Here is a 57,671-nt window from a genome sequence, read left to right on the forward strand (position 1 = left end):
TTATAATTATTAAACCTCTACAATTACCATATAATATAGATGCGATTGTTACTGGACAATATAAAGGCAAAAGAAAGTCATGGACTTCTGTTTTTAAAGAAAAAGCCTATCTAACAAGAGCATTTTTATCGGATAGTAGCTTTTATTTAGATGAAAAAAATATTTTTAATTTTTTGTTTTCAGAAAATATTAAAGAGTATAAACGTACATTACCAAACATTGGATTTAAAATTTATGAAGACAATAAAAAAAAGATGTTTTCGATTTACTTTAATTCAAATTTTAATAGGTTGTTATATATATTTCAAGATATAAAGAAAAGTGGACTTGATAAAGGAAATTTTTACTTAGAAATACAGAAAAAACACGAGAAAAAACGGGAATATAAAAGAATAGATTCAAAAGAAGTTTTTATAAAAGATAATAAAGGCGTTTTTGTTCAGAATTTGAATATTAAAGAAGTATATAAAGAGTTAATTATTGGTCAAAAAATAGATTCGGTAAAAAAGATATTAAAGAAAGTATACATTCCTGAGTCTATCTATAAATCAAGTAGACAATTTACTTGGATTAAAAATATAAAAACAGAGGAAGATAGGAATATAGCGCTTTTAGAAAATTTAATATTTAACAATATACCTTTAGTTTATTATAATCAAGAAAGGGATCTTTCGTTGTTTTTTAATAATAGAACAGGATATTTAGTTACTCATAATCTAGATAAATTGGATAGTTATAATTTGAAATTAAGATTTTTTTCTTCCATAAAAGAAAACTCTGTTTTAAAAGAAATAAAGTTAAAAAATACATTTAGTATAAAAACAAGAGAGAATCAATTAGCTATATTTGAAATTGATTTACCAGAAAAGATTGATAAAATTAAACTTTATACAGTTAAAAATGAAGAAAGTAAATTTGTTTTTGAAAGATCATTTAAATAAAGAATGGGTTTGACTTTAGGAGAAAAAATAAAAGAATTTTTAAAAGAAATAGATCTTTTAAGTTTAGCATTAGCTTTATCAATATCAATTCTTCCTTGGAGTATTTGGTTAAACTCAATATCTATTATTATTATTAGTGTAGGCTTAATAATATATACTTTAATGAAGAAAAAAAGGTTAATTATAAGGTTAAAACCTTTTTTAATTACGTCTGTTTTTTTTTGGGTTTCAATTACTTGGTTAACTATAACTTCAGACATGCGAGAAGGTGGAAAATATGTAGAGCATGGATTAAGCTCGTTAATTTTCCCTATTCTTTTTTCTGTTGTTAATAACCATTATCGAATAAATATTAATTATATTTTTTTACTTTTTTTGGGATCATGTGTTCTAAAATATTTATTATTTGTGATTGGAATAATAGAAATAGAGCTGATATTTATTTTGGAGTATTGGAAAGAAATATTTATTCAAGTTAATCAACTTTTTAAATTAAGAGCAATGCACCCTTCATACTTTTCAATGTATTTAGGTTTTTGCTCCTTAATCAGTTATCATTATTATTGTATAGTAAATAAAAAGAGAAATAAATATTTTTTCTTATTTCTGCTGATTTTGACATTTGCTTTTAACTTATCACTAATGGCTAAAATGCCGTTAATAGCATCAATTATTTCTCTATTTGTAGCATTTATTATTTCTCTATTTAAGAGCTTTAAAGAAAAAACAAGAACCGTTATTGTAGTTTCCTTTTTATGTATTTCATTTTTATGTGCCTTATACATAAAAAACGTGCCTAATTCATTTATTCAGGAAATTAATAACTATTACAAGTTAATTAATGGAGATAATATAGAAGACACTTATGATTACAACCAGTATGGTATAGATTCTTCGATTAATTCTTGGAAGAAAACGAATAGAGTTTATATTTGGCGATCATCTATTGATGTAATAAAAGAAGAAAAAAAGTTATTGTTAGGTGTCGGAACTGGAGATATTAAAAAGAACTTAAAAGCTAAGTATCTAAAAAATGATTTTAAATATCTAGCGACTAATAACACTAATACTCATAATCAATACCTTGATTACATAATTAGATATGGAATTGTTGGCTTAATATTAATAATTGCAGCTTTTTGTTTGTACTTAAAAAAAGCAAATGAAAAACAAAATTATTTGTACATGATGTTTTTGCTATTAATTTGTTTAAGTATGCTAACAGAGAATATTTTAAATAGGCAATATGGTATAGTCTTTTTTTTCTTTTTTAATAGTTTTTTCTTTTTAATAAGTAAAAGAAAAACTGATATGAGAATGCAATAACATATTTTGATTAGATTTGTTTACTTAAAGATTTTTATAAATAATTTATTAATGAATAAAGTTTTTACCCTTAATGTTTTAGAAAGAAAATTGTTTTTGTTTTTAGTAGACATAATAATTGTTTTTCTCTATTTATATTTGATGACAAATAGAGTTTTAAGAGGAACTTTTGATTATGAGAAACATGGGTTAACTATATATATAGTTGGAATCATACTTTTTTCTATGATTGCATATGTTTTAGATATATATAATTTAGAAAGAGCTTCAAAGCCTATCACAATTTTTAGATTATCTCTTGTGGTTGGTGTTTTGTATTCTTTTTCTGTTTTTTTCTTAACTGTTTTGTTGATTAACACAACAGTTAGTAGACCTTATTTGATGGTTTTTCTAGCTCTTATGCCTTTCTCTTTAACAGCATGGAGGTTACTATGTTCAAATTTTTTTATTTCTCAACCATTTTTAAAAAATACTATTTTTATATATGAAGAAGCTTTCAAAAAAGAAATAAAGGAGCATATAAAAAGCATTGAAGGCATTAAAAACTCTAATGGTTATAATGTAAAATTAAACATTTCTACAGATAATGAAGTTTTTAAAAAAAATCCTAAACGTTTAGATAAGATTAATGAAAGAATTGAAACTGTTATTATTAGAATTAAAAACTATCAAAATATACCAGAAGAAGTGGAAAGGTTTTTAACTAAAGCAATGTATTTTGGAAAAGAGGTTTTTACTTTTACATCTTTTTACGAGTCAACATATGAAGCACTTCCTTTGAATCTACTAGGAAATAACTTTTATGAAGTATTACATTTAAAAAACACTAAATCCCATTATATTCAGAAAATATTTACATTAATAATTGATTTTTTATTATGCTTTATTGTGGGAAGTGTATTTGTTGTGGCTGTTCCTATTGTTTGTTTTTTTAACTTATTTTTAAATAAAGGTCCTCTTTTTTATACTCAAAAAAGAGTTGGTAAGAAAGGAAAAGAGTTTACGATATATAAGTTTCGCTCTATGGTAGTTGATGCTGAGAAAGCAGGTGCAAAAATGGCTACAAGTAATGATGCTAGGATAACTACATTTGGAAAAACTCTTAGAAAATTTAGAATTGATGAATTACCTCAAATTATCTCGGTAATAAGAGGTGATATGAGTTTTATTGGACCTAGACCAGAACGTAAAGTATTTGTAGATCAATTAGACCAAATGAATCCATTTTATTCAGTAAGACACGTCATTAAGCCTGGTATTACTGGTTGGGCTCAGGTGAAATATAAGTATGGAGAAAATTTAGATGATTCAATAAAAAAACTTGAATACGATTTGTATTATATTAAGAACAGATCCGTTACTTTAGATATAAGAATTTTGTTTAAAACAATAACGACAGTATTATTTTCAAGAGGAGTTTAATAAAAACAATTACATGAATTAATGAAAATATCAGTAATAGGAACTGGGTATGTTGGTTTGGTAACAGGGACGTGTTTGGCAGAAACAGGGAATGAAGTTGTATGTGTAGATGTTGATGCCCAAAAAGTAGAAAAAATGAGAAAAGGAGAAGTACCTATCTATGAGCCTCATTTGGATGTTCTTTTCGAACGAAATATAAAATCAGAAAGGCTTACGTTTACTACATCTCTTAAGGAGGGGCTAATGCATGGCGAAATTATTTTTTTAGCATTGCCAACTCCTGCTGATGAAGATGGATCTGCTGATTTATCATATGTGCTTGGAGTAGCAGATCAAATAGGAGGTTTGATAAGCCAATATAAAGTGATTGTAGATAAGAGTACTGTGCCAGTAGGAACTGCAGATAAAGTGAAAGAAACAATTGCGATGAAAGCAGCATGTGATTTTGACGTTGTATCAAACCCAGAATTCTTAAGAGAAGGGTTTGCTGTTAATGATTTTTTAAAACCAGAAAGAATTATTGTTGGAAGTAGCTCTAAACGAGCAATAGGATTAATGAAGAGGTTATATAATCCTTTTGTAAGGTCAGGAAACCCGATATTGATAATGGATGAGAAATCTGCTGAATTAACAAAATATGCTGCGAATTCATTTTTAGCAACTAAGATTACTTTTATGAATGAAATAGCAAATTACTGCGAGAAAGTAGGAGCAGATGTTGATAAGGTTCGTATTGGAATGGGAACTGATTCCAGAATAGGAAAACGCTTCCTGTTTCCAGGGATTGGATATGGAGGGTCTTGTTTTCCTAAAGATGTAAAAGCATTACTGAATTCAGGAAAGAAGGAAGAATATAATTTTAAAATTTTAGATGCAGTAATAAGAGTTAATGAACATCAGAAAAAAATATTGATCCCGAAGATTAAAACTTTTTTTAACAATGATATTAAAGGAAAGACACTGGCTGTTTGGGGATTGTCTTTTAAACCTGAAACGGATGATATTAGGGAAGCACCTTCTTTAGATGTGATAGAAGAATTGTTATCATTAGGAGCCAGAATTAAAGCATATGATCCGGAAGCAATGGATAATGTGTCCAAAAAGTATGGGGATAAAATAGAGCTTGTAAATTCAATGTATGATGCTATAGAAAATTCAGATGCGTTAATCATTTGTACAGAATGGAGTCTTTTTAGAACACCAGATTTTAACAAAATTAAATCCGAAGTAAGAGAAAAGGTTATTTTTGATGGAAGAAACTTATATAATATTAAGGATATAGAAAAAGAAGAAATATCTTATTTTTCTATAGGACGTAATGATGTTATTGCTAATTAAAGTAGGGTTACATTTTTAAATTAGGTATATTGAAAAGGATTTTAATCACTGGAGCAGCAGGTTTTTTAGGATCTCATTTATGTGATCGGTTTATCGCTGATGGTTATTATGTTATAGGAATGGATAACTTAATTACTGGGGATTTAAAAAATATAGAGCACCTGTTTAAACACGCTAATTTCGAGTTTTATCACCATGATGTTACAAAATTTGTTTACGTTCCTGGGAATTTAGATTACATTTTACATTTTGCATCACCAGCAAGTCCTATTGATTATTTAAAAATTCCAATCCAGACTTTAAAAGTCGGGTCATTAGGAACTCATAATTTATTAGGATTAGCAAGAGAGAAAAACGCAAGAATTTTAATAGCTTCTACCAGTGAGGTGTATGGAGATCCTTTAGTCCATCCACAGACAGAAGATTATTATGGAAATGTAAATACGATTGGTCCAAGAGGGGTATATGATGAAGCTAAACGGTTTCAAGAATCAATTACGATGGCTTATCATAGGTATCATGGAGTAGAAACAAGAATTGTCCGTATTTTTAATACTTATGGTCCGAGAATGAGATTAAATGATGGTAGAGTAATTCCTGCGTTTATCGGACAAGCGTTAAGAGGAGAAGACCTCACAGTATTTGGAGATGGTTTACAGACAAGATCCTTCTGTTATGTAGATGACCAGGTAGAGGGGATTTATCGATTATTACATAGTGATTACGTGCATCCGGTTAATATTGGAAATCCACATGAAATAACAATTAGAGATTTTGCGGAAGAAATTATTAAACTAACAGGAACTACCCAAAAAGTCATTTATAAACCATTACCTGTAAACGATCCGTTACAGCGGCAGCCTGATATAACAAGAGCAAAAGAAATTTTAGGCTGGGAACCAAAAATAGATAGAGCACAGGGAATGCAGCTAACGCTAGATTATTTTAAAAGCTTATCTAAGGAGGAATTATATAAAAGCGAACACAAGGACTTTTCTTCATTCAATAGAAAATAAATGAGAATGTGTTTATGAAAGAGCTAATTTCCAACATCAGTAATTTTTTTTATCGAGATGAAGATAAAAACTGGATTCTTACTATATTTTGGAATAGCTTATACATAGCATTTTTTCTACTTCCTTTAGGTATTAAATTACCAACACCGTTTTTTGTGTTAGCGATTGTGTTGGGAGTGCTTCATATCTTTAAATCTAAAAAGGAATTTATTACAGATAATAAGGCTTTATTACTGTTTCCTTTATATTTTGTTGTTCTTACATTAGGATTATTATATACGGATAATGTATATGATGGAATCAAGTTATTGCAAAGATCATTGTCTCTGTTACTATTTCCAATTATTTTTTTGTTTGTAAAAGAAGATGCTTCAGCTGTTAGGAAACTTTTTGAATTTTTACTTGTCGGTTTATTGTTTTCATTCTTTATTAATTTAGCACTAGGGATTCAAAGTACATTAGAAGCAATAAAAAGAGGAATCATTATAGAAACTATTGATTCTATAGAATTGCTTGAAACTGTAATTACCGGTTGGGATTTCTTTATTAGAGAAGAGTTTTCGAGATTAGTCAATTCCAATTATGTATCAATTTATATTTTGCTGGTGCTCAGTTTTTATCTAAAAAGAAAGTTAGCTTCCAGGTTACAGTTGTTAATCATACTTATACTATTTACATACTTATTTTTATTAGCCTCTAAATGGGCGTATCTGGCATTGACAATTATATCCTTGATTTTGATTTTCAATATTGGGGATAGAAATAGAAGATATACCATGTTTGTAATTTTCTTCTTAGCCGTACTTGTTTTTGTAGATAATCCCAGGATGTCAGTTTTTTATAATAGAGTACGTAATTTCACGAATATCGAATCATATGAAGCGATGTCCTCAGAAAAGTCGAGACTTTTGATTTGGGATGCTTGTATCAAGCTGATAGGAGAATCTCCTTTTCTAGGATATGGAACAGGAGATGCAAATGATATATTGTTAAGGGAATATGCAACCTTGGGGTATGAGCACAATTTAAAAAGAAAGTATAATGCGCATAATCAATTTTTTCAGACTTGGTTACAAACAGGTGTGTTAGGTTTCATTGTCTTAGCAGCTATTTTTGTGATTTTAGGTAGGCGAATGAGAAGAAGCCCTAACGAGTTAGCTGTATTTTTGATTTTGTTGATTTCATTATTATTCGAATCCATGCTTGTTCGTTTCAATGGAATCGTCTTTTTTTCTATTATTATCCCCTTATTACTTAAAAAAAGAAGTATTTTGAGTAGTCGAATTATAAGGAATGAACCTATTTTAGGGAATAACTCAAAATAAATTAGCTGTAGAACAGCTAAAAAATTATTTTTGCCTGTAAGAAAAATAGCTGACATGAACATTTTAGTACTTGGTTCTGGAGGAAGAGAACATACTTTTGCTTATAAAATAGCGAATAGCCCACAATGTGATACATTATATGTGGCACCAGGAAATGCGGGAACTTCAAAAATAGCAACAAATGTTGCAATCGCTGTAACAGACTTTCCTGCAATTAAGAATTTGGTAATAGAAAAAAATATTACCATGGTTGTCGTCGGTCCCGAAGACCCTTTGGTAAGAGGGATTAAAGATTTTTTTGATGCAGATGAAGCATTAAAAGATGTAGCAGTTATCGGTCCGTCAAAGGAAGGTGCTCAATTGGAAGGGAGTAAAGAATATGCAAAAGAATTTTTGTTCAGACATAATATTCCAACGGCAGCTTATCAGAGTTTTACAAAAGAAACCGTAGCAGAAGGAAAACGTTTTTTAGAAACACTACAAGCTCCTTATGTGTTAAAAGCAGATGGATTAGCAGCAGGAAAAGGAGTTTTGATCTTAGAAGATCTAAAAAGAGCGCAAGAAGAGCTGGAAGACATGCTTACAAACGAAAAATTTGGGGAAGCAAGTAGAAAGGTCGTTGTAGAAGAGTTTTTGGATGGGATTGAACTAAGTGTTTTTGTTTTGACAGATGGAAAGAATTATGTGACACTTCCTACAGCAAAAGACTATAAGAGAATTGGAGAAGGAGATACTGGTCTAAATACAGGAGGAATGGGAGCTATTTCACCAGTTCCTTTTGCAGACAGCGTATTTATGTCTAAAATTGATGAACAGGTAGTAAGACCTACTGTAGAAGGGTTAGCTAAAGAAGAGATAGATTACAAAGGATTTATTTTTATTGGACTGATAAAGGTAGGAGGAGAACCTAAAGTAATTGAGTATAATGTAAGAATGGGAGATCCGGAAACCGAGGTTGTATTACCGAGGTTACAAACAGATTTAGTAAGCTTATTTCAGCATGTAGCTCAAGGAACACTAAATGAAGTAAGTTTAGAAGTAGATAGCAGATATGCTACTACTGTAATGACAGTATCAGGAGGATATCCCGAGGCTTACGAAAAAGGAAAAGAGATTAAAGGAATTGATTCAATTTCTGATTCTTTAGTGTTTCATGCCGGAACAAAAATAGAAGAAGGAAAAGTGATTACAAACGGAGGAAGAGTACTGGCGGTTACCTCTTTTGATCAGGATTTTAAAGAAGCATTAAAAAAATCATATACAAATATCGAAAAATTGAACTTCGAAAAAATGTATTATAGAAAGGATTTGGGCTTCGATCTATAAATCCCTATACCAACAACAAAAAAGCCTGAATTTATAAATTCAGGCTTTTTTGTTTTACTTAAATTACCTCGGTATCAATACAGGAGAAAATAATGTTTGATTCAGAAATGAATCTCTGATCATTTTACATCTCGACTAGCCGAGTAAATTCTTAATTATCCCAAGAAAGAATGAGATGTCTGATCTCTATCTTCTTCATTATTGTCATTGAATTTCTGCAATTGTTTCATCCAGTAAATAAAAGCGACAAAACCAATTAGCATAAAAAGCCAATTCATAATGTTGGCCATGGTCCAATTTTCTAATTCCAAAGATCTGAAATAATGCATCGGTAGAAATAGTACATTTTCAAATAAAGATTGGATACCTTCAAAAAACTCTTTCATGCTTATATATATTTTCCTTATGTAAAAAAGGGTTATTTTTAATCTCTTTAATAATTAAAAATTACAAAGTATGTAATTTGAGTGGCAAAAATATAAAAAACCATCGATGTTATCAAGCATTTTTACCAAAACGAAACCTATTAATTTTATAATAATTAAAGTATACCTGTTGACTCTTTTTCTTCTTAGGTACTATAAATTAGAAGAGAAAACCACATCTGTAGCGATGACTTTTTGTGCCGGATATATTATCAGTGTGATCTCTATTTTGATACTTCATTTTCTAGTTAGAAAATATAATCTGTCTAGTCGAAACCTTTACTCAGTGTTTTTCTATGTGTTTTTAATTGGGATGGCACCGGAGGTTATGAATGCAATACCACTGTTAATTTCTAGTTTTTTTGTGGTGGTAGGAACAGAAAGAGTATGTAATCTAAGAAATGAAAAAGCGATAAAATCATCTATTTTAGAAGCATCTATATGTTATGGGATGGCTTCAGTATTGTATTTTTGGAGTATTAGTTTTATGATAGTACTTTTTATAGGAATGTTATTTTTTGCAGCAAAAAGCTATAAAAACTGGATCATTTCCTTAACAGGACTGGGGGTCGTCTATATATTTGTTTCTTGCTACATGCTTTTTAGATATGATCATTTTTTGGATTTAGACTCCTATATCGATCCGATTTCTATTAATTTTGAAGCTTATAAAAATGTTTCTTTTCTATTTACCTTGACATCTTTTGGGATATGTTTACTTTTCTTTATGGGAATTTTTCTAGTCAATATCCAAAAAATTCCTGTAAACCACAGACCCGTAGCAAAATTAATTATCTTTTATGTGTTAATAGCTGTTTTTGTAGTTTTTATAGCACCTATAAAGAATACCACTGAATTAGTATTCTTAATCGGACCAATGTCAGTAATGGGGACTACTTATATGAAGTTAGAATATAGTCCCTTGGTTAGAGAAATTAATCTTGGGGTCTTTTTACTTCTTCCTTTTGTTTTTCTCTTTTTTTAACTTTTGGAAATATTTCTTGATCGATATATACATCCTTGTTGTAAGTTCAGTAAACCACAATGGAGTAAGAATAAAAAGAATGGATGTTGATTTGGGATATTCCGTGGAGTATTTAAATCTTGATTAACGAGCAAAAAAACATGTTTTCTCCTGAAAGAGGTTTTGGCTTCGTTGAAAATATAATACATTTGTGTGTTTATACGTGGATTAATAAATATTCCTTAATAATTAGTAAAGAAAACTACTTGGTAGTGTTTTAAATAAGAGTACATGTTTACAGAAAAAGCAAATCAGATTTTCAGAGAAGTAATAGACAAATATCATATCATTAATACGGTTGACCAGGAGTTCTCCAATCCATATGATAGCAAAAGTGAGGTATTAGAACATTTACTATACAGAAAATGCTGGATTGATACAGTACAATGGCATTATGAGGATATTATTAGGGATCCACAAATAGATCCGGTTGCAGCACTAAAATTAAAAAGACAAATTGATGCTTCTAACCAGGATCGAACGGATATGGTAGAATATATCGACAGTTATTTTTTAGAAAAATACAAAGCGGTAGCAGTAAAACCCTCTGCCACTATTAATACAGAAAGCCCAGCTTGGGGAGTTGATCGATTATCAATACTTGCGCTAAAAGTGTATCATATGGAAGAAGAAGCAAATAGAGCTGATGCGACAGATGCGCATAGAGAAGCATGTCAGAAAAAACTAAATGTTCTTTTGGAGCAACGTGTTGATCTTTCTACAGCAATCGATACACTATTGCAAGATATAGAGAATGGAGATAAGTATATGAAAGTATACAAACAAATGAAGATGTATAATGATGATGAATTAAACCCTGTTCTTAGAGGGCAAAAGTAATTTCTCTTTTTTACCGTCGATTGTTATATGCAGAAACACCCTATAAAACATATTTTGGTTATACGTCTCTCTGCAATGGGAGACGTAGCCATGACAGTACCGGTGTTAGAACGATTCATTGAAACATATCCAGAAATTAGAATTACAGTACTTACACGGGCTTTTTTTACACCAATTTTTTCTGAGTTAAGAAATGTCTCAGTAGTAGCAGCTGATGTCAAAGGAAAACACAAAGGAGTAGTAGGTTTGTATCGTTTATTCTTGGAATTAAAGAAACTGAATATCGATGCAGTAGCAGATCTTCATAATGTATTGCGATCTAATATATTAAAGCGGTTTTTTGCTTTTTCAGGAATTAAAGTCTTTCAGATTGATAAGGGAAGAGCAGAGAAAAAAGCCTTGACAAGAATAAAAAATAAAGATTTTAAACCCTTAAAAACTACCCATCAGCGATATGCAGATGTGTTTAAATATTTAGGGTTTCCAATTGATCTTTCTATAACAGTAAAGAGAGAAAGAATAAAACTCACTCCTCAGATATCTGAGATTCTTCCAGAAACTGGGCAAAAGTGGATTGGAATTGCTCCTTTTGCGCAGCATCAAGGCAAAATATACCCTTTAGAAAGAATAGAGGAAGTAATTGCAGCGTTGGATAAGGAGAGTCGGTTTCAGCTATTGCTTTTTGGAGGTGGTAAGAAGGAAAAGGATATTTTGAACAACCTTGGGCAGAAATATAAAAATGCCGTGTCAATTGCAGGAAAACTTCGTTTCTCAGAAGAATTAAAATTGATCGCTAACCTTGATATGATGGTTTCTATGGATAGCGGGAATGCACACCTGGCAGCTATGTTCGGGGTGCCTACTATTACTATTTGGGGAGTAACACATCCATATGCAGGATTTATGCCTTTTGGTCAACCCTTGTCAAATGCTGTGCTCCCAGACTTAGTTACATATGATCAGATTCCGACATCCATCTATGGGAATAAAGTTCCGGAAGGGTATGAAAAAGTAATGTATTCAATTACTGCCGAACAGGTTCTTCAAAAGATATACACCATAGAAAAAAACACATAAATAAGAAATTAAGGATACGGGGGTCTTTAGATTTCTTACTTATGTACTTATAAACGTTGCTAAATAGTGAGAGAGATCGTTTTTATACATCATCAAAATCGACAAAGACAGTATCCGTAGTTGCATGAGAAACGCAGGCAAGGACAAGTCCTTCTTCTATTTCACTATCAGTAAGAATACCGTTTTTACTCATAACAGCAGTTCCTTCTGTTATTTTGCAGATACAAGAGCTGCAAACACCTCCCTGACAAGAGTAAGGAACATCGATATCTTCTTCAATAGCAGCTTCTAATATTGTTTTTTTGCGATCCATGACAAAGGTAACCTCTTCATCATCAACTAAAATGGTAATATTTGTTTTTCCTTCTTGGTTTGCCCCCTCAGATGAAGTAGAACTACTAGATGTGAATAATTCAAAATGTATTTGATCTTCAGCAACAGCATTTTCTAGTAATACCTCTTTCGCAGTGGAAATCATTACTTCCGGACCACAAAGAAAAAAGTTATCAAAAGAATAGTCTTTGTATTTGTTTTTGACAATAAAGTTGATGGTTGAACGCTCAATTCTTCCAAAATGAGTTCCTACCTCGTTACTTCTGCTATATATAAATTCAATAAAGAACCGGTCAGGATACTTAGCCTGAAGGGTTGTAAGAGCAGTATGAAAAATAGTTTCTTCAGGAGTTTTATTTCCATAAACTAATACGAAACGACTATTGGGTTCATTTTGAAGAACAGCATATATCATACTCATGATAGGGGTAATACCACTTCCGGCAGCAAAAGCACAATATGTTTTGTTGGCTGTTGGACTAGTTGCAAGGGTAAAGGTTCCTTCAGGAGGATGTACTTCTATCACATCATCAGAGGTAAGTTGTTGATTAGCATAGGTAGAAAAAAGACCGTTTTCAATCTCTTTAATAGCTACAGATATGAAATGATCATCAGGAGCACTACAGATAGAATAGGCTCTTCGAACTTCATTGCCGTTGATCGTCGTTTTTAGTGTCAGATATTGTCCAGGGATGAATTGATATTGTTCTTTAAGAGAAGTCGGAATATCAAAGGTAATAGCAACTGCTTTTGAGGTTTCTCGTGTAATGTCTTTAATCGACAGTGAATGAAATGTTGACATGTTTTATAATAAAATCTAATCTTTTCCTGATCTAAAAATCAGAAGCGCCATATGTTAATCGAGACAAAAATAAGAAATGGATAAGAGAGCAGCTGGTATTTCGCCGAAAATTATACAAAGCTCCATTTTTGATAGTATAATAAGGAGGATTTCAAGATAAAAATAATGTCTTGTTTTAGTGGTAGTTGTAAGCTTTTTGTAACATTTTATGAAAATGGACACTAATGGTTGTGTAAAAACACTTCTCATTATGATAAAACATTTTGTGACATTACAGCGAAAATCGTTCTGGAGAGCCGCTTCGTTATCCTCGAGTTTATGGATGAAAGTATTTATGGGATTTTGGGCGTTTTATTTAATGTTTATGATGGTAGCAGGAAGTATTGGAGGCTTTTTCTATATAAAAGAAGAGATGGGGTTGGATCCTTTTGAGCTTGTAAATCAGTTTTTGATCTATTGGGTCGTTATTGATTTGGTTTTTAGATATGCACTTCAGAAAATGCCAGTAGTAAACATTAAACCTTTATTGCTATTGCCTTTTTCTAAAAAGAAAATTGCTTCTTTTGCCTTAGGAAAAACCGGTTTTTCTTTTTTTAACTACATTCATGCCTTCTTTTTTATTCCGTTTTCCGTATTGTTGATATCACATGGGTATAATCCATTAGGAGTTCTTTTGTGGAATATCGGATTAATAGCGGTGATCTATCATAATAATTTTCTCAATATTCTTCTCAATAACAAAGACTGGCTGGTTGTTCTTGTTGGAGGAGTTATGGCAACTCTCGGAGGGTTGCAATATTATGGGTATTTTGATATTACGCAGTATTCATCCCCGTTTTTTAAAGGAATGTATACTCATATTCTTTGGGTGTTAATCCCTGTAATTTTAATGCTGATTAGTATATATTTCTCATTTATAATGTACAGAAAAAACCTGTATCTCGATGCAGGACTATCCGAAAAATCAGAGCAGGCAAAAACAGAAAATCTGGATTGGTTAGATAGGTTTGGTAAAACCGCCGTTTTTTTGAAAAATGATATAAAACTGATTAAGAGAAATAAGCGGGCACGTTCTACGGTTATTGTCAGTATATTATTTCTGTTTTATGGATTGCTGTTTTTTACAGACTCGGTTGATGCTTATGAAGGTCCTGTATGGAAGATATTTGCAGGAATCTTTGTCTCGGGTGGATTTCTGTTAAGCTTTGGTCAATTTGTCCCTAGTTGGGATAGTTCATATTATCCACTAATGATGAGTCAAAATATAAGATATAAAGAATACTTATCATCTAAATGGTGGCTAATGGTTTGTGCTACACTTATTGCTACAGTATTATCTGTTCCGTATATCTATTTTGGGTGGGAGGCATATGTAGCTATTTTAGTTGGAGCAATCTACAATATGGGGGTGAATTCTCATGTTGTTTTGTGGGCAGGAGCCTATGTAAAAACCCCGATAGATCTGACGAGCAATAAAAATCCGTTTGGAGATAAACAAGCATTTAATATGAAGACAATGTTATTAGCATTACCTAAAATGGCATTGCCAATGATTTTTTATGCTATAGGACATTATGCACATAGCCCATCTGCAGGGTATGGATTGGTGGCTGTTACAGGAATAATAGGGTTTGCTTTTAGAAATAAAGTGTTTGATATTATAGAGAAAATATACCGAACAGAAAAGTACAAAACTTTATGGGCGTATAAACAAAAAAAATAAAGGAATGATAACAATACAAAATCTTACAAAAAAGTATGTAGACTCTGTAGTTCTCTCTATTGAAGAACTTACTATAGAAAAAGGGAGTAGTTTTGGGTTAGTTGGTAATAATGGAGCTGGAAAAACAACCCTGTTTAGTACCTTATTAGATTTGATAAAACCGACTAGTGGGTTTATTACTAATAATGAAGTTCGGGTAGATGAAAGCGAAGAATGGAAGTCGTTTACAGCAGCATTTATAGACGAAAGCTTTTTGATAGGATACCTGACCGCCGAAGAGTATTTCTATTTTATAGGAGAATTAAGGGGAAGATATAAAGCTGATGTGGATACTTTATTGGCTACATATGAAGATTTCTTTCATGGAGAGATTTTGGGTAAAAAGAAATACTTGAGAGATCTGTCTAAAGGAAATCAAAAGAAAGTAGGAATTGTAGCTACATTGATAGGAAACCCAGAGGTGATTATACTAGATGAACCATTTGCTAATTTAGATCCAACTACTCAGATTCGTTTAAAAAAAATAATCAAGGAATTGGCAGATAATCCCGAGGTAACCGTATTGGTTTCCAGTCATGACCTGATGCATGTAACTGAAGTTTGTGAGCGAATTGTGGTGTTAGATAAAGGGACAGTTGTAAGAGATATTAAAACCTCTGAGGAGACATTGCAGGAATTAGAAGCACACTTTAATAAATAGTATGAGATCTTTGCCTATTTCCAAGTGTATTTAATAAGTAAGGCTCGAGGAAAAAAATCTGAGACCAACTTGCTGTTAGTGAAGATCTTTTTTTTGAGGCAAACATAGCTATAGGGATGTCATTTTGGGATTTTTTCACAAGAGTAAGAAACTACTTTCCATGTACAAAATAAGTAGTGATAAGTTAAATCGTAAATCACTTTGGAATGAATGATCAATATAAGAAAATGCTTTATGAGACGGGTAGCTAATTTTTTCTGTTGTACTTATTAATAGAAGTGTGATTTCTATCTCGTTGTATTATAAATGAATAGAGATGTGAATTGCGTAAAAAAGAAAGATAAACAGAGAAAAACTACTTGATATTCTGTTTTTTATAGAAAGTAATGTATTTTTACCAAATTCGGATTGTTTTTATGAACTCTTGATACACTAAAAACTAAGATTTTAAGTTATCAAGCGTATAAAAGATTTAGGTTTGAGTAGAAATTCACTGCAAATTATCATCGTTATATGTGTCACTCTTCTTATGAGTGTGAGTTGTTCGCGTAAAAAAGACAAATTTGTCAATAGAACATGGCATAATATCACCACAAAAAACAATACCCTATACAATGGAAGGCTTGCTTTTGACAAAGGAAGAGGGGATATTGTCGAAGGCTATAAAGATGATTTTTGGGAGCTTTTGCCAATAGAACGTATGATTGTAAGTGAAGACGTTCGACTTCCCGGAGAAGTGTTAAATCAAAATTTTGACAAGGCAGAAGAAAAAGCGATAAAGGCGATTCAGAAACACAGTATGCTGATCGGAGGGAAGGAACGAAATCCCAAAATAGACGAATCTTTTCTTTTGTTAGGGAAATCAAGATATTTCGAACAACGATTCATTCCGGCATTGGAAGCGTTTAATTATATTTTGTATAAATATCCTACCAGTAATACAATTAACCATGCCAAGGTCTGGAGAGCAAAGACCAATATGCGTTTGGATAATAATGAAAAAGCAATAGCAGATCTTACCAAAATGATTGCCGAAGAATACATGAAGCCTCAGGACTATGCTGATGCCTCAGCTATGTTGGCACAGGCATTTGTCAACCTGAAAATGAAAGATTCTGCTATCACTTATATCAATAAGGCGGCTATTCATACCCAGGATAATGAAGAAAAAGGACGGTATCTGTATATAAAAGGACAATTATTAGACGAATTAGGTTATAAAGACAGCGCTAATTATGCGTATGATCAGGTAATTGACTTGAATCGTCGAACTCCTAGACGATATATGATCAATGCTTATATGGCCAAGGCGAGAAATTTTGATTATGAAAAGGGAGACAAACTAGCTTTCCTCGAACTGCTTACAGATATGGAAGAAAACAGGGAGAATCGCCCGTTTTTAGATCGTATTTATAATCAAAAAGCAGTGTATTTTAGAACATTGGACTCGATTGACCTGGCTATAGCGTATTACAATAAATCTTTGAGAACAAAACAGGAAGATCGAAAACTGCAATCATTTAATTACAAAGCATTAGGAGATATAAGTTTTGATCATAAAGAATACGCGCATGCAGGAGCGTACTATGATAGTACTTTAGAGCGAATGGTTGAGAACTCGAAAAAATACAGAGTTCTGAAAAAAAAGAGAGAAAATCTGGATGATGTCATCCTTTACGAAGGAATCGCCAAAAAAAATGATAGTATTCTATCAGTGGTAAAAATGTCACCGGAAGAAAGACTTGCATTTTACTCAGAATACACAGAAAAAATAAAGGCAGCAGCAAAAGCAGCAGAAGAAGCTGCTGAGATTGAGAGAATAAAAGCAGAGTTGCCGGCAGAGAGACGTTTTGTGCAGCCAGGAGCTCCTGGTGGTACAGCTCCTTCAGGACCTAATACAGGAGGAGTGTTTTATTTTTATAACCCGACAGTGGTAGCTTATGGAAAAACAGCCTTTAAAAAAGCATTTGGTAATCGAGAGTTAAAAGACAATTGGAGAGTGTCTAGTATATCAGAACCATCAAAGCTGTCTTCAGGAGAAGAAGAGGAAGAAGAGGAACCATATTCAATTGATACAGACCCGGTGTTTGACCCTCAGACATACATTGCTACTGTTCCGGAAGATCCTGCAATTATTGATAGTTTGCATACAGAACGTAATTTTGCCTATTATCAACTAGGGGTGATTTATAAAGAAAAGTTCAGAGAATATGAGTTGGCAGTAGATAAATTTAGAGGTGTATTGGATAATAATCCAGAAGAACGATTGATTGTGCCCTCTAAGTATAACCTTTATAAAATATATACTGCAAAAGAAGAGACATTGCGGGCGAATGAAGTAAAGCAAGACATTATTAATAATCATGGAGCTTCCCGGTATGCAAAAATTCTGCAAAACCCGGAAGAGGCATTGGAAGGAGATAAGAATAGTCCTGAGGCAATATACAATCGTTTGTATAAATTGTTTAAAGATCAAAAGTATGCTGAGGTAATTAAAGAAAGTGATGAAATGATTACTAAATTTGGCGGAGAAGATTTTGTTGCTAAGTTTGAGTTGTTAAAAGCACAGGCTGTTGGACGTTATCATGGATTTGAACCGTACAAAGAAGCATTAAATTACGTATCTTTAAACTATCCGCAGAGTCCGGAAGGAAAAAAAGCACAATTGCTATATCAGACATCGATTCCTCAAATTGCTAGTAAAGAGTTTGTAGAAGGAGTAGAAGAAGATAAAAATCATAAGCTTATCTTTCCGTTTTCTATTTATGGAATGCACCAGGCAGAAGAGCTAAAACAAGTATTAGACGATATTATAAAAGAGCTGAGATATGATAAAATGAAGGTGACTATTGATGTATATACAAAAGATAAGCAATTTGTAGTAGTGCATACAAAGAGAAATGAAATGGGCGCCTTGGGATTAGCAGAACTATTAGGTATAGGAAAAGTAGAAGATACCAGGGGGGTAGATCAAACAAATTCGAAGAGAAAAAAGAAATATCATAAAAAAGTAGAAGCTCCGTTTTTTGTAGTTGCTTCCCCTAATTATAGAGTGATTCAAATACATAAAAATGTAGATGCTTATCTGCAATTAAAAGAAAATAATAATTAAACAACCCCCTAATAGTATGTTTTCAGACAATAAAAAAGGAAAAGACAGCGGAGCATCAGATTTTTCAAGAAATCAGAATAAAATTTCTGAAGGAACTAAAATCGTTGGAGATATCATCTCTGAAGGAGGCTTCAGAGTAGAAGGAACTATAGAAGGAACTTTTAAAACAACCGGAAAGGTCGTAGTAGGTAAATCAGGGTTTATTCAGGGGACATTAGAGTGCTCTGATGCAGATTTTGAAGGGAAATTTTCAGGAAACCTGTTAGTTTCCGGGACATTGTCTCTAAAACCTACTGCTGTTATAGATGGAGAAGTAACTACCGGGAAACTAGCGGTAGAGCCAGGGGCTACATTTAATGCTTCTTGTTCTATGAAAGGAGGAGTAAAATCCCTAAGTAAATCAGATGGACAAAAACAACAAGGGAAATCAGCTTAAAAGCTTTGCCAGATATACCACTATTGGTATCCAAATGTTAGCAATTATTATAGGAGGGTACTACCTCGGAGGGTATCTGGATGAGAGAGCTGCTAATCAGGAACCTGTTTATCAGAAATGGGTAGGGTTAGCTGCAGTATTTTTAGCGATTGGATCTGTGTTGTGGCAAGTGATTAAAGAATCAAACAGAAAATAATTTTTAATTTCAAGGCAGGTCTTGGGTATTATACCCTTTGGCAGTGCCAATAAAGAGAACCTTGATTATACATAACCAGTATAATCAAGGTTTTGTTTTTATAGAAATTAAGATCCCCTCCTTCAAGGAAGTACAATCGTATAAAAAAGGAATATTTCTTTCGATAAGTTTTTGCGGTACAAAGAATATTAATAAGTAAGTTTGCGATTTGAAAAAACATTGAAAATAGTATGTTGCAATAAAATGTATAGTAAAATCATTTGGGCTGATTTAAGAATGATTAAAAAAGGTTTTATCAACATGAAAACAAGTTTGAGAAATAAGCATATGGATCTAAAAAAAGATATAAAACAATTATTGATATATATGATATATATAATAGTTAGTAGCCTTACTTTTTACGCAGTTCATGTTTTTTTGCTAACAAGTTTCCTTGATTTGGGAACAAATTCGCTCATACGAGAACAACATGTGTTTTTGTCGCTTTTGGTATTGTTTGTTTATGGTATGGTAGCTGTGGTTTACAAAGTATCTCCAATACATGCAGCCTATGTTTTGATGGGACTTTTACTGGCTAAAATGATTTTAGCAGGTATGTTTGTGTATAAGTTAGGCTGGTTAGATGATTCAGAGACAATGCATAAGAGAGCAGTGTTTTTGGTTTTTTATCTGATGTATTCATTTGTATTAGTTTTGATGTCATCAAAAATTATTAAGAATATCGGATCGAAAGAATAAATACAATGACGAAAATCAAAAAAAGATAAAAAAAGCGAAATTCTATATGTTTATTGAAAATTAATAATGTACTTTTGCACCCAAATTCAGAGCGTACAAAAAAGACTAGAATTTAGGAAATGAAAGTATTTCAAAAGACCATCAAGTATTCAGTAGTGCTTCTGCTTGCTTTTTCAAGTATCACTACTTTTGCAAAATCTGGTGACACGGATCACAAAACAGAAGGAAATCAAATAGATACCAAAGAAGAGATCGATGCGTATATCAAGCATCACCTTCAGGATTCCCACGATTTTATTTTTTATACCGACGGGCAAACAGGGACGCATTACGGGTTTCCACTGCCAGTAATTTTATGGGATGGTGGATTGAAAGTATTTATGTCTTCTAAGTTTCATCATGGAGAAACAGTAGCAGAGGTAGATGGGAATTATTATAAGTTATACCACGGAAAAATTTATAAAACAGATGCAGCCGGAACTATCAACTATGATGAAGCACATCACCCAACAAATGCAAAACCTTTAGACTTTTCAATAACTAAGAGTGTTGTGGGGATGTTATTAGCTGGACTATTAATGTTCTTAGGGTTTTCTGCTTTGGCTAGAGGGTATAAAAAAGGACCAATCCCAACAGGGTTTGCCAGAGTATTAGAACCATTAGTAATCTATGTAAGAGATGAAATTGCAAAACCTAATATTGGTGAGAAAAAATATAGAAAATTCATGGGATTCTTATTAACTGTGTTTTTCTTTATTTGGATCTTGAACCTTTTAGGCTTGACACCACTAGGATTTAATGTAACAGGAAATATTGCCGTTACAGTCTGTTTAGCATTATTTACATTTTTTATTGTGCAGTTTAGTGGAAATAAAGATTACTGGAAACACATTTTCTGGATGCCGGGAGTACCAGTACCTATGAAAATAATCCTAATGCCAATAGAGATATTAGGAATGTTGACGAAACCATTCTCATTATTAATTCGTCTTTTCGCTAATATTACAGCAGGACATTTTGTAGTGATGAGTTTGATTGCATTGATGATTACTATGAAAACTGTATTTGGTCCTGTAGCCTCTACAGGAATGTCACTAGTATTGGCATTATTTATTTCTGTAATAGAAATATTAGTAGCCTTTTTGCAGGCATTTATCTTTACAATGTTGTCATCATTGTTTATCGGGATGGCGGTTGAAGAGCACGATCATCATTAAAAAAATAAAAGTAGAATAAGAATTTGTTTAATTATATAAATCAATTAGTATGTACAATTTAATTGGAGCAGGATTAATCGTAATCGGAGGAGGAATCGGATTAGGTCAGATCGGTGGAAAAGCAATGGAAGGTATTGCTCGTCAGCCAGAAGCTGCAGGTAAAATCCAAACTGCGATGATTATCATCGGAGCACTTCTAGAAGGATTAGCATTCGGTGCATTAATCTTAGGAAAAGCTTAATTAGAACAAAAGATATTTCCTGCAACGGTTGGTTGCAGGAAATGTTTTAAACAGGTAGAACGAGACAAAAAATTAAACAAAAAAATATAAAACAACATGGATCAGTTATTAAATGATTTTTCTCCCGGGTTATTCTTTATGCAGGCGATTATCTTATTAATCTTAATTGTTTTAATGAGAAAATTTGCTTGGAAACCGATCTTAGATTCATTAAACAGCAGAGAAGAGGGAATTAAGGATGCATTGGATTCTGCTGAGAATGCTAGAAAAGAACTACAAAATTTACAAGCAGATAACGAAAGAATTCTTAATGAAGCTCGTGCTGAAAGAGATACAATGTTGAAAGAAGCTAGAGAGCTTAAAGAGTCTATGATAGCAGATGCAAAAGCAGAAGCACAAGAAGAAGCTGATAAAATTGTAGCTCAGGCACAAGCTACTATTGCTAGTGAAAAGAAAGTTGCAATCGCAGACCTTAAAAGTCAGGTAGCAGAATTTTCTGTTCAGATTGCAGAAAAAGTAGTGAGAAAACAATTAAACGATAAGGGTCAGCAATTAGAATTGGTTGAGTCTATGTTAGAAGATGTTACTTTAAACTAATCAGTAAAGATGGGTAGAGCAGCAATACGTTATGCAAAGGCAGTTTTGAGTATAGCTCAAGATCAAAAAGCGACACAAGATGTGCAAAATGATATGAAGACTATTTCTGAGACAGTAGAAAATAGTCCTGAGTTAAGAATGCTTTTGAATAGTCCTTTGGTTAAAAATGAAGTAAAACGCGCTTCATTAAAAGAAGTTTTTAAAGGATCAGGAGCGTTAACGCATAAACTTTTTGATGTGTTACTGGCTAATAAAAGAGTAGATCAGTTAGATCAGGTAGCCAGACAGTACAGCTTATTGTTTGACCAGTTAAACAATACACAAGTTGCGACTGTTACCACAGCAATACCATTGGATGATGCATTGCGAACTAAAGTGTTAGCCAAAGTAAAAGAATTAACAGGTAATGAAGCTACAATAGAGAACCTTATCGATGAGAGTATTATCGGAGGGTTTATTCTGAGAGTAGGAGATTTACAATATAATGCTAGTATTGCCCATAAACTTACTAGTTTAAAAAGAGAATTGAGTAATTAACAAAATACGTTTTTAAAAAGAAAACGTTTAATTTTAATAATAGAGAATAAGTAGTTTTACTTATTCGACTTTAAATACTATAAAATGGCAGAAGTGAATCCTGCTGAAGTATCAGCAATATTAAAACAACAATTATCTGGATTTGAAGCATCCGCTTCATTGGAAGAGGTAGGTACAGTATTACAAGTAGGAGATGGTATCGCTCGTGTATACGGATTGTCTAACGCTCAGTACGGAGAATTAGTACAGTTCGAATCAGGTTTAGAGGGTATTGTATTGAACTTGGAAGAAGATAATGTTGGGGTAGTACTTTTAGGTTCTTCTACAGAGGTTAAAGAAGGTGCAGTAGTAAAACGTACACAGCGTATTGCATCGATTAAAGTAGGAGAAGGAATTGTAGGTCGTGTTGTAGACACACTTGGAAATCCTATAGATGGTAAAGGCCCAATCGAAGGTGAAACTTTCGAAATGCCATTAGAGCGTAAAGCTCCTGGGGTAGTATTCCGTCAGCCAGTAAATGAGCCGCTACAAACAGGAATTAAGTCGATTGATGCGATGGTACCTGTAGGAAGAGGTCAGCGTGAGCTTGTAATTGGTGACCGTCAAACAGGAAAAACAACTGTTTGTATCGATACGATCCTAAACCAAAAAGAATTTTATGATGCTGGAGAACCAGTATACTGTATCTATGTTGCTATCGGACAGAAAGCTTCTACAGTAGCAAATATCGCTAAAGTATTAGAAGAAAAAGGAGCATTAGCATATACTACAATTGTAGCAGCTAACGCATCTGACCCAGCGCCAATGCAAGTATATGCTCCATTTGCAGGAGCTGCAATCGGAGAATATTTCCGTGATACAGGTAGACCAGCATTAATTATATATGATGATCTATCTAAACAGGCAGTAGCATACCGTGAGGTATCGTTATTATTACGTCGTCCACCAGGTCGTGAGGCATATCCAGGAGACGTTTTCTACCTTCACTCAAGATTACTAGAGCGTGCTGCAAAAGTAATTGCTGATGATAGCATTGCTAAAGACATGAACGACCTTCCTGAGTCTTTAAAAGATAAAGTAAAAGGAGGAGGATCACTAACAGCACTTCCTATTATTGAAACACAAGCAGGAGATGTATCTGCTTATATTCCTACAAACGTAATTTCTATTACAGATGGACAGATCTTCTTAACATCTGACTTGTTCAACTCAGGAGTACGTCCGGCAATTAATGTGGGAATCTCTGTATCTCGTGTAGGAGGATCTGCACAGATCAAATCAATGAAGAAAGTAGCAGGAACATTAAAACTAGATCAGGCACAATTCCGTGAATTAGAAGCATTCGCGAAATTTGGATCTGACTTAGATGCAGCTACATTGAATGTAATCGAAAAAGGAAAGAGAAACGTGGAGATCTTAAAACAAGGTCAAAACGATCCATATACAGTAGAAGATCAAATTGCAATTGTATATGCTGGTTCTAAAAACTTGTTAAGTGAAGTTCCGGTAAATAAAGTAAAGGAATTTGAAAAAGATTACTTGGAGTATCTAAATGCAAAGCATAGAGATAGTTTAGATACATTGAAGGCTGGGAAATTAACAGACGAAGTAATCGATGTGTTAGTATCAGCTTCAAAAGAGATTTCGGCAAAATATAAATAATTTTTAATTTATAGTACCTTAGAACCCGTTCTAAGGTACTATAAAAGACTTTAGTTTATGGCAAACTTAAAAGAATTACGTAATAGAATTACCTCTGTATCATCAACTATGCAGATTACTAGTGCCATGAAAATGGTATCTGCAGCAAAATTGAATAAGGCACAGCAAGCTATTACCGCTATGCGACCTTATGCAGATAAACTTACAGAGCTATTACAAAGTCTTAGTGCTAGCTTAGAAGGAGATAGCGCAAGTGTTTATTCTGAACAAAGAGAAGTAAACAAAGTATTGGTAGTAGCAATAGCTTCTAACCGTGGTCTTGCAGGTGCTTTTAACTCTAGTATTTTAAAAGCAGTAAAAGATCTGTATCAAAATCAATATGAAGGAAAGCAAGTAGATTTTGTTACTATTGGAAAAAAAGTAGACGATATTGTTTCTAAAACACATACTGTTATTGCTAATAAAAGTAATGTGTATGATGACCTTACCTTTGCTAATGTAGCAGAAATAGCATCAGAGTTGATGGAATTGTTTACTAATAAATCTTATGATAAGATTGTTATTGTATATAACAAGTTCAAAAATGCAGCTTCTCAGATAGTAACTACAGAACAGTTCTTACCAATTGTTCCGGTACAAAACGAAGAATCAAATGTAAGCTTAGATTATATTTTTGAACCTTCTAAAGAGGAAATTGTAAATGAGCTGATTCCAAAATCATTAAAGACACAGTTGTATAAAGCACTACGTGATTCTTTTGCTTCTGAGCATGGAGCACGTATGACAGCAATGCATAAAGCAACCGATAATGCAACAGAGCTAAGAGACTCGCTGAAACTTTCTTATAACAAAGCAAGACAAGCAGCCATTACCAATGAAATTTTAGAAATTGTTGGTGGTGCAGAAGCATTAAATGGTTAAAAGATAAATACTAGTTAACTAGTTATTTCAAAGTTCCGTGATTCATTTCACGGGACTTTTTTATTTTTTAAAAACAGGTAAAACTACGCTTTCATATTTTTTTATCAGCCACTAATTTTGAACGATAATTCATACAAAACGAAGAGGTGTTGTATGCGGCTATTAATCAAAGAAAGATAAAAATGGGTAGTGGACCAAAATATAAACCAATAGCTCCGGATGCTGTTTCCGTGTGGAGCGGTTTTAAAACGAAAGAAAAAACATACGACGAATTTGTAGATTTTCTAGGGTCAATAATTGTACCTGTATGCTCTTTCCTTAGACCTAAAATAGGATTGAATGCATACATTCCTTCTTTACCGAATCCTGAAAATAAACCCAAGGCAATACCGGATCAGACAGCATTACTTTTTTGGGAATCTAAGAATATTTCTAAAGAAAAATCCAATACAGTAGTAGAACGGTTGTTCACATTACTATTCGATCAAACGTACAGTAAAAAAAACAGCAGCATGCGAGCTGTAAAACAGTATAAAGGAATAGTAAAAGCTAATCAGCCCTATTATTTGGTAGATGAGGAATCCGATTGGATGCACGGAACAGTATATCATAAAGTAGGATATAAACATGAAGGGCAAAGCGAAGAAGCATTTTTAGCCTCTATAAAGACATGGGCAGATGCGTACACTTCCGAGAGATCAGATGGAGCGATTCTAATGGTTGCAGACAATTATGTTGTTTTTTGGGAGCATTTTCCCAGAAGAGGAATGAAAGCAAGTAGTAGTTTTAATGAATTAGGAGACTATGTAACCCTGTTTTTGGACAAAACAGCTAAAAGTATTGTCCCTCCAAAAGAAGGAGTATGGGGAGAGTGGAAAGGAATAGATTTAATCAGAGATAATTGCGTAAACATTCATCTGGAAAGAGTGTAATTTATAATAAACCTGTAATTGATAAACACGAATAATCAATGGAAGTATTTTTATATATATTAAGGCTTTTTATTCCACATTCTGAGAAATGGCAAAGAGAAAACCCATTTTAAGTGTGTCTTTTACCGTTTAGGATAGCTTCGAAACAGTTCAGTGATATCGGGTAAAAGCTTATACGCTATTTTTTAACAATAAATCTTTTTGAATAAGGCTAAAGGAAGTAGCAGAGATACCCAAAAAAGAAGCAATGTGGTATTGAGGGATACGTTGAAAAACCCAAGCTTGTCTTTTTTTTAGAGCAAGGAATCGTTTTTCGGCACATAGGGTATCTCTTTTTATCAGTACATCCAGAAGATAGGTGATCATTTGCTCTGCAAGAATTCTGAAATACCGTTCAAAACGTTGATGGTATTTAAAAAGACGTAGCTTGTTATCTAATGTTAGACTCAATACGGTCATATCTTCTATTGCTTGGATATAGGTAGCAGAAGGTTTGTTGTTAAAAAAACTATCCACATCTGTTTCCCAACAGTTTTCTCTGCTAAAACAAATGTTTTTTTCTTTCCCATCAAAATTATGAAAAGCACGACAACAGCCTTTAATAATAAAAAATGTTTCATTAGCGATCTGTCCCTCTCTTAAGAGATACGATTTGTTCGGATATTTTTTTAATTTGAAATGACTAGATACTTCCTTCCATTCAGAATCAGATAACGTTACCAGATGCCCGAAAATACCTTTTACTATATGTTCCATTGGTAAAAGAATTAAGAGTTTGTTAGTTTATAGAGTGTCGCATTATGTATCTATTTACTATTAAAAATTGTAAAAAAAATGGATTTAAGTTTTTTTTAAGTGTATGTTTAACACAGAATGAGATAATATTAACATATTGCTGATACAGTTTTCATGTTGTCAAACTAGTTTTGAACCGTAATAATGGAAACGATGACTATATTTGTTTTCTCATAAATAATCAGGGGATTTGATGAAGAGTACTGGTCTGTTGTAAAAAAGGTATTAAATTTGATTACTTGGTGCAAAGAAGAAGGTGTGGTATTGACCAGTGTAAAAATAAAATACCATAATTGTTACTAATTAAAAAGAAACAGATGAAATCTTATTTATATAATTTAGGGGTTATAGTTATTACAATACTATTTGGGCAATGTGGCAGTACTCCTAAAATAGAAAAAACACCTCCGGTTAAAATTGCGAAGTCGTATTTCCAGAAATGGTATTCCGGAGTAGCCCAGGGAGGGAGTGGATTTACAGTTTATATACCTGTAGAAGAAGAAACAAAAATAGTGCTTCAAACAGCCTATTTTAAAGAGCGAAAAATAGCACTTCAAAAAGAAGGAACCATCTATGTAGGGCGGTATACATATCCAGAAACAAGAAAAGATTTGATAATGAGTGACGATCCGAAGAAAGAATTTGGGAATCAACTCCCTGTCATTGAAGAAAAAAGTCCTTTTACCCTAAAATATAATGAGTGTATAGTAAGTTATAAAGATGGAAATAAAGAAGGATTTTTTAAAATTAATAATCTGGAAGAAAAAGATTTTATAGCATACCCATCCGCAAAACAATAAAACAAATAAGGGTAAAATCTGTATAATTCATATTCATTGGCAATACTAAAAAAACTTTTTAAACAGACCTTTATTTATGGTGTAGCAACGGTATTACCAAGAATGCTGTCTTTTATATTGGTTCCGTTATACACAGGGCTCCTTCCAACAGAGGCTTACGGGGAAATATCTGTTATATTTACCTATTTTGTTTTATTCAATGTTTTATTGGCATATGGAATGGAAACAGCCTTTTTTAGGTTTTATACAAAAGAGACCGATAAGAAAAAGGTAGTAAGTACATCCGCAGTTTCATTAGTGATTTCGTCAGTTTGCTTTTTTGTGTTGGCATTGATTTTTGAAAAGCAAATCGCAACCCTGGTAGATATAAAACAAGAGTATATTCATTTAGTTATATGGATCCTTTTATTGGATGCTTTGGTTATTATTCCTTTTGCTTGGCTCAGAGCTAATGAACGACCGATAAAATATGCGGCAATTAAAATTTGCAATGTATTAGTAAACATTGGGCTTAATGTTTTCTTCCTCTTGTTTTTGCATGATCTTGTATTTCATGTGCCCTTATTAGATAGTATTTGTAAAGATGATTATGAGATAAACTATATTTTTATTTCTAATTTGATTGCCAGTGGTCTGACCCTTGTATTATTAATACCGTTCTATTGGAAAATTAAAGGGAGACCAGATAAAATACTTTGGAATAAAATGATGCGGTATGCCTTACCGGTTTTGATTTCGGGAGTTGCTTTTTCTATTAATGAGAGTTTTGATAGAGTGCTTTTAAAAGAATTATTGCCAAAAGAAAGTTCCGATCATGTTATTGGGATTTATGCAGCTTGTTATAAATTGGCCGTTTTTATGACCTTATTCGCTACTGCTTTTAGAATGGGAGTAGAGCCGTTCTTTTTTAGTCATGCAAAAGAAAAAAATGCACCTGATACCTATGCCAGAATCACCAAATATTTTGTGATACTGGGTTCGGTGATTTTTTTAGGAGTGATAGTATTTTTGCCAATTATAAAGCGATATTTAATACCAAATAAAGCATATTGGGAAGCGATTGGGATTGTACCTTTGATATTGCTAGCTAATTTCTGTTTAGGGATATATCATAATTTATCTGTTTGGTATAAGATTACTGATAAAACCAAGTTCGGAGGTTATATCTCCGTAGCTGGTGCTATTATAACTTTATTGTTGAATGTGATATTGATTCCTTTTTATAGTTATATGGGGTCGGCAATAGCGACCTTATGTGCTTATGGAATCATGATGCTGGTTTCATACCACCTAGGAAAAAAACACTACCCCATTCCTTATGAAACAAAAAGAATAGCAATGTATTTAATTATGACAATAGGGATTACAGTGGTTTCTTTTTATTTGTTCGACTGTAATTATATCGTTTCAATCCCTTTATTCCTGTCGTTTTTAGTAGTTTTGTATGTTTTTGAGAAAAAGGAAATCAAAGAAATTTTAAGCAAAAAATGAAAAGTATACGATTGATTAGATAAAGAAGTCAGAGACCGTTTTTGGGATCAGAAGTTGTATTAAATCAATCAGAAAATATATATAACAAACACATGAACATTAATATTATTAACAGATCTTCACACGATCTTCCACATTATGAGACCATAGCTTCTGCAGGGATGGACTTACGGGCTTTTCTTACAGAAGCCGTAACATTAAAACCTTTAGAACGCACAATTGTCAAGACTGGGCTTTTTATAGAGTTACCGGTAGGATATGAAGCGCAGGTAAGACCAAGAAGTGGTTTAGCAGCTAAAAAAGGAATCACAGTATTAAATGCACCAGGAACTATAGATGCAGATTACAGAGGAGAAATTGGAGTTATTCTGGTAAATTTATCAAATGAAGATTTCACGATAGAAAATGGAGAACGAATTGCGCAAATGGTTATTGCTAAGCATGAGCGGGCTACGTGGACAGAGGTCAAAGAACTTTCAGAAACATCCAGAGGAGAAGGAGGGTTTGGAAGTACAGGAACGAAATAAGTATTCACAATAAATAATAAACTCCCCACTTGAATACCGGGAACAGTATTCAAGGTATAAAAACAACTTTTTATAATGTATAACACACCCTTTATAAAAGAGGGAAAAACACAAATCGTATGAAAATTATTGTACCTATGGCGGGAAGAGGTTCTAGATTAAGACCTCATACACTTACTGTACCAAAACCACTTATCCCTGTAGCAGGGAAGCCAATTGTGCATAGATTGGTTTCTGATATAGCAAAAGTTTTGGGAGAACCGATAGAAGAAGTTGCCTTTATTTTGGGTGATCCGGCTTTTTTTGGAGAAGATGTCGTAAAAAGCCTGACGGAATTAGCAGAAAGTTTGGGGGCTAAAGCGTCAATTTACAGACAAGATAAACCCCTGGGAACCGGACATGCAATTATGTGTGCCGAAGATTCACTATCAGGACCAGCAGTAGTTGCCTATGCAGATACATTAATTCGGGCAGATTTTAACCTGGACAAGGAGGCAGATTCAGTGATTTGGGTAAAACAAGTTGAACATCCGGAAGCATACGGAGTTGTCAAACTCAATGAGCGTAATGAAATAACAGAACTTGTAGAAAAACCAAAAGAGTTTGTTTCTGATATGGCTGTAATTGGAATCTATTATTTTAAAGATATAGGTGTTCTGAAAAAAGAACTACAACATGTTCTGGATCACAATATTGTGCACGGAGGAGAATATCAGATTAATGATGGTATAAAAAGAATGATGGCAGATGGAAAAGTCTTCGTGACAGGAAAAGTAGATGAATGGATGGATTGTGGTAATAAAAACGTAACGGTAGAAACCAATACCAGAATGCTCGGGTTTCTTGAAAAAGATGGAGAACAATTAATGAGCAATACCATTACAAAAGAAAATGCAACGATTATACCTCCGTGTTATGTAGGAGAAAATGTAGTACTCAGAAATGCTACAATAGGACCTGATGTATCTATAGGAGATGGATGTGTTATAGAAAACACCACCATTAAAAATAGTTTGATTCAGACCCAAACTACAATAAAAAACGCTAACTTAGACAATGCTATGATAGGGAATAAAGTTGTATACAACGGTGAATTCACTACCATAAGTATAGGAGATTATTCGGTATTAGAATAATACGGTATAACGGGATCTTGGTTAAACAACTTTATGAAAAAGATTTGTAAACAATTCGGCTTTTTGGTTTTCTGTTCACTGACAGTATTGACTGGGGTAGAGGCACAAGAGATTGAACCAAAACAAGAAATAAACATTGATGATCTAGGAGATGTTTCTGATGATTTTCAGGAATATTTTTTTGAAGCATTAAGGCAAAAAGCTATTACAAATTATGATAAAGCTATAGAGGCACTGGAAAAATGCCTGAAAATTAATCCCAGTGCCTCTTATATTCACTTCGAATTAGGAAAAAACTATCTAAAACTAAAGCAGTACCAGAATGCTCAGGAAGGCTTTGAAAAAGTCCTGCAAGCAAAACCTAATGATAAATATGTTTTAGAGCTGTTGTTTGAAGTGTATTTTTCTCAACGAAAATACAAAGAATCCGTAGCTGTTTTAGAAAAACTAGTTGTACATAATCCTTTGTTCAAAGAGCAATTGGCAAATATGTATTTTCTAGAAAAAAGATACGATGATGCATTGTCAGCATTAGATGAACTGGATGATGAATTTGGTGCTGATTCGTATAGAAATAAGCTGCGAGACAGAATTCATGCGAGAATTAATAATAAAAGCGGGCAAATCGCACGGTTGGAAAACAAAATAAAGGAGCAGCCTAATAGTGAGCGTAATTATATTAATCTCATTTATCTTTATAGCAAAAATAACCAGAAAGAAAAAGCCTACGAAACAGCCAAAGAACTATTAAAAAAGAAACCGGATTCAGAACTCGTTCACCTGGCATTGTATAAGTTTTATCTCGAGGATAATAAAGTAGACGAATCAGTCAATTCGATGAAGGTAGTGTTGGCAAGTAAAGAGATGGATGTGGATTCCAAACAGAAAGTATTAAATGATTTTCTGGATTTTGTGAGCAAAAACCCTTCTTACGAATCAGAATTAATAGAAACCTCTTTAGCTTTTTCTGAAGAAGAAAAGAGTCAGAAAATTTTCAAAGAAATAGGAAATTATTTTTTTGGTCAGGATAAAAAAGAACTCGCCCTTAATTTTTATGAAAAAGGAATGACTGATAATTTTGAAGATTTTGATCTTTTAAAAAGAATGTTATTGCTTCAGTTGGATTTAGGGAGGTATGAGAAAGCAAAAGAAGGAAGTGCGATCGCTATAGAAATGTTTCCTTCTCAGCCTATTTTGTATTTAGTCAATGGTGTTTCATTACTTCATCTGGAAGAAGCTAAAACAGCAGTAGAAATATTAAGTCAGGGAATGGATTATATCATTGATGATGTAAAGATGGAATCTGATTTTTATTTGCAAATGGGAATTGCTTATGGTAAGTTGGGGGAATCTGCCAAGGCAAATAAGTATAAAAAGAAATCTGAAGAGATTCAGAATAAATCATAATTTTTTTATGAAGAGGATATTGTACGTACTTTGTACGATCGTTTTTTTATTACAATCTTGTAAAGGGACAAAAGCAATTAGTGATACCGGAAAAGTAAAAAAAATAAGCGCAGAAAAAGTGATTGCCAATCATTATAATCACTCATTTAATTTTAAAACACTGAATGCGAGATTAAAAGTAAGGTATTCTGATGGAGAGCGCTCATTTAGTCCTAATGTCACCCTGAGAATGGAGAAAGACAAAACAATATGGCTAAGTGCTAAGCTATTAGGGATTACTGTTGCCAAAGCATTAATTACTCCGGAGTCGTTTAGTTATTATGAGAAAGGAAATCACACTTATTTCGAAGGAGATTTTAAGATGCTTAGTAAGTGGCTGGGAGCAGATCTTAATTTTGACAAAGTACAACAAATGCTGTTGGGACAGGCACTTTTTAATTTGAGAGAAGAAAAGTACAAATCCGCTGTTGTCGATAAGAAATACCAGCTAATTCCTAAGAAACAATTAGAACTATTTGAGCGATTGCTGTTCGTCAATCCGGATAATTATAAAATGTTTTCACAACAATTATCACAGGGGTCAAAAAATCTGGCAATAAATTATGTGGACTATCAAAGGTTGGCGAATCAAAGTTTTCCAAAAGAAATCTACATTGTAGCTACCAATAATGAGGATAATACCACCTTAAAATTAGAATATAAGACTGTAGATTATAATGCAAAGGTGAGTTTTCCGTTTACTATTCCAGCAGGCTATACCCAAGTAACCGTACAATGAAATTATCCAGAATACTATATTTAAGTTGCTTTTTTTTGATTTGTGCTTCTTCTTTTTCGCAAAGTGCTAAACAGCGAGAGCTAGAAAAGAAAAGAGAAAAGTTAAGACAGGAAATAGCACAAATGAAGAAACTTCGAGAAACGAATAAAAAGAAAGAACGTTCGTTATTAGACGAGGTAGAAACATTAAAATCTCAGATAAGTACACGTCAGAACCTTATTAAGGTAACAAATCAGCAAACAAATTTACTGTCCCGGGAAATAGATGCGAATCTAAAAAAAATGGGAAAACAAAGAGAAGAGATAGAGTTACTCAAAAAAGAGTATGCTAAAATGGTGGTCAAATCGTATAAGAGTAAGTCCAAACAGAGCCGAATTATGTTCTTACTGTCATCCAATGATTTTTCGCAGGCATACAAACGACTTCAATATATGAAGCAGTATAATGAGTATCGAAAAGAGAAAGTAGAGCAGATCGAAAATCAGACCATAGCACTTCAGGAGTTAAATAAAGACCTTGTTAGACAGAAAGAAGATAAGGAAGTCTTGATAGGAGAAAATAAAGAAGCCGAAAAGAACCTGGAAAAAGAAAGGGAAGAACAAGAGGTTTTAATGGCGTCTATTCGAAAAGAGGCTGGAGTTTATACCAAAAAAATAAAACAAAAGGAAAAGCAGGCCAGTGCGATTGATAGAGCCATTGAGAAGTTGATAAGAGACGCTATTGCTAAGGCAAATAAAAAAGTTGGGAAAAAAGTTACTAAAAAAGGATCAGCAACCACTTTTGCACTAACTGCAGAAGCTAAAAAACTGGCAGATAATTTTACTGCCAATAAAGGAAAGCTACCCTGGCCAGTGGGTACGGGACGAATTACTAAGAAATTTGGAAGACAACCACATCCTACTTTACCCAATATTCAGATTAATAGTAGTGGTGTGGAAATAGAAACGCAGCCTGGAGAAAAAGCCAGAGCTGTTTTTGATGGAGAAGTCATTGCAATACAAAAACTCAAAGGAGCCAGCAGACTAGTGCAGATCCGCCATGGTAACTATATTACTACCTATTACAATCTGGAAAACATAACCATCAAGGAAGGAGATGCTGTAAAAACCAAACAACAAATTGGTCAGGTGAGAACCAATCCTGCAACAGGAAGAGCTATTATGAAGTTTTTGATTTATCAAAATGCCAAACGTCTGAACCCGCAAACATGGGTGTATAAGATGTGATTCAAAATGAATAGAAGGATATTATTTCTTGTGTATACCTGTTTATATTAAAATTTAGATAGCCTCCTCTTATCTCTTTTTTATGTGATGAAAAATTGCATAGTTCATTCTGAAATGAACTATAAAAACATTCGACTGGCTACTTTTGTTTTATCAATATATAAAAGCATAAAACATCAGGTGGTTAGTATGAAAAAAAATATTTTCGACAGGAAGATACGACAGTGTAAATTGGGCGTAAATCAAAGAAGAGACTCATATCGATACTACAGCTTCCTTATTATATCATTTACCTTTTTTCTTTAATAAAACCTGAGCAACCATTATTGCCGCATTGTTTATTTCCTGTTTTTTTAGAAGGATGATGTCTTTCTGAAGAATAATATGGATGTATGAGTATATAAACAGTGTTTTTTAGCAAAGATGATTAAGACAAATATTAGTATAAATCAGAATATACAAGTTCGATGAAAGCAAAAGATAGTATTATATGTAACTTTGAAGAAATACGGAGAAGGAGTATCAAGCTTTGGAGTGCAATTCCAGCAATGTATTATACGTGGAAACCTGATGAAGAAGCGTTTAGTGTATTAGAAATGATCCGCCATGTACTGGAAGGAGAGCATCTGTATCATATGATTATTACTCGAAAAGAGCAATTGAATGGATATCAATCTCCCTGGTTAAAGGTAGAATATGTTGATCTGAAAAAAGAATTAGCGATTGCAGCCCCGTTTCGGAAACGTTTTATAGAAATGATTCAAGGAGTTTCTGATGAGGATATGACCAATATTATTATTGAAAGGAAAGAATGTAATCAACGATATGAATTAGGGAACTACCTGAATAGAATAGCATATCATGAAGCGGTCCATACCGGTCAGATGCTGGATTATTTAAGAACTATTGGAGTTCCCCGATCAAATATTTGGGACTAAACGTATCGATAATTTATGATAGTATGGAAGAATATGAAGAGCAATTTAGTAAAATAGCATCTTTATTGGGAGATAAAGTAAGAGCTGTTATGCTTTGGAATATGTTGGATGGGAGAGCGTTTACTGCTTCAGAATTAGCGATATGTGCCAGTGTCTCTTCTCAGTCAGCCAGTAATCATTTGAATAAACTTGTCACAGCAAAATTGCTGGTTGTAGAAAAACAAGGAAGACACCGATACTATAGATATGCCAGCGAAGAAGTGGCACGAGTGGTGGAAACGATGGGAAGCTTAATTACCATATCAGAAAAAGACAGGTCAATTCCTGTTACAACTCCTAAAGATCTGACATTTGCCAGAACATGTTATGATCATTTGGCCGGCAAACTTGGAGTACAGGTAACCAAGGCACTGGTGGATAATCATATTTTAGTTCTTGAAGAAAAAGTACATATAAAACACGAAGAACGTAGTCATATCAAGGGTTTTGGGATGTTTTAAGGGATGTTATTTAAACATATATTAAACAAGGAAGGTATTTTATAGCTTGTATAATCAGCAAACAGATTGCCTGTACAATAGTATTAAATTTTCGGGTAATTTCCCATATAAACAAAATTAAAACTTTAACATTTTTAACATATTTCCATTCCTTCTTACATCACTTTTTACTGAAATTAAAGAAATTATGTTTGCATAATTAAATCTTAATTTGAGATACTTTTTTTATCTTGCCAAATGTCATTTTGGAACGAAACATACCTAAGGTAATCTATTATTTTTTTTCCCACCCCTAGTAATCATTTTTTACCTAGCTTTTGTTTTTATCTGACGTTTTTTCCCCACCTAATAGACTAAAATGTCTTAAAACAGTCAAAATGTATTGTTCATTAAGGGCTTTTAGTGTACTTAAAAATGTAGTTAACAAAATTTTAACTCATCGATTAAAGTTCATTAGGGTTCATTAAGGTTTAAAACCTTCTAAAATGCAGTCTTTTGACTTTTAAGGTATTGACTATTTCATTTTTTAATTAAACATTTACAAAGCATCATTTTAGCAAAAACAATGGTGTGATTATTAATTTTTTAAAACCTCTAAAATGAAGGGAAAATTTATCGTATTTGATACCAAAACCTTTTACAAATTAGTCGATGAAGTTGTAGCTCGTATACAGACAAAAGCGCCCCATCCGGAAATCGAAACTGGGCCTAAAAGTGATTGGATAAGTGCATCTGAGGCAAAAGAGCTTTTAGGGATTAAAAGCAACGGGAAACTGCTTTATTTACGCAAAGAACGGCATATATCAGTAAGTAAACATGGTCGTACTGTTTTGTATTCGAAAAAAAGCATTTTAGCATTTTTGGATAAAAGCCAAGTTTAACTTTTTCTTTCAATTATCGAAGCAATGAAAACATATCAATTCAAATCATGTTCAAAAAAGACCTTGGCACAGGCTTATAATGTTAGTTATAAGACTTTTAACAGGTGGCTTGTTCCTCATAAAGATAAAATAGGGGTTTGCTGTTCCAGATGCTACACTCCTAAACAGGTTGAGCAGATTGTTTCCATATTTGGCATACCAGAAAAAAGTAACTTAATCTGTGTCTAAGAGTTCCCAAGATATTGCAATAGATTTTGAAAGAGCTATTGTACAGATGCAAAATGACTTACGTTATTTGGTGAAAAAAGGAAAAGTAAGCAAGGGTTTTATCGCAAAACAAAATCGCATTTTAAAAAGTCTTATTACCTACTACCATCAAACACAAGAGCAAATAAAATCCTCCCGCTCTTTACTTGTAGAAAGACAGCTGATTCACAGTAAGCATACCAAAGAATTAACGGATCGTATTATTAGGTTTGAGGCGATCTGTATAATCCATGGTATTATTGATTTTCCACGTTTTTTAGCCATTCCCACCCTTACCCTTATTCATCAGGCAAAAGAGTTACATAAAGAAGGAGGTTTTAAAACTAGTGAAATGCTTATTTGTTTTATAGATGGGTTACCTCCGGAAAAGAAAGCACAACTTGAAGGTATTTTATATGAAAGAATTGATTCTAAACTAAAACAAGTACTAAAGAAGATTAAAAACAATAAACCATTATGAGTATTAAGCATATTGAAATTGGAGGCGATAATCAGGAGCCAACCAATTCAAATTCCTTAAAAACGGGAAGGGGAAAAAAGCATAAAAAAAAATCAAAAGCCGTCCATATTCTAAAAATTCAAAAATACCTAAAACAAGCCTATGATATTCGGTTTAATTATTTAGCTCTGTCTCTTGAATTTAAAAAACCAGAGGAGTCCTGTTTTAAGCTCTTAGACGATCGTGCTTTAAATACGATTTGGGTAAACATACAATTACTGGGGTTAAAATGTTCAGAACGTACATTACAAATGCTTTTACGGTCAGAGTATACCCCATCTTATCATCCTTTAGCGGAGTATTTTAATAAACTTAAGGCTCATGATGGGATTGATTATATAGGACAACTTGCCGAGACAGTAGAAATTACAGATTTACAAATAGGAGAAATCAATATAAAAGAGTTATGGCATGTCTACCTTCAAAAATGGTTAGTGGCCAGTGTAGCGAATTGCTTAAGAAAAGGGGTAAATCAAACCTGTCTTATTCTAGTTGGAAACCAGGGAAGCGGAAAAACTACTTGGTTAAATAAGCTCTGTCCTGAATCGATGCAAGAATTTCTTGTCTGCGGGCATATAAACCCTTCTCTGACTGATAACAATACCGTTAATCTATTGGCTGAAAAATGGTTGATTAATATTGATGATCAATTGGAAAATATTTTCCAGAAGGATTTTAACAGTATGAAGGCAATTATAACCACCCCTTTTGTGACCAATAGAAAAGCCTTTGCACGTATGACTAAAACGCGTCCACGTGTTAGTTCCTTTATGGGATCGGTAAATAGTAGAAAAATTCTTACCGATACCCATAACCGCAGGTATCTGGTTTTTGCTACAGAAACAATTAATTTTCAGCACACCATCCCTATGGATAAAGTATGGGGTCAGGCATTAGATTTATTTAAAAAAGGATTCTCTTATTGGTTTTCAGATTCAGAAATGAGACAGCTTCATAAAATCAATGAACATTTCCAAGTAGCTACAATTGAGCAGGAATGGTTATCAAAGGTTTATGAACCCTGTAAGCCTAGTGATGCAGGAGCTATGTTTTTAATGTCCTCGGAGATCCTTTCGACGCTCTGCGCTTATTCCGGATTAAAATTAAATCAAAAGAAGTTATCACAGGCTTTTGAAAAATTAGGCTACCCGAAACCGATTGCAAAAAGAATCAATAGCAAAGGAGTACGCAGGGTCTATTATGTTCGAAAAATAACCGACATTCAAGAAAAAAAGTTCCAACAAGAAATAAAACAAACTTCCCGATAAAAAGACTAAAAAAAACATTCTTTACAGTACTATTTCTTCCTCCCTATTTATGGTTATATTTTCTTTTTAAACCGATAGTTTTTCTATCGGTTTTTTATTTTTAAAGGGAGATTACATCTCTTTTTTTACTATTATTTTGTAGGAATTTATATAAACCCTGACCTCACTTAGATGAGTTTAGTGGTTTATATTCTATTATTTTTTAATTCTTACAGCCAACAAAGCAGCCAAAAAATAAACAACAACAGTTTAAAATCTATCTATTTGTAAAAAAAAACGGGGTGCTGTTTTTGTTTTTTATTAGTCATTAAGATGTTGATTATAAGATTCCTTTCGCTTTCTTTTTTACCTTGTTCGCCTGTTGGTTTTATAACTATTTAATTAAAGAGTGTTGCCATGTTGTCTAGTTGTTGTTATATTTTATAATCTTTTTCTTTTTTATTTTTATTTTATTTTTTTGTAGGAATTATTTACCGCTTATTTTCTTTTTTCCATAACTCAAAAAATACCCGCTTAAAAAACGATTAACTCAGATAATAACTATCGATAAAAGTTTCATTTTTAAAAAAAAGTTATTTTTTAAAAACAACAAAGCAACAAACAACAAACTTTTCCTTTTTTACAGTTATACCTATTATTATATATAAATATATAGTAATATTATATAATATATAATTATATATATATTATTTTATTATATAATAATATTAAATAAGGAGTAAGTGTTGTTTTTATGTTGTTTTGCGTTGTTTTTAATTTGGATGTTGCCAGACTATTTTATGGTTTTTGGTTTGGTTTTTCCTCTCAGATATTGACCCCATCGACCAAAATAAAACAAAATACAGACTGCTTATAGACTCTGGTAAGACTACAAATCACTGAATATGTGTAAAATACTCCTTGTTTTTTATCTGCCTTATAAATCCACTACTTATTTTAGGTTAGCTGATATTTAGAGGTAAAACAAGCCTTTTTAGTCACTTTTATCCCTTTTTGGTCACTTTTATCCACTTTTGATCAGTTTTGGGACAGCAGTATTTCCCCTTACCGCATCTTAGCGTTATGAAAAAAACTGTGTTGCTTATTTTTTTATTGTTTTCTCTGATTATTAGCCTAAAAGCATGGCGTGTCTATAGTTTGGCACGCCATGCCAAAAGGCTTAAAATTAGCGTTGCTAAATTTAAAATTCTTTCGATCTCCCTTAGTCCTGAAAGTAACATTGTTCTTTCGGTATCAAATTACAGTTCTACTCCCTTTAGCATTTCTCAGCTTCAAATAAACATCTATAGCTCTAAGGGAATATTGCTGGCTTCTCAAAACACTCCTTTAGCTACTTCTTTTGTTGCTAAAGCCAATAGTAACACTCCCTTACCACTTTCATTTACCATCGATGCGCAAAATATAATTTCAGCACTAAAAGATATTGGGGGGTTAACCTCTTTAGCAGCCAACTACCTGACTACTGGCAGTTATGGGCTGCCCATTACCTTAAAAGGTTTTGTAGTAATCGCCAACTATCAAATTCCTATTGATGAATCTTTAACCGTATAATATGACACATTTATATCCCATCATTTTTTCAATACTATTTAGTATTCTATGTTATTTCATTAAATCCATTCACTCAGAAATAAAACAGCTCTTAAAAGAACTTACTGAATATACCCAAGAGCTTAGAACCCTTATCAGCAATATCCAAATACAGATAGATAAAGGCATTGAAGCTGATATTACAGAGATTAAAACAGACATTAAATATCTCTACAAAAAGAGCAATACCAATGCAGCTGCCATAGCACGCTATACATCTGATAAACGTAAAAACACATCTAATGACTGATTTAGGAAAAATAGAAGATGCAGGGCAAGTTGTAAAAGGAGGTGGAATTGATCGCCATTGGAAGCAGATTAGCATAGAACAATCTTTTCTTTCCCATTTTAAAGAAACTCCTAATAACCATCACTGGCTTTTTGATTCCGAAGCCTGTCTTACTCATTTTAACCTTCGTAGTATTGAGTTTGGAAACTGGATGAGCCAACAAGATCGGGCTAATTTTCTATACGCTACCGCTCTTTCTTTACATCACCTCGCGGTATTGTTTAAGATTAAAGATTCAGATATAGGATTAGGAGGCAGGCTATCACTAGCCCTTGGAGCCAGAGGACATGGACGCGCTTCTGGTCATTATGAGCCATCCCCCTTTAGCGTTATTAATCTTACCAAAACACAAGGTATGAGTGGCGTATTAGCCCATGAGTATGCCCATGCACTTGATAATCTGATTAGTTATGTTAGCTCAAAACAAAAGCAACAGTTCGCATCAGGAGGAAGAACTACCCGAAAAGATTACAACGGAGAAATTGCCAAAAAAGGGAACTTTTTTCAACAACAATTCGAGGATTTTTTCAATCGACTTTATTTTGATAGTAAAGGAAACCCTACGCCTTTTCATAATCATCTAAAAGAAACATCAGAGTACTGGAACCGAAGATCAGAGGTGTTTGCCCGAAGTTTTGAGGTATATATCCACATGTTTTTAAGTGCAAAAAAAATAAAAAACACCTTTTTGGTATCTCAAAGCTATCAGAGTCCGCTATATCCCACAAAAACATTAATTCGCTCTGTAATGCCAATCATTGATGCGATTGTGTTTAATGGGTTAGATGCTATTTATAATGAAAAGGAATCTTTATCAGGTATAAATACAGATGTAGGCTACAAAGGATTTCGCAAAACAATTAAAGAAAATGCTTCTTTAGAAGATACTCTTAAAGCAATGAAACGTATCGTTTTAAGGGATTACAAACAGGTAGCTCAATTAGCACATGAATTAGAAGGAAACAGCGTAGGGCAAACATGCAATAATATATGGAATTATCTAATCACAAATACCCGATATAAACTTGACCGTGAAGGATTGGAGGAATTAAGAACCCCCTCCCGCGGTCTTGTTGATGGGTACAAAGGGCTACAGAATGATCACTATGGGATAGATTGTGACGATTATACCATCTTAATTAGTGCCTTACTCTTAAACCTAAATATAGCCCATGAGTATCGTATTGTGGCTTATCACAAAAAAGGAAAGTTTCAGCACATCTACCCTGTAGCTTTTGACGATTTAAAAACCCCTTTTGTTATTGATGCAGTGCCTGAAATCCCACATTTTAACTATGAACAGCAGCCAATTATTGATTTAAAAACAGTCCCTATGGAATTACATGAATTATCAGGAGTGGAAGATACTTTTTATCAAGACACCCCTATTACAGCGCAGGAAATACGTGAAGATATTGCCAGCGAACTAAAGAGTCCCTACCAGTTAGAGGGTATTGAAAATGAGTATGAAGACGCTATACTGGAAGATCATTTCCTTTCTGGTTTTAAAGAGGTGTATGATCAGGATAAGGCAGATATTATTTTGCATGGTAGCTCAGATGCCATAAAGTTATTAGAACGTGGAATTTTAGCCGAAGTAAACAAAGCCAGAAAAACCCTTAAAGAAGAACAACAGCGACCCACCATATTATCTGAACTAATCAATGTGTCAAAAGAATTACATTTTGTAGAAAGATTAATGCGTCATTGGGAAGATCATTCTGAAAGAGAAGAAGTATTATTATCTGCCATTGCTAATAACAGTAGTTATTCCAACTTCTACAAAGCCATAAAACAAAGTCTGGAAGACTTACAACAAGAAGGGCTAGAAGGAATAGACACCGATACATTTGATACGCCTTTATACCTATCTAATGTTACAACCCCTGACCTGTTAGCAGATGTTTTAGAGGATGAGGAGGAAGAAGATTTTGAATTACAAGGCTTTGAGGATACTACTGAAACAGATGAAGATTTTGGGCAGGATGAAGATCAGCAGGAAGATGAAGACCCTTTCTGGGAGGAGGAGGATGAGCTGTTTGAAGAAGATACCCCTGCCTTACATGGTTTTTTTAGGAAAGTATTTCGAAAAATACGAAGGGGAGTAAAAAAAGCAGTTAAAGCCGTTGTACGATTTAACCCCGCTACTCTTGCCATGAGGGGAGCTATTATTCTGATTCTAAAAACCAATATGTTTAAATTCTCAGAAAAATTAATATATGGATATCTAACACAAAAGCAAGCGCGCGCCAAACGATTAAATCTACATGAGTGGAGAAAACTGGTAGATCGTAAAAACAAAGCGGAGCGATTCTTTAAAAAGATAGGGGGACGCGCATCTAAATTTCGCAAAGCTGTTGTGCGCGGTCGTGCAAGAAAAAAAACAGGGATTCGTTTAAGTGGAATGGGCGCTGTTGCAACTGCCCCAACTGCGGCAGCTAGTGGGTTTATTGTGTTTATGAAAAAGATTTTGAGAAGTATAAACCCCGCAAGATTATTTAAAAAAGTAGCTCGAAAAATACGACAGAAAAAACAAACAAATCGTAGACTAGCTGTAAGAAATACCAGAAAACCAGCTCCCTCTACAAGAGCAGCAGTAAGATCCCCCAGAAATACAACTACTGCTTATAATAATTCCCCTATAGAACCTTATAAACCCACTGGCTTTTTAGACAAGGTAAAAGACTTTTTTTCAATCCATAAAAAGAAGGTAATCATTGCAGGGGTTGGTAGTGTCCTTGCCATTATTGCAGTGATCTTTTATAACAAGAACGAAAAGAAGAAAAAACGCTCTCTTGCTGGAATTAAAGCTGCCAGAACCAGAGCACGAAACCGAAAACGATTATTGGCTACTGCTAAAATACGAAGACCTGCCATTAAAAGAAAAACCGCTTCCAGACCTCGTGCTGCTCTTAGGGGAGTAAAAAAAGCAAGTCCGCAACTAAAAGGAGCTACCAGAAAAACAACCAATGCTTCCCGCTTAAAGGCGATGCATCGCAAGGCAAAAGAATTGCAAAAAAAGCATCCCAAAACAAAATACAGCACGCTTTTAAAACGAGCAGCTGCCACCTTATAAACGATTTATTATTACTTAATATCAATATCTATGGATGATTTAACAAACGATGAAATTATACTATCTGGGCTAGGAGGACGCGGTAGAAATAGCAATTTGCGTCAAGCCGTTAAAAAAGAAATTGGCGCTTCCAGATTCAGACGCCATTTCTTAGACCGGGTGCATAAACTGCCCCAACCAATTCAGCAAGATTTAGTAAAGGGAAAAGCACAAATATCTGACGCACCCTACTATGCTACTGCCAGATTAAAAGGAACGCGATCTGAACTAATCAAACTATCAACCCCTGAGAAATTAGGTATTACCAATATCGACAACGGAAAGTTAAACAAAGACCGATTTCTTACCCTCTCGGCTATTCGTCTGCTATTTGATAAACAAAGTATAGAAGGCTGTTTTACAGATAGTTTTCCCGCTGATTTATTAAACGGGGAATGGGAACTGGAATTAAATGGGCAAAAAGTGTTTGAAAAACAACCAATCCGAAAGTTTTTTGACGGTTTCTACGGCTATAATACAACCAAACCTTTCGGACTATACGTTCTTAATAACCCTAAGATTATCCACCCACAAACCCCGATCGAATTTAACATCAATCTGCCCAATGAGGTACAAGGTTTTTTGAAAGTCTTTTTAGAAGGAACCTCTGTATATAGTTACTAATACCCCTAACCTGTACTACTGTAAAGCAACTACTTTTTTTATGCTTTACAGTAGTTTTTAAACCACCTGTTATGCCTGATTATAATCAAATGACAAAAGAACAGCTCATCGAGATAGTACAACACAAAGATGTTACCATCACTTCTTTGTATCATCTGGAACAAGAGCTTAGACAAAACATCACTGATTTAGAAATAAGTACAGCCGATAAACTTATAAATGCAGTAATTAAGCTGCCTTTGGAGCAGCAAAAAAAGCTGCCTAAAAAAATACGAACCGACCCTATTGCTATTAAAGCATTTACAGCCTTTAATTACGGGGGAATTTCCTGCGGGAATGCCTCTGACCCTGATAACCCAATTGATATACGATAGCCTTAAAATTAATTCTAATGAAAATACAACTTTTAGAAAAAGAGATTACCAAAGAAAAACAGCGTATTTTACTAGTTGATGAATTGGATATTTCCTATGAAAAATTAGTCGGAATCGCCATACTCTCTAATCTGGGACAAGGGCATATTATCAGTAACTCAACCCTTGCAGGAGTAGAAGTGTTTCCCAAAAATTTTGAAGTAGACTTTTTACAATCCAATTATAGTGTTGCACCACAGAAACGGTTTTTCCCTCTTCAATACACTGCTAAAGGAAAGAAAATAGAACTAGAGATTACCGATAGTGGAAAAATGCCTGTCTACCCTTATACTTTTAGAATATACCTTCTTTTATCAAATGAGTAATTCACATATTATTACGGTTTTTTCGAAACATATAGCCCCTAAAGAGTCTGAAAGCACAGTATATCTACTCCCTGCTGAGATTAAAAATATTACAGGGATTTTAATTAGCGGCCATGCCAGTATTTCCATGGCATTTGGAGGTAATCAGCAGCTAATTATAAACAAATTTAATCATAAAGAAAATGCAGCAATTGCTCCTTCTGATAAAATTATCCCATGTAATTATAAAGTAGAAAATGAACCTTTTATCTCTGTCAAAGTGAGTAATCTGTCTGACGCTCCGGAAAACCTACACATTTATCTGTTCACTAAAAAATACCAAAATGACTAAAAGTAATGATTACCTGCTTTGTGAGCTTATAAAGCAACAAACAAAACAGCACCCATCTTTATGGAAAGAGGAATTACACCTAAACCCAAAACGTATTGAGGTCGCACAAAATCAAATCGTTTATATTCATTTTTTTCACTCCAATCTCAATGAATTTTCTGTTACCATAGATACTAGTCTTGATAGGGTAACTCTTACCAGAAAAAACACATTTTGTAATTCTTCCAATCTAATAATAAAATCGCATAGTCCGATCGACTTTACAGCAGCAGCAGAAAGTGATTTCTATGTTCAATTAATACGAATCATCAAATGAAAAAAATAAAAAACTATATCACTGCCGAATTAGCTAAAAAGAAAATCGCCAGATACAAATACTGGAATATTAAGGATGAAAGCGGTATTTCCATTACCTGTTCAGAAGACGAGCTTGGTGGTCAGAGTTTCGGGGATATTTTAGACAAAATAATCACTGACAATGTAGATGCAGAAGTGCAAGTAAAATTTGGCACCAATGAGCAATCCAGTAGGCAAAACACCCCGCTTTTTATTCGAATTAATGAGACTATCGAATGGGTTGAACCAGAAGAAGAAGACACCGTACAAATAAATGGAGTACCTCATAAAGTAGATAAAAACGGAAATGTCAACATTAATTTTACCACTGCTGAAACTCCTGTTATCGAAACACCAGATTACTTTAAACAAGAGCTGGAAATACAACTGGAAGGATTACGAAAAGAAAGCGCATTGAAAGAGCAACGCTTTCAGGCAGAACTACATCATAAACTGGCAGAACAGACATTAAAATTTAAAGAAATGATGCTCACAGATCGTGAAAGCAAGATTACTCAAAGAGAACAACAGCTTGCAGAGCAAGAAAATGCACTGGAAGAGAAACAACAACAAATGAGTCAGCAGTTAAAAGGATATGTAAAATTAATTCCCTCCACTTTAGCAGGTGTAATCAATGATTGGATAACCACCAAAACAACCCCACTATCCGGGACTCAAAAACAATCGTCCCAGAAAAAGGAAGTACAAAGAAATCAGGTAGCCTTTTCCTTTATTGAAGAAGAAGACCAAGACACTACAGATCAGCCAATAACAGACATTCAGACACAAGAGACACAAGAGGAGCAACAAACACCAGAGAGTAACCAACAAACACTTACTATAGATGAAGACCTATAAAATTTCCTTAGACATAAAAGCGACCGACAAATTGCAATTAGTAGAAAAACTACAAGCTTTTCAGGATTTGCAGGACTATTTGTCTCATGAAGATTTAGTTACCGCTACCATTGTGATTACTGAGCATCCTGAAATCGTATCCTTTATAAAAGAAGTGATCCCAGAAGAAGGAAACGAACTTTCCCTTACCGATTATATCAGTATTGCCAAAAAAGCATTTGAGCGTTTTGCATAAATAACCCTAAATCTATAGCCTATGAATCCTATATTAGTTGCCAAAGCTGCGCAAACAACCACCTCTATTTTATCAAATAGAAAAGTACAAATAGCCATCTTACTTATTATACTATACTTGATCTTTAGAGCTAAAATAAAAAGATGGATATATCTCTATAAACAACGAAAGTTCAACAAGGATGAAGCCCTTAATCCCAACCAATTAGCACAACAATACAGAGCAGCGGCAAATCCTTCGGGAATTTCTTGGCTTATCAATGCAGATGGAACAAATGAAAGGCAGATTGAAAATCTTGCCTATCAATCAAAAAACAACTTTCAACCCATTGCCAATGCTTATAATTTAAAGTTTGAGGAATCCTTAACCGACAGATTAAGAAAAGAACTCTCCCCCAAGGAATATCAAGACTGGCACAATATCGTCTTTTAGTCCAATGCCTTATAAATCCAACACCATTAAAATAACAGCTATTATCATCATTATGATACTATTAATAGCACTTGTCTATAGAAAACGCTTAAAAAGAATTGCTATGAGTACTATAAACTATTTAAAACAGAAAACATGGGATATACTGACTGATCGTAGAATATCCACACTGCATCCCGCCATCAGAGCCAAAGCGAAAGAATTTATTATACGGGCAGAAAAAGAGTTGGGAATAAAATTAAGAGTAACTTCTGCATTAAGAACTTGGCAAGAACAACAACGCCTATATAACAAAGGTAGAACAATCACTGGCAAAATAGTCACTCACGCACTTCCTGGACAAAGTTACCACAACTACGGACTTGCTGTTGATGTGGTAGAAATTAAAAATGGAAAAGCCATCTGGGAAAACCCCAAATGGAACAAAATTGCTCATCTGGGAAAACAAATAGGATTTGAATGGGGCGGAGATTGGAAAAGACCCGACAGACCACATTTTCAAATGAGACTCGGGATGCACCATACACAGCTTGCCAGACTATACAGACAAGGAAAAAGAAATGGAAATTATGTACTACTAAGCTGATAAAAAGACAAGTAAAAACTAATTTAATTGCATTAAAACTATAAATAAATTTGTTTTTCAGATAAAATAATTAGTAACTTTAAAATAGGGTATTGTAGAATGGTATACTATACTATTCTATATTTATATATTTGCACAATTGACAGTATAGAATTGTAAGCAGGGAAAACTCAATTTTTAACTGTGTTGTAGATATAAACTAAGTTAAAGAGCTAATTATATTAGCTCTTTCTTTTTCTTCTCTATTTTTTTTAATCTTAAAAATATGAATACTTAAGTAAACTATAGCCTAGATAAAAAATATTCTGATAGAAAAAGACAAGTAAAAATTAATTTATTTTACGGTTCAACCATAAAAATGTACATTTCTTCGATTTTATTTGTATATTTAAGATGCGGGCATAGTAGAATAATTTATTCTTCTATTTATCAATATTTACATTTATTAAAAAGGGCTGTTTTCTATAATAGCTCTTTTTATTTATTTTTATTTTTCTTAAATTTAGAATATTAGGTTTGGATTGACCTATTGAACATTTTATCGAATAACATAGGAAGAAGGGCTAGTATTAAAACATTAGCCCTTCTTATTTCTTCTCTTTTTTTAAAAAATCAACAATGAATACTAAAATTAAATATACCCTGATAGGGGGAGTAATTACTATTGCATTACTCTTACCTTTTTTTGTGGGAGGAGCTTTTCACAGCACTGAGCGCATCACGCAAATACAAACAGATACTATATATATCGATCGACCTTACAAAGTCATTGAAATTCAAAAAGAAGTTATCGAAAAACCCGTAAAAGTATTTGTATATAAAACTGATACTATCTATAGAAAACAACTAGAAAAAGACACCTTGCTAAGTGCGGTGAAACTAACTCCTAAAAAAGCAATTATTCATACACTTACCCCGCAGGGGATTCCTCATATAAACCAATACACTATGCCCCCTTTTTCCTCTCTGACACTTACTCATAAAGGAAAACTACAGATTATTCCAGAAAAACACCCCAGAAGAAAAAAAACACTCCGTACAATAGGAGCTATCACCATATTTGCAACAGGTATATTTCTGGGAACACAGATTCATAAATAATTTATATCTTTAATGTGTTTCGTTCTGCCTATAGGAACCGCTAGTTCTTATAGGCTACCTTATTTTGAAAGAGCTGCATTTGTAGCTCTTTGTTTTTTACGTAAAAACCTTACAGATATTACGCAATAATTGCACTTCAATATATTGATCTACAGTAGATTAAGTGAATTAATAAGAATAAAAAGTAAAAATCTGACGTTTTTACCCAAAAAAAGCATAAAAAAATAGGGGGAATTCCCGCTTTTTACGCCAAAAATAGAACAAAATTACAAGGAAAATAGCAGAAAAAATATAGTTCGTTTTAATTATCATTTCTGTAGTTTTGGTTTGTATATCAAAAGATTACAGTCTTTTTCAATACTAATAAATTCAACTGTATATTTTAAAATCTAAGACCATGAAAACGAAAAACTTTTTTTTTAAGGCTTTTTTCCTAATTTTAACTTTAACATTTTTTATGAGCTGTACCAACACAGAACTAAATGAAGAAACCGGAGAAAAAGAAACAACAGAATTCCAAATTGATAAAGACGAAATTCAACACCCAGACGATAGGGATTAAAACTATAAATGTATTATTAATTATATGTGCTATAGCAGGAGTTATAGCACCTTTTTTACATATTTTCTTCTCTAAAGAATCCACAACAAAGGTATTTAGCTTTAATAATGCAAGAATATTTTTTTATTCAGTAGGAATTCCCTTTACTTTATTTGTAAGTTCTCTTTTACTTTCCTTTTTATCTAACTTGATATTGATTCCTGCTATAAAAATTACCATTAGGACTATCTCCCTAATTTTCATCTCAGTTTCTACATATTATTTAATTTGGATTTTTTGGGCTAAAAAAGATTTCAATCCAATATTATATTATTCCATAATGGTTATAACTGCTTTAATTTTTAGTTTAGCTATAACAAGGTTTATACAATATGTATCAAAAAGCACAATTAAATTAGCGATTATCTCGAATCAAATTCCAGATTTAGATAAAAAGATAAAAACAGTAAATGAAATTGCTAATATTATGCCTGAAAAAGATGGGATAATAACCTATAAAACTTTGGTCGATGTGACTGGGGATAAGCTAACGGAATCTGTTTCTAAAATCAAACAAGGGCTAAATCATGAGTAAAAAAATACCATCAGAAAAGATCCCTTCTAGAAGAGACCTCCTCGACAAACTTAGGGAAGAATACAAAGAATCAGAAACATTACAATGGTTTATTGAGGTAGAAATTAAAAGATTAATTTCTAATGATAATAGTTACCAAGAATTAAAAAAAATTGCAGAAATTTCGGCAGAAAGAATAGCAGAGCTAAATAGTAAAAGTAAAGGAAAATGATTATTCTCGGTCTTTAAGATAGCTAGTTATTGCTTTAAAGAACTGTTCATCTGTTATTAGTCCCATCAATTTTTGAGTTGTATAAACATTAATTTCTTTTCCTATTACATACTTAAAAGCTTCTTTTATTTCGGAATCACTTGTTAATAATTTTAGTAAATTTTGTTTAAGTTTTTCTTCTTCCTTAGTTAGTACCCCTAAAGTATTTTCCTCTCTTTTTTGAATTTCAGAGTTTTCGATTTCACCTTCTCCTTTTATCAACCAGTTCAAATTGATTTCAGGGTAATAAGCAACAAGTTTAGCTATATTGTCTTCTGTTATTCCACTAGAGCTTTCTAATACACCTCTAGATATGCCCGTATCTTTATAAAACCTGTATTTAGAAATTCCTCTAAGTTCTATAAACTCAATTATTCTTTTCTTAATAGACGACATTTTATGTGTATTTATTTTGATAGACGAGATATTTCGTATATATTTGAATTAAATAAGCGAAATATTTATCTTATTCTAATCTCGACTATGATTAACTAATAAAAAGCTCAAATTAAATAAAGCTTTTGTTATTAACTAAATATATAAGAAAAACTTTTAAAACCTATGCATCATGAATTCTATCTGTATTTCCCTAGCATGTATTTACTATCAAGAGTTTGAAAAAAACGTTTTTAAACACTTAGGAGTATGTTATCAGCAATTCAATCAAAAACGACAGGAAAAAGCGCCTTTTGCCTTCTTATTACAAGAATGGATACAAGAACAGTATAATAATAATACGACTACGTATACTACGGCAGATCAAATAAAAAATTCAGAAGTATTATCATTAATAGGGTTAACTAAAAAGTCTCAATTAACCCTTATTAATAAAGACCTGATTACCCCTCATGTAGTTACCCCATATCAAAGTGTGTGATTACGGCAGATAGTATGGAGGGTTTAGTAAGGGATTCCCTCTTACTATCTGTATTAATTCATACGTTCTTTAACATAATGTAATTGTCATAATTGTGATGAACATAATATAAACATGGGACAGTGCAGCACACCTAGTTGTTTTTCCAACTTCCCTATGTGTGTCCCCTTGCTGTCCTGTGTTTTCTTTTACTAATCACATTTATAATAATATGAATAAAAACAAAATAGAAACCAGAAAAGCAATCAAAAGGGAAGAAGTAGAAAACTGGTTAAAAAGGAATGAAAAAATGATTAACAAACATGCTTTTGACAGAAAGATAGCAGCTCCTGTAGGAACCATACAAAAGTATGTTAGGTATGATAAAACAATCAATCAAAAAAGGATTGACTTATTACATAGAGCAATCAAGAGCTTTGGTAAAATGAAATAAAATCAAACCATATAAACTAATAAGAGGTTTTAAACAAGGGACATTGGTTTGTGTTTTTTAAGTTGGGTACTGGAGTGCAGCAAAAGCAAGTTTTTTTATTGTTGCGCTCTTACCAACTTATCAGGGAAATAACATAGTCAACGTATCCAACGCTTTATTTACATAGTACTATTTTGGGTGCAGACCATGTATAGAGCAGGTACGTTGGCTTATGTTTACATAATAACGATAAACAACAAAATATAGAATTTACTGAAACTACGGAAAACACCTTTGTAATTATTAAGAAATAAGAACAGCACCTTTTATTTTTGAACCATAAATATTCTTAAACCATGACTTCATTATATAAAAACCAACAACTATCTATGCCGGATGTATCACTCTTTTTTTTAAGAGTGACAATGCTGTTTTGATACGCTGATCTTATCCGAAGCAGACACTACTTTTTTAGTATTCCCTCCCTAAACTAAAAAAACATAAAACACTGATTAATATGTCTTTGAGCAAAAGACACAAGGCATCTATTTGCCTAATAGTAAAATAAAGAGAGACAGTAATATATACCGTTTCTTTCTAATTCTTAAACATAAATCATTAATTACTAAAATTTGAAAACATGAAACACTTCAAAGTATGGGGACTATTATGTATAGCCCTTTTTATGGTGCATACAATTGATGCACAAGAGGAGCAACCAGAACTACTGAGTTGTGATAAAAAGATCGAAATTCTGAAAAAAATATTCTATAAAGTAGATCAATATCCTGTGGAATACACTAATGAAATGCTAGAATGGATTACTCCTTGTATAACAGATTCAAATCCCGAAGCACTTTATATGGCAGGAGTATTAACTTTAAGAAAAGGGGATTGGGAAAGTAAAAGAAATGGCAACAGAATGTTAGTTAAGTCTTCTAATGCAGGATATGGAGCAGCTACTTTTAAATTAGCAATGTTATGCCTTTCAGAGCAAACACCTACTGAATATATTGATAATAGGTGCCTTAGTAATTATGTTCATAAGTTGTATACACAATCATATGATAAGGATTTAGCTAATTATTTAATGGGGTATATTTATATGAAAGGTTTTTTTGATAATAGAAGCAAAGCTAAATACCGTAGTGCAAAGAGGTTTTATTCTGCGAGTAATCATCCGATGGCCAAGCATTGGCTTGCTATTATGGATTTCAATGGGTATGGGCTGATTGAACCCGATCCACAAAAAGGTCTACAGCTTTTATCAGAAAACCCTATCCTTAATAGCCAAACGCTATTTCATTATTTGTCTAATACAAATAATAGTTTTGAACAATTATCAGCTGAAGAATACAATGTAATCCTTCATGGGGAGATAGGAAAACATCCGATACTAGCCGATCCGAATTTTGATAAATTAGACATGTCTTTCACAGGTAAGCTTGTTGAGTTTGATTGGGGCAAGAGATATGTAAAAAGGAATATCCCTATTTCTTTTACAATTAACATAGAAGATACTCCAAATTTTGAAAAAAATACGTCTTACCAGTTTTCTATAGAAGGAAAAACAATTTCTGGTCAAGCAGTTTGTAGAGGAAATAGGTTTATGTTTACTGATCCTATTGTGTTTGAATTAAAACGGTTATTTAAGGATCATCCTGATAAAGGCAGTTTAACTTATATAATTAGTCAAATTAGAGTCAAGCAAGACTTAATTAATAACAAAAAAGTATGGGTAGCAGAGCTAGAAACTGCAAATATTAAAGATTTAAGAGAAAAAACACCCCCAATTCGTTTATTACTGGAAGAAAAAGCTCCCTCATTGACCAGAGCAGTATCGACAATAGATACTAACACTTCTAAAGAAGGTAGTGTTATTAATAAAGATTTTGCTGTGATCACTCCTAATCCTATAGAAGATGATTTTACCCTGAGGTATACTCTAAAAGAAGCTGCGACAGTTACAGTAGCAGTGTATGATATTTTTGGAACTAAAAAGATAACTCTGCCATCAAAACAGCTAAAAGCCAATACTACAGATCAGATTCATATAGATAGTTCCGAATTGACAGCAGGTTATTACATCGTACAGATAGATATCAATGGAATCCCTTATACCAAAACAGTAGCTAAACAATAAAATAATCACACAAAATATTATAATGAAATCAATAAATAACTTATTGATAACAGGATTGCTTTTTCTGTTATCAAGCATAACCTTTGGACAAATAGAACAATATTCTGATGATGGATCAAAAAGCTGTATCGATTGTAATAGCATCTTTCTAGGCCCAACAGATGTGCCAAGAGAATGTTTCTGTCGTTTCATTTTTGATTTTACACAATTTAATGCCAATATTCCTACAGATCACAGAAGAGAAGAATGGTTTAGGGAAAGAGAACACGCATTAAAATTTGAAATGGAAAGTGTTCTGGGGAAAACATATCAGAATTTCCACGATTTACAAATGGATTTTTTTAGGTCGTATCAAGCCAATCATTTTGCTCAAGAATATTATCCCAGAATTCTTGAAAAATTAAAGACAGAAAGTAATTTTAACAATATTACTTATAGTACCAGTAGGGTAAATGCAGATGTCCTGATCGCCAGAAAAAAACAAATAGAACGAGTACAAGCGGGATTACCTAAAACACAATTTTTTGGAGCGCTAAAATACAAGAATCAACTCATAGAAAATATCACTAGTCTACCTCAGATAACTTCATATATCAATGAGCATAATGCTCAGTATGATACCCAGTTATCTAATCTTAGAATATGGAAACCATTACTTCAAAAGTATGAACATGCTGTCAATGATCAGTTTGTAGAAAACTTTTTAGCGCTTCAGTTTATCCATGATTATAATGCTCTGGACTATGAAGATGCTATTAAAACAATGGTGAAATATATGGTTTCATACCATCAATCAAATTATTCCATTCTCAATCATAATTTTGGATCACAGGGATTTGATCTGAGAAATCAAGATTATACAGATAGGCTAATCCGACATATAAAACAACTTCAAATAGGATTAGACCCCGTAACTCCTTATCAACCATCTATAGATGATGCTTTATTTTCTTATGCACTAAGATCGTTTGGCTCTGATGAGAGTAGTTTTATGAGGGAGGCTGATAAAACTCACCTGAGAGCAACTACAAAATTATATCTGGAACACCATAATTATTCCAATGGAGCATTAGGGTGGAGCAATAACGCTATACGTAAATATTTAAACGGCGAACTATCACATAATTCATTTGATAACTATGTGGTCAATGGCAGTGGAACTTGGCAAAATTTACCTGTTGATCTTGGGGTTGATCTTGCCTACAAATGGACATTCAATAATTTAGGAGAGGTTAATGGCTTAACGGGACTTAGTGGATTTTTTAATGCATTATTCAACCTAGATGCTAACCATTATACACTAGAGGGATCATATATCAAGAAAATGCTGGAAGCAAATAAACTGAACATTGGAGATTTACCTAATGAGGATTTAGGTAAGCTACTTAATTTTAGTGCCGTCTATCCATTTGGTGAACACCAGTTTGATATCTTTTTCGAATATAGTATCCCTATCAAGAATGTGCTGAATGCTCATAACATATCATTTCAGGATCTTTTGAAGAATCATAATTTGGTTTCTTTGATCGGGGAAATGATTGATGCTGTTAACCAAGGGAATTTGAGTAATCAGGACATCCTAAATTTATTGGATTTTGCAGGGCGGTACAATTCTACAGATGATGTAATTAATTTTTCAAAAGAGTTAATCAGAGCTTTAAACTCAACTAATACTATAGATAAAGAAATTGCAACAGGTATCTTGAATGCTATTAATAACAATACTGTTTTTGATTTTTCACCTTATATAAATCCTAATGCGGAAACTATTAATACAGGTGCTACAGGGCTTTGTCCTGATCCTCCTTGTAACCCTGCACCTGATTTTGAAACACTTTGGACTTATGGAGGAGGGTTATTACAAGGAGTAAGTGACGCATTTTATAGTAGTTTATTAAGAAGTTTTGAATGGTGGGTTACTGATAAAAGAGAAGGTAAATGGATCAGGGACGTATTAATACACAAAGGTGTAGATTTTTATGGAGATATTGATAATGAGACTTTAGGAGAAATGTTCATCGTAAGATATGAAGGAAGTCAATTGGTTATACGATGGGATGGAGGTTTAGGAGCAGACCTGATAGATTTAGGCTTTAATGTACTAGACATCGCTACAATCATTTCTCCATCAAAAGGAGGAGGTGCCTATCTTGCTGTCAATGGAGGAGCACCTATAACTAAAGCTGCGTTAAAAGCTCATCTGGCACGCCTTAAGCAAATTGGAAAAACTACTTTATCAGGAGGTAGAGGTTATAAATCTTTTGAAGCCTTTAAAAGAGTAGAAGGAAGAGCCTCACCTGGAAATAATTTACATCATATAGTAGAGCAAAATGGGTATAAAAAACTTAATGAGCAAAAGTTTGGTAAGACTAATATCCATAACACAAAAAACATATTAGATATACCATCAGGAAGCGGAAGTCTTCACTCAAAAGTAACTGGGCACTACAACTCAAAACCAGCGTTCGCTAATGGAAAGACCGTAAGGGAATGGTTAGCAGATAAAAGTTTTGAATTTCAATATAATTATGGTATACAAAAATTATTAGATTTTGGATGGGATGGTGTCTCAGGAATATTTAACTAAATTTACAATATGGGAGTTATAAATATTGAACAAACTAAAGAAAAATTGATTCATTCGATTATAATGCATCAAAAAGGAATTGAACAAGGTAATGCAAAAATAGCTAATAAATATGCAGATGAGATGCTAAACTATATTGATATTATTCAAAAGCATTATGATTTTAGAGAACTAAAGGATTTACTTGATCATGAAGAGTTTTGCGTAAGAGTCTATATAGCTAAAACATTACTACCATATTATGAGTTAATATCATTAAAAATCCTTAGAGAAATTGGAAATAAAAATATACCTCATATATCTTTTGAAGCTAGGATTATAGTGAGTGAACATACGGGTGAAACATTAAGATTTAGTTGATTATAAAGGTCAATGTAATATCAAAAGCATTGACCTTTTAAACAAAGAACTATATGAAATTATCAGAGGAAAACAAGAATGCATTTTTGTTACAAATACATCAAATAATATATCAAAATATCAAGTTTACTTTGGATAAGTTTGAAAGTCTTGACAAAAACTCATTAGAACATTTTGCACTAACAGAAGAGGAAGAAAACTTTATCAATACTATTAAATCGTCTTCTTTGTTACAAAGTATACTTAAAAAAATCTTAATTAATAATTTAGACAATGCTTTTTTAGATTTGTTAAGTATTATTGATGGAGTAAGTGAACCTTTATCAGAATTTGGCAAAAAAACAGATTTTTTATTAGTTGATATGCCAGAAGAATTTAATGAACATTATGATTTTTTACATGATGAGTTTTTTGAAACATATGACACTTGGGAACAAATGCATAATTTTTCTAAGGATGAGGATGCAAGTTAGAAAGATTTCATTGCCCTTATAATGTCAAAATGATCTTATTCAATTAGAAAAAGATATGAATTTTCAGAATATTAAAGAAGCTGTAATTGCTTATATAGAAGGTTTTAAGGCTTCTAAACAAGCTAGTGATAAAGGAGATTTTAAAACAAATAATTCTATAATGATAAATCAAGTTAATCCTGCTTTTGACTATCTTAAAGGTAACAATGAATTAATCAGACTTGTTAAATTCCTCGAATCGGAAGAATATGATGTTAAGCAATCAATAGCTGTTGCATTGTTACCATATTATGAGGAAATCGCTATAGCAGTTTTAGAAGATATTAGTAAAATGAATGTTCCTCTAAATTCTTTTAAAGCAAAGATAGTATTAAAAAAGTGGAGAGAATCTAAAACAATTTAATTGATTATAAGGTCAATGTAAAATAAAAAGCATTGACCTTTTAAACAAAGAACTATATGAAATTATTGGAGGAA

61 protein-coding genes (1 of these 61 only partly in view) are annotated in these 57,671 nt (G+C 32.9%); 57 read left to right on the forward strand and 4 right to left on the reverse strand.

From position 1 onward, the window contains the following. The 7 genes in view from ACFSTE_RS05655 to purD are tightly spaced (at most 54 nt apart) and all read left to right on the forward strand, a layout consistent with a single transcriptional unit that may run on beyond the window. Positions 1-941 carry the 3' portion of a hypothetical protein gene (locus ACFSTE_RS05655; RefSeq protein WP_378257735.1) on the forward strand. The gene continues 364 nt to the left of window position 1, outside the view, so the window shows 941 of its 1,305 coding nt (coding positions 365-1,305); the start codon falls outside the window, past its left edge; it ends in the stop codon at positions 939-941. A 3-nt stretch (positions 942-944) separates the two neighbouring features. Further along, positions 945-2,267, forward strand: a complete 1,323-nt coding sequence (locus ACFSTE_RS05660; RefSeq protein WP_378298029.1) for an O-antigen ligase family protein — start codon at positions 945-947, stop codon at positions 2,265-2,267. Positions 2,268-2,318: 51 nt separating this feature from the next. Then, the gene (locus tag ACFSTE_RS05665) at positions 2,319-3,689 is read left to right on the forward strand and encodes an exopolysaccharide biosynthesis polyprenyl glycosylphosphotransferase (protein WP_378257731.1); all 1,371 of its coding nucleotides are present in this window, start codon (positions 2,319-2,321) and stop codon (positions 3,687-3,689) included. 21 nt (positions 3,690-3,710) lie between these two features. Beyond that, positions 3,711-5,027 (forward strand): UDP-glucose dehydrogenase family protein, encoded by a 1,317-nt coding sequence (locus ACFSTE_RS05670; RefSeq protein WP_378257729.1) that lies wholly within the window; start codon positions 3,711-3,713, stop codon positions 5,025-5,027. A gap of 29 nt (positions 5,028-5,056) precedes the next feature. After that, positions 5,057-6,043 carry a UDP-glucuronic acid decarboxylase family protein gene (locus tag ACFSTE_RS05675; RefSeq protein WP_378257727.1) on the forward strand — a complete coding sequence of 329 codons (987 nt, stop codon included), beginning with the start codon at positions 5,057-5,059 and terminating at the stop codon, positions 6,041-6,043. Between the two features lie 14 nt (positions 6,044-6,057). Then, positions 6,058-7,368, forward strand: a complete 1,311-nt coding sequence (locus tag ACFSTE_RS05680; RefSeq protein WP_378257725.1) for an O-antigen ligase family protein — start codon at positions 6,058-6,060, stop codon at positions 7,366-7,368. 54 nt (positions 7,369-7,422) lie between these two features. Further along, complete coding sequence (purD, locus tag ACFSTE_RS05685; protein WP_378257723.1) at positions 7,423-8,694, forward strand: phosphoribosylamine--glycine ligase; 1,272 nt, start codon at positions 7,423-7,425, stop codon at positions 8,692-8,694. 155 nt (positions 8,695-8,849) lie between these two features. On the opposite strand, the gene ACFSTE_RS05690 is transcribed toward purD, so the two are convergent. Beyond that, a complete protein-coding gene (locus ACFSTE_RS05690) occupies positions 8,850-9,080 on the reverse strand; it encodes a DUF6341 family protein (protein ID WP_176028222.1) in 231 nt (76 codons plus the stop codon). A gap of 106 nt (positions 9,081-9,186) precedes the next feature. Here ACFSTE_RS05690 and ACFSTE_RS05695 point away from each other — a divergent pair, with 106 nt between their 5' ends. From ACFSTE_RS05695 to ACFSTE_RS05705, 3 genes are all read left to right on the forward strand, one after another. Beyond that, a complete protein-coding gene (locus tag ACFSTE_RS05695) occupies positions 9,187-10,104 on the forward strand; it encodes a hypothetical protein (RefSeq protein WP_378257721.1) in 918 nt (305 codons plus the stop codon). A 270-nt stretch (positions 10,105-10,374) separates the two neighbouring features. Beyond that, positions 10,375-10,983 carry a DUF4254 domain-containing protein gene (locus ACFSTE_RS05700; protein ID WP_176028224.1) on the forward strand — a complete coding sequence of 203 codons (609 nt, stop codon included), beginning with the start codon at positions 10,375-10,377 and terminating at the stop codon, positions 10,981-10,983. Between the two features lie 27 nt (positions 10,984-11,010). After that, on the forward strand, positions 11,011-12,060 hold the full coding sequence (locus ACFSTE_RS05705; protein ID WP_378298031.1) for a glycosyltransferase family 9 protein: 1,050 nt from the start codon (positions 11,011-11,013) through the stop codon (positions 12,058-12,060). 82 nt (positions 12,061-12,142) lie between these two features. Here ACFSTE_RS05705 and ACFSTE_RS05710 read toward each other — a convergent pair whose 3' ends face one another. Next, a complete protein-coding gene (locus ACFSTE_RS05710; RefSeq protein WP_176028225.1) occupies positions 12,143-13,195 on the reverse strand; it encodes a ferredoxin--NADP reductase in 1,053 nt (350 codons plus the stop codon). Positions 13,196-13,445: 250 nt separating this feature from the next. Between ACFSTE_RS05710 and ACFSTE_RS05715 the strand changes: the two genes are divergently transcribed. The 13 genes from ACFSTE_RS05715 to ACFSTE_RS05775 all read left to right on the forward strand — a co-directional run bounded on the left by ACFSTE_RS05715 (position 13,446) and on the right by ACFSTE_RS05775 (position 26,207). Next, complete coding sequence (locus tag ACFSTE_RS05715) at positions 13,446-14,918, forward strand: DUF5687 family protein (RefSeq protein ID WP_176028226.1); 1,473 nt, start codon at positions 13,446-13,448, stop codon at positions 14,916-14,918. A gap of 4 nt (positions 14,919-14,922) precedes the next feature. Beyond that, positions 14,923-15,618 carry an ABC transporter ATP-binding protein gene (locus ACFSTE_RS05720; protein WP_378257715.1) on the forward strand — a complete coding sequence of 232 codons (696 nt, stop codon included), beginning with the start codon at positions 14,923-14,925 and terminating at the stop codon, positions 15,616-15,618. 478 nt (positions 15,619-16,096) lie between these two features. Continuing rightward, positions 16,097-18,730 (forward strand): type IX secretion system periplasmic lipoprotein PorW/SprE, encoded by a 2,634-nt coding sequence (gene porW, locus ACFSTE_RS05725; protein ID WP_378257713.1) that lies wholly within the window; start codon positions 16,097-16,099, stop codon positions 18,728-18,730. Between the two features lie 16 nt (positions 18,731-18,746). Beyond that, entirely contained in the window at positions 18,747-19,166 is a 420-nt protein-coding gene (locus ACFSTE_RS05730) for a bactofilin family protein (RefSeq protein WP_176028228.1), read from the forward strand. Beyond that, a complete protein-coding gene (locus ACFSTE_RS05735) occupies positions 19,135-19,362 on the forward strand; it encodes an AtpZ/AtpI family protein (protein WP_176028229.1) in 228 nt (75 codons plus the stop codon). Before ACFSTE_RS05730 ends, ACFSTE_RS05735 begins: the two co-directional genes overlap by 32 nt. A 243-nt stretch (positions 19,363-19,605) precedes the next feature. Then, positions 19,606-20,100 carry a hypothetical protein gene (locus tag ACFSTE_RS05740; RefSeq protein ID WP_378298033.1) on the forward strand — a complete coding sequence of 165 codons (495 nt, stop codon included), beginning with the start codon at positions 19,606-19,608 and terminating at the stop codon, positions 20,098-20,100. A gap of 119 nt (positions 20,101-20,219) precedes the next feature. Beyond that, a complete protein-coding gene (gene atpB, locus ACFSTE_RS05745; protein ID WP_176028231.1) occupies positions 20,220-21,317 on the forward strand; it encodes a F0F1 ATP synthase subunit A in 1,098 nt (365 codons plus the stop codon). 49 nt (positions 21,318-21,366) lie between these two features. Next, complete coding sequence (atpE, locus tag ACFSTE_RS05750; RefSeq protein ID WP_013620961.1) at positions 21,367-21,558, forward strand: ATP synthase F0 subunit C; 192 nt, start codon at positions 21,367-21,369, stop codon at positions 21,556-21,558. A 96-nt stretch (positions 21,559-21,654) separates the two neighbouring features. Continuing rightward, positions 21,655-22,155: a F0F1 ATP synthase subunit B gene (locus ACFSTE_RS05755; RefSeq protein ID WP_176028233.1), complete on the forward strand. Its 501-nt coding sequence runs from the start codon at positions 21,655-21,657 to the stop codon at positions 22,153-22,155. A 9-nt stretch (positions 22,156-22,164) separates the two neighbouring features. Continuing rightward, the gene (gene atpH, locus ACFSTE_RS05760) at positions 22,165-22,692 is read left to right on the forward strand and encodes an ATP synthase F1 subunit delta (RefSeq protein ID WP_176028234.1); all 528 of its coding nucleotides are present in this window, start codon (positions 22,165-22,167) and stop codon (positions 22,690-22,692) included. Between the two features lie 84 nt (positions 22,693-22,776). After that, on the forward strand, positions 22,777-24,354 hold the full coding sequence (gene atpA, locus ACFSTE_RS05765; RefSeq protein ID WP_176028235.1) for a F0F1 ATP synthase subunit alpha: 1,578 nt from the start codon (positions 22,777-22,779) through the stop codon (positions 24,352-24,354). A 57-nt stretch (positions 24,355-24,411) separates the two neighbouring features. Beyond that, the gene (gene atpG / locus ACFSTE_RS05770; protein ID WP_176028236.1) at positions 24,412-25,275 is read left to right on the forward strand and encodes an ATP synthase F1 subunit gamma; all 864 of its coding nucleotides are present in this window, start codon (positions 24,412-24,414) and stop codon (positions 25,273-25,275) included. A gap of 182 nt (positions 25,276-25,457) precedes the next feature. Further along, positions 25,458-26,207, forward strand: a complete 750-nt coding sequence (locus ACFSTE_RS05775) for a hypothetical protein (RefSeq protein ID WP_378257706.1) — start codon at positions 25,458-25,460, stop codon at positions 26,205-26,207. A 171-nt stretch (positions 26,208-26,378) separates the two neighbouring features. Here ACFSTE_RS05775 and ACFSTE_RS05780 read toward each other — a convergent pair whose 3' ends face one another. Then, complete coding sequence (locus ACFSTE_RS05780) at positions 26,379-26,963, reverse strand: Crp/Fnr family transcriptional regulator (protein WP_176028238.1); 585 nt, start codon at positions 26,961-26,963, stop codon at positions 26,379-26,381. A 356-nt stretch (positions 26,964-27,319) separates the two neighbouring features. On the opposite strand from ACFSTE_RS05780, the gene ACFSTE_RS05785 reads away from it, so the two are divergent. From ACFSTE_RS05785 to ACFSTE_RS05915, 27 genes are all read left to right on the forward strand, one after another. Further along, the gene (locus ACFSTE_RS05785; protein WP_378257704.1) at positions 27,320-27,802 is read left to right on the forward strand and encodes a hypothetical protein; all 483 of its coding nucleotides are present in this window, start codon (positions 27,320-27,322) and stop codon (positions 27,800-27,802) included. 36 nt (positions 27,803-27,838) lie between these two features. Next, complete coding sequence (locus ACFSTE_RS05790) at positions 27,839-29,293, forward strand: oligosaccharide flippase family protein (protein WP_378257702.1); 1,455 nt, start codon at positions 27,839-27,841, stop codon at positions 29,291-29,293. A 92-nt stretch (positions 29,294-29,385) separates the two neighbouring features. Beyond that, complete coding sequence (gene dut, locus ACFSTE_RS05795; protein WP_176028241.1) at positions 29,386-29,820, forward strand: dUTP diphosphatase; 435 nt, start codon at positions 29,386-29,388, stop codon at positions 29,818-29,820. Between the two features lie 119 nt (positions 29,821-29,939). Further along, a complete protein-coding gene (locus ACFSTE_RS05800; RefSeq protein WP_378257700.1) occupies positions 29,940-30,956 on the forward strand; it encodes a sugar phosphate nucleotidyltransferase in 1,017 nt (338 codons plus the stop codon). A 33-nt stretch (positions 30,957-30,989) separates the two neighbouring features. Continuing rightward, the gene (locus ACFSTE_RS05805) at positions 30,990-32,363 is read left to right on the forward strand and encodes a tetratricopeptide repeat protein (protein WP_176028243.1); all 1,374 of its coding nucleotides are present in this window, start codon (positions 30,990-30,992) and stop codon (positions 32,361-32,363) included. Between the two features lie 7 nt (positions 32,364-32,370). Further along, positions 32,371-33,141, forward strand: a complete 771-nt coding sequence (locus ACFSTE_RS05810) for a DUF4292 domain-containing protein (RefSeq protein ID WP_176028244.1) — start codon at positions 32,371-32,373, stop codon at positions 33,139-33,141. Then, on the forward strand, positions 33,138-34,367 hold the full coding sequence (locus ACFSTE_RS05815; protein ID WP_378257697.1) for a murein hydrolase activator EnvC family protein: 1,230 nt from the start codon (positions 33,138-33,140) through the stop codon (positions 34,365-34,367). Before ACFSTE_RS05810 ends, ACFSTE_RS05815 begins: the two co-directional genes overlap by 4 nt. A 467-nt stretch (positions 34,368-34,834) precedes the next feature. Beyond that, entirely contained in the window at positions 34,835-35,305 is a 471-nt protein-coding gene (locus ACFSTE_RS05820) for a DinB family protein (protein WP_378257695.1), read from the forward strand. A gap of 23 nt (positions 35,306-35,328) precedes the next feature. Beyond that, the gene (locus tag ACFSTE_RS05825) at positions 35,329-35,805 is read left to right on the forward strand and encodes an ArsR/SmtB family transcription factor (RefSeq protein WP_378257693.1); all 477 of its coding nucleotides are present in this window, start codon (positions 35,329-35,331) and stop codon (positions 35,803-35,805) included. Positions 35,806-36,404: 599 nt separating this feature from the next. After that, positions 36,405-36,686 carry a helix-turn-helix domain-containing protein gene (locus ACFSTE_RS05830; protein ID WP_378257691.1) on the forward strand — a complete coding sequence of 94 codons (282 nt, stop codon included), beginning with the start codon at positions 36,405-36,407 and terminating at the stop codon, positions 36,684-36,686. Positions 36,687-36,906: 220 nt separating this feature from the next. Next, positions 36,907-37,413 (forward strand): hypothetical protein, encoded by a 507-nt coding sequence (locus ACFSTE_RS05835; protein WP_378257688.1) that lies wholly within the window; start codon positions 36,907-36,909, stop codon positions 37,411-37,413. Further along, complete coding sequence (locus ACFSTE_RS05840) at positions 37,410-38,720, forward strand: VapE domain-containing protein (protein ID WP_378257686.1); 1,311 nt, start codon at positions 37,410-37,412, stop codon at positions 38,718-38,720. Before ACFSTE_RS05835 ends, ACFSTE_RS05840 begins: the two co-directional genes overlap by 4 nt. 1,062 nt (positions 38,721-39,782) lie before the next feature. Then, the gene (locus tag ACFSTE_RS05845) at positions 39,783-40,271 is read left to right on the forward strand and encodes a hypothetical protein (protein WP_378257684.1); all 489 of its coding nucleotides are present in this window, start codon (positions 39,783-39,785) and stop codon (positions 40,269-40,271) included. A 1-nt stretch (position 40,272) separates the two neighbouring features. Beyond that, positions 40,273-40,560 carry a hypothetical protein gene (locus ACFSTE_RS05850; RefSeq protein ID WP_378257682.1) on the forward strand — a complete coding sequence of 96 codons (288 nt, stop codon included), beginning with the start codon at positions 40,273-40,275 and terminating at the stop codon, positions 40,558-40,560. Then, the gene (locus ACFSTE_RS05855) at positions 40,553-43,675 is read left to right on the forward strand and encodes an LPD1 domain-containing protein (protein ID WP_378257681.1); all 3,123 of its coding nucleotides are present in this window, start codon (positions 40,553-40,555) and stop codon (positions 43,673-43,675) included. The genes ACFSTE_RS05850 and ACFSTE_RS05855 overlap by 8 nt, the downstream gene beginning before the upstream one ends. A 30-nt stretch (positions 43,676-43,705) precedes the next feature. Beyond that, a complete protein-coding gene (locus tag ACFSTE_RS05860) occupies positions 43,706-44,338 on the forward strand; it encodes a hypothetical protein (protein WP_378257679.1) in 633 nt (210 codons plus the stop codon). A gap of 71 nt (positions 44,339-44,409) precedes the next feature. Then, positions 44,410-44,712 (forward strand): hypothetical protein, encoded by a 303-nt coding sequence (locus ACFSTE_RS05865; protein ID WP_378257677.1) that lies wholly within the window; start codon positions 44,410-44,412, stop codon positions 44,710-44,712. A gap of 17 nt (positions 44,713-44,729) precedes the next feature. Further along, entirely contained in the window at positions 44,730-45,077 is a 348-nt protein-coding gene (locus ACFSTE_RS05870; protein WP_378257675.1) for a hypothetical protein, read from the forward strand. Continuing rightward, entirely contained in the window at positions 45,070-45,408 is a 339-nt protein-coding gene (locus ACFSTE_RS05875) for a hypothetical protein (RefSeq protein WP_378257673.1), read from the forward strand. Before ACFSTE_RS05870 ends, ACFSTE_RS05875 begins: the two co-directional genes overlap by 8 nt. Then, positions 45,401-45,724 (forward strand): hypothetical protein, encoded by a 324-nt coding sequence (locus ACFSTE_RS05880; RefSeq protein ID WP_378257671.1) that lies wholly within the window; start codon positions 45,401-45,403, stop codon positions 45,722-45,724. Before ACFSTE_RS05875 ends, ACFSTE_RS05880 begins: the two co-directional genes overlap by 8 nt. Next, complete coding sequence (locus tag ACFSTE_RS05885) at positions 45,721-46,602, forward strand: hypothetical protein (protein WP_378257669.1); 882 nt, start codon at positions 45,721-45,723, stop codon at positions 46,600-46,602. Before ACFSTE_RS05880 ends, ACFSTE_RS05885 begins: the two co-directional genes overlap by 4 nt. Continuing rightward, entirely contained in the window at positions 46,589-46,837 is a 249-nt protein-coding gene (locus ACFSTE_RS05890; RefSeq protein WP_378257667.1) for a hypothetical protein, read from the forward strand. The genes ACFSTE_RS05885 and ACFSTE_RS05890 overlap by 14 nt, the downstream gene beginning before the upstream one ends. Before the next feature lie 21 nt (positions 46,838-46,858). Beyond that, positions 46,859-47,269, forward strand: coding sequence for a hypothetical protein (locus ACFSTE_RS05895; protein WP_378257665.1), 411 nt, complete (start codon positions 46,859-46,861; stop codon positions 47,267-47,269). A 4-nt stretch (positions 47,270-47,273) separates the two neighbouring features. Then, the gene (locus tag ACFSTE_RS05900) at positions 47,274-47,855 is read left to right on the forward strand and encodes a M15 family metallopeptidase (RefSeq protein WP_378257663.1); all 582 of its coding nucleotides are present in this window, start codon (positions 47,274-47,276) and stop codon (positions 47,853-47,855) included. A 618-nt stretch (positions 47,856-48,473) separates the two neighbouring features. After that, positions 48,474-48,956: a hypothetical protein gene (locus tag ACFSTE_RS05905; protein WP_378257661.1), complete on the forward strand. Its 483-nt coding sequence runs from the start codon at positions 48,474-48,476 to the stop codon at positions 48,954-48,956. A gap of 482 nt (positions 48,957-49,438) precedes the next feature. Next, positions 49,439-50,092 (forward strand): hypothetical protein, encoded by a 654-nt coding sequence (locus tag ACFSTE_RS05910; protein ID WP_378298035.1) that lies wholly within the window; start codon positions 49,439-49,441, stop codon positions 50,090-50,092. Continuing rightward, on the forward strand, positions 50,085-50,303 hold the full coding sequence (locus tag ACFSTE_RS05915; RefSeq protein WP_378257658.1) for a hypothetical protein: 219 nt from the start codon (positions 50,085-50,087) through the stop codon (positions 50,301-50,303). The genes ACFSTE_RS05910 and ACFSTE_RS05915 overlap by 8 nt, the downstream gene beginning before the upstream one ends. Here the strand turns inward: ACFSTE_RS05915 and ACFSTE_RS05920 are convergent, their stop codons facing one another. Next, on the reverse strand, positions 50,304-50,738 hold the full coding sequence (locus ACFSTE_RS05920) for a hypothetical protein (protein WP_378257656.1): 435 nt from the start codon (positions 50,736-50,738) through the stop codon (positions 50,304-50,306). Positions 50,739-50,910: 172 nt separating this feature from the next. On the opposite strand from ACFSTE_RS05920, the gene ACFSTE_RS05925 reads away from it, so the two are divergent. The 7 genes from ACFSTE_RS05925 to ACFSTE_RS05955 all read left to right on the forward strand — a co-directional run bounded on the left by ACFSTE_RS05925 (position 50,911) and on the right by ACFSTE_RS05955 (position 57,597). Beyond that, on the forward strand, positions 50,911-51,219 hold the full coding sequence (locus ACFSTE_RS05925; RefSeq protein WP_378257655.1) for a hypothetical protein: 309 nt from the start codon (positions 50,911-50,913) through the stop codon (positions 51,217-51,219). Positions 51,220-51,430: 211 nt separating this feature from the next. Beyond that, the gene (locus ACFSTE_RS05930; protein WP_378257653.1) at positions 51,431-51,652 is read left to right on the forward strand and encodes a hypothetical protein; all 222 of its coding nucleotides are present in this window, start codon (positions 51,431-51,433) and stop codon (positions 51,650-51,652) included. 619 nt (positions 51,653-52,271) lie between these two features. Beyond that, entirely contained in the window at positions 52,272-53,774 is a 1,503-nt protein-coding gene (locus ACFSTE_RS05935; RefSeq protein ID WP_378257651.1) for a T9SS type A sorting domain-containing protein, read from the forward strand. A gap of 22 nt (positions 53,775-53,796) precedes the next feature. After that, a complete protein-coding gene (locus ACFSTE_RS05940; protein WP_378257649.1) occupies positions 53,797-56,361 on the forward strand; it encodes a hypothetical protein in 2,565 nt (854 codons plus the stop codon). Positions 56,362-56,370: 9 nt separating this feature from the next. Continuing rightward, positions 56,371-56,721, forward strand: a complete 351-nt coding sequence (locus ACFSTE_RS05945) for a hypothetical protein (protein WP_378257648.1) — start codon at positions 56,371-56,373, stop codon at positions 56,719-56,721. 53 nt (positions 56,722-56,774) lie between these two features. Continuing rightward, positions 56,775-57,194: a hypothetical protein gene (locus ACFSTE_RS05950; RefSeq protein ID WP_378257646.1), complete on the forward strand. Its 420-nt coding sequence runs from the start codon at positions 56,775-56,777 to the stop codon at positions 57,192-57,194. Positions 57,195-57,249: 55 nt separating this feature from the next. Further along, positions 57,250-57,597 (forward strand): hypothetical protein, encoded by a 348-nt coding sequence (locus ACFSTE_RS05955; protein WP_378257644.1) that lies wholly within the window; start codon positions 57,250-57,252, stop codon positions 57,595-57,597. Positions 57,598-57,671 lie beyond the last annotated feature (74 nt).

The organism is Aquimarina hainanensis (genome assembly GCF_042684685.1).
GTDB classification, from domain to species: domain Bacteria; phylum Bacteroidota; class Bacteroidia; order Flavobacteriales; family Flavobacteriaceae; genus Aquimarina; species Aquimarina hainanensis.

Coding starts and splice junctions, on each gene's coding strand:
- ACFSTE_RS05695 (WP_378257721.1), top strand. CDS start 9,187: ATGTTATCAAGCATTTTTACCAAAACGAAACCTATTAATTTTATAATA.
- ACFSTE_RS05945 (WP_378257648.1), top strand. CDS start 56,371: ATGGGAGTTATAAATATTGAACAAACTAAAGAAAAATTGATTCATTCG.
- ACFSTE_RS05665 (WP_378257731.1), top strand. CDS start 2,319: ATGAATAAAGTTTTTACCCTTAATGTTTTAGAAAGAAAATTGTTTTTG.
- ACFSTE_RS05935 (WP_378257651.1), top strand. CDS start 52,272: ATGAAACACTTCAAAGTATGGGGACTATTATGTATAGCCCTTTTTATG.
- dut (WP_176028241.1), top strand. CDS start 29,386: ATGAACATTAATATTATTAACAGATCTTCACACGATCTTCCACATTAT.
- ACFSTE_RS05690 (WP_176028222.1), bottom strand. CDS start 9,080: ATGAAAGAGTTTTTTGAAGGTATCCAATCTTTATTTGAAAATGTACTA.
- ACFSTE_RS05830 (WP_378257691.1), top strand. CDS start 36,405: ATGAAGGGAAAATTTATCGTATTTGATACCAAAACCTTTTACAAATTA.
- ACFSTE_RS05660 (WP_378298029.1), top strand. CDS start 945: ATGGGTTTGACTTTAGGAGAAAAAATAAAAGAATTTTTAAAAGAAATA.
- atpH (WP_176028234.1), top strand. CDS start 22,165: ATGGGTAGAGCAGCAATACGTTATGCAAAGGCAGTTTTGAGTATAGCT.
- ACFSTE_RS05825 (WP_378257693.1), top strand. CDS start 35,329: ATGGAAGAATATGAAGAGCAATTTAGTAAAATAGCATCTTTATTGGGA.
- ACFSTE_RS05820 (WP_378257695.1), top strand. CDS start 34,835: ATGAAAGCAAAAGATAGTATTATATGTAACTTTGAAGAAATACGGAGA.
- ACFSTE_RS05680 (WP_378257725.1), top strand. CDS start 6,058: ATGAAAGAGCTAATTTCCAACATCAGTAATTTTTTTTATCGAGATGAA.
- ACFSTE_RS05905 (WP_378257661.1), top strand. CDS start 48,474: ATGAATACTAAAATTAAATATACCCTGATAGGGGGAGTAATTACTATT.
- ACFSTE_RS05890 (WP_378257667.1), top strand. CDS start 46,589: ATGAAGACCTATAAAATTTCCTTAGACATAAAAGCGACCGACAAATTG.
- ACFSTE_RS05915 (WP_378257658.1), top strand. CDS start 50,085: ATGAGTAAAAAAATACCATCAGAAAAGATCCCTTCTAGAAGAGACCTC.
- ACFSTE_RS05780 (WP_176028238.1), bottom strand. CDS start 26,963: ATGGAACATATAGTAAAAGGTATTTTCGGGCATCTGGTAACGTTATCT.
- ACFSTE_RS05805 (WP_176028243.1), top strand. CDS start 30,990: ATGAAAAAGATTTGTAAACAATTCGGCTTTTTGGTTTTCTGTTCACTG.
- ACFSTE_RS05730 (WP_176028228.1), top strand. CDS start 18,747: ATGTTTTCAGACAATAAAAAAGGAAAAGACAGCGGAGCATCAGATTTT.
- ACFSTE_RS05940 (WP_378257649.1), top strand. CDS start 53,797: ATGAAATCAATAAATAACTTATTGATAACAGGATTGCTTTTTCTGTTA.
- ACFSTE_RS05875 (WP_378257673.1), top strand. CDS start 45,070: ATGAGTAATTCACATATTATTACGGTTTTTTCGAAACATATAGCCCCT.
- atpG (WP_176028236.1), top strand. CDS start 24,412: ATGGCAAACTTAAAAGAATTACGTAATAGAATTACCTCTGTATCATCA.
- ACFSTE_RS05720 (WP_378257715.1), top strand. CDS start 14,923: ATGATAACAATACAAAATCTTACAAAAAAGTATGTAGACTCTGTAGTT.
- ACFSTE_RS05740 (WP_378298033.1), top strand. CDS start 19,606: ATGTATAGTAAAATCATTTGGGCTGATTTAAGAATGATTAAAAAAGGT.
- ACFSTE_RS05850 (WP_378257682.1), top strand. CDS start 40,273: ATGACACATTTATATCCCATCATTTTTTCAATACTATTTAGTATTCTA.
- atpE (WP_013620961.1), top strand. CDS start 21,367: ATGTACAATTTAATTGGAGCAGGATTAATCGTAATCGGAGGAGGAATC.
- ACFSTE_RS05705 (WP_378298031.1), top strand. CDS start 11,011: ATGCAGAAACACCCTATAAAACATATTTTGGTTATACGTCTCTCTGCA.
- ACFSTE_RS05775 (WP_378257706.1), top strand. CDS start 25,458: ATGGGTAGTGGACCAAAATATAAACCAATAGCTCCGGATGCTGTTTCC.
- ACFSTE_RS05950 (WP_378257646.1), top strand. CDS start 56,775: ATGAAATTATCAGAGGAAAACAAGAATGCATTTTTGTTACAAATACAT.
- ACFSTE_RS05755 (WP_176028233.1), top strand. CDS start 21,655: ATGGATCAGTTATTAAATGATTTTTCTCCCGGGTTATTCTTTATGCAG.
- ACFSTE_RS05955 (WP_378257644.1), top strand. CDS start 57,250: ATGAATTTTCAGAATATTAAAGAAGCTGTAATTGCTTATATAGAAGGT.
- ACFSTE_RS05900 (WP_378257663.1), top strand. CDS start 47,274: ATGCCTTATAAATCCAACACCATTAAAATAACAGCTATTATCATCATT.
- ACFSTE_RS05855 (WP_378257681.1), top strand. CDS start 40,553: ATGACTGATTTAGGAAAAATAGAAGATGCAGGGCAAGTTGTAAAAGGA.
- ACFSTE_RS05785 (WP_378257704.1), top strand. CDS start 27,320: ATGAAATCTTATTTATATAATTTAGGGGTTATAGTTATTACAATACTA.
- atpA (WP_176028235.1), top strand. CDS start 22,777: ATGGCAGAAGTGAATCCTGCTGAAGTATCAGCAATATTAAAACAACAA.
- ACFSTE_RS05880 (WP_378257671.1), top strand. CDS start 45,401: ATGACTAAAAGTAATGATTACCTGCTTTGTGAGCTTATAAAGCAACAA.
- ACFSTE_RS05840 (WP_378257686.1), top strand. CDS start 37,410: ATGAGTATTAAGCATATTGAAATTGGAGGCGATAATCAGGAGCCAACC.
- ACFSTE_RS05670 (WP_378257729.1), top strand. CDS start 3,711: ATGAAAATATCAGTAATAGGAACTGGGTATGTTGGTTTGGTAACAGGG.
- ACFSTE_RS05815 (WP_378257697.1), top strand. CDS start 33,138: ATGAAATTATCCAGAATACTATATTTAAGTTGCTTTTTTTTGATTTGT.
- purD (WP_378257723.1), top strand. CDS start 7,423: ATGAACATTTTAGTACTTGGTTCTGGAGGAAGAGAACATACTTTTGCT.
- ACFSTE_RS05735 (WP_176028229.1), top strand. CDS start 19,135: ATGGACAAAAACAACAAGGGAAATCAGCTTAAAAGCTTTGCCAGATAT.
- ACFSTE_RS05810 (WP_176028244.1), top strand. CDS start 32,371: ATGAAGAGGATATTGTACGTACTTTGTACGATCGTTTTTTTATTACAA.
- ACFSTE_RS05870 (WP_378257675.1), top strand. CDS start 44,730: ATGAAAATACAACTTTTAGAAAAAGAGATTACCAAAGAAAAACAGCGT.
- ACFSTE_RS05865 (WP_378257677.1), top strand. CDS start 44,410: ATGCCTGATTATAATCAAATGACAAAAGAACAGCTCATCGAGATAGTA.
- ACFSTE_RS05700 (WP_176028224.1), top strand. CDS start 10,375: ATGTTTACAGAAAAAGCAAATCAGATTTTCAGAGAAGTAATAGACAAA.
- ACFSTE_RS05715 (WP_176028226.1), top strand. CDS start 13,446: ATGATAAAACATTTTGTGACATTACAGCGAAAATCGTTCTGGAGAGCC.
- ACFSTE_RS05800 (WP_378257700.1), top strand. CDS start 29,940: ATGAAAATTATTGTACCTATGGCGGGAAGAGGTTCTAGATTAAGACCT.
- ACFSTE_RS05885 (WP_378257669.1), top strand. CDS start 45,721: ATGAAAAAAATAAAAAACTATATCACTGCCGAATTAGCTAAAAAGAAA.
- ACFSTE_RS05860 (WP_378257679.1), top strand. CDS start 43,706: ATGGATGATTTAACAAACGATGAAATTATACTATCTGGGCTAGGAGGA.
- ACFSTE_RS05895 (WP_378257665.1), top strand. CDS start 46,859: ATGAATCCTATATTAGTTGCCAAAGCTGCGCAAACAACCACCTCTATT.
- ACFSTE_RS05930 (WP_378257653.1), top strand. CDS start 51,431: ATGAATAAAAACAAAATAGAAACCAGAAAAGCAATCAAAAGGGAAGAA.
- ACFSTE_RS05710 (WP_176028225.1), bottom strand. CDS start 13,195: ATGTCAACATTTCATTCACTGTCGATTAAAGACATTACACGAGAAACC.
- atpB (WP_176028231.1), top strand. CDS start 20,220: ATGAAAGTATTTCAAAAGACCATCAAGTATTCAGTAGTGCTTCTGCTT.
- ACFSTE_RS05920 (WP_378257656.1), bottom strand. CDS start 50,738: ATGTCGTCTATTAAGAAAAGAATAATTGAGTTTATAGAACTTAGAGGA.
- ACFSTE_RS05910 (WP_378298035.1), top strand. CDS start 49,439: ATGAAGAAACCGGAGAAAAAGAAACAACAGAATTCCAAATTGATAAAG.
- ACFSTE_RS05845 (WP_378257684.1), top strand. CDS start 39,783: ATGAAAAAAACTGTGTTGCTTATTTTTTTATTGTTTTCTCTGATTATT.
- ACFSTE_RS05925 (WP_378257655.1), top strand. CDS start 50,911: ATGAATTCTATCTGTATTTCCCTAGCATGTATTTACTATCAAGAGTTT.